Origin of the sequence: Parabacteroides sp. AF48-14, assembly GCF_003477465.1 — a bacterium.
Lineage (GTDB): Bacteria > Bacteroidota > Bacteroidia > Bacteroidales > Tannerellaceae > Parabacteroides > Parabacteroides acidifaciens.
Genome location: NZ_QUDI01000002.1, coordinates 115,343 through 173,013 on the forward strand (window position 1 = coordinate 115,343; position 57,671 = coordinate 173,013).

At 45.6% G+C, this 57,671-nt stretch carries 44 protein-coding genes, 5 pseudogenes and 1 riboswitch (2 of these 50 running past the window's edge); of the genes and pseudogenes, 28 read left to right on the forward strand and 21 right to left on the reverse strand.

The window, feature by feature from the left end:
• The 5 genes and pseudogenes from DW083_RS01730 to nspC form a co-directional block, all read right to left on the reverse strand.
• Nucleotides 1-427: the start of an HU family DNA-binding protein gene (locus tag DW083_RS01730; protein WP_122331213.1), read on the reverse strand. Its footprint begins 752 nt before the window's first position; 427 of the gene's 1,179 nt are visible here — the first part of the coding sequence; the start codon lies at nucleotides 425-427; the stop codon falls past the left edge of the window.
• A pseudogene (locus tag DW083_RS01735) lies at nucleotides 420-709 on the reverse strand (HU family DNA-binding protein). The gene DW083_RS01730 and the pseudogene DW083_RS01735 overlap by 8 nt, the downstream one beginning before the upstream one ends.
• Before the next feature lie 83 nt (nucleotides 710-792).
• Nucleotides 793-2,088, reverse strand: a complete 1,296-nt coding sequence (gene rimO, locus DW083_RS01740; RefSeq protein ID WP_122331214.1) for a 30S ribosomal protein S12 methylthiotransferase RimO — start codon at nucleotides 2,086-2,088, stop codon at nucleotides 793-795.
• A gap of 2 nt (nucleotides 2,089-2,090) precedes the next feature.
• Complete coding sequence (gene ftsY, locus DW083_RS01745) at nucleotides 2,091-3,044, reverse strand: signal recognition particle-docking protein FtsY (RefSeq protein WP_115500312.1); 954 nt, start codon at nucleotides 3,042-3,044, stop codon at nucleotides 2,091-2,093.
• Between the two features lie 87 nt (nucleotides 3,045-3,131).
• Nucleotides 3,132-4,271: a carboxynorspermidine decarboxylase gene (gene nspC, locus DW083_RS01750; RefSeq protein WP_122331215.1), complete on the reverse strand. Its 1,140-nt coding sequence runs from the start codon at nucleotides 4,269-4,271 to the stop codon at nucleotides 3,132-3,134.
• Nucleotides 4,272-4,616: 345 nt separating this feature from the next.
• On the opposite strand from nspC, the gene DW083_RS01755 reads away from it, so the two are divergent.
• A complete protein-coding gene (locus DW083_RS01755; protein ID WP_115500314.1) occupies nucleotides 4,617-4,976 on the forward strand; it encodes a BlaI/MecI/CopY family transcriptional regulator in 360 nt (119 codons plus the stop codon).
• A 20-nt stretch (nucleotides 4,977-4,996) separates the two neighbouring features.
• Nucleotides 4,997-6,319, forward strand: coding sequence for a TonB family protein (locus DW083_RS01760; RefSeq protein ID WP_122331216.1), 1,323 nt, complete (start codon nucleotides 4,997-4,999; stop codon nucleotides 6,317-6,319).
• Nucleotides 6,320-6,482: 163 nt separating this feature from the next.
• On the opposite strand, the pseudogene DW083_RS01765 reads toward DW083_RS01760, so the two are convergent.
• A pseudogene (locus tag DW083_RS01765) lies at nucleotides 6,483-8,811 on the reverse strand (ATP-dependent helicase).
• 37 nt (nucleotides 8,812-8,848) lie between these two features.
• A complete protein-coding gene (locus DW083_RS01770) occupies nucleotides 8,849-11,095 on the reverse strand; it encodes an outer membrane beta-barrel family protein (RefSeq protein WP_122331217.1) in 2,247 nt (748 codons plus the stop codon).
• Between the two features lie 221 nt (nucleotides 11,096-11,316).
• Between DW083_RS01770 and DW083_RS01775 the strand changes: the two genes are divergently transcribed.
• The 4 genes from DW083_RS01775 (at nucleotide 11,317) to DW083_RS01790 (ending at nucleotide 15,878) form a co-directional block, all read left to right on the forward strand.
• On the forward strand, nucleotides 11,317-12,246 hold the full coding sequence (locus tag DW083_RS01775; protein WP_122331275.1) for a helix-turn-helix domain-containing protein: 930 nt from the start codon (nucleotides 11,317-11,319) through the stop codon (nucleotides 12,244-12,246).
• 104 nt (nucleotides 12,247-12,350) lie between these two features.
• On the forward strand, nucleotides 12,351-13,391 hold the full coding sequence (locus tag DW083_RS01780) for an acyltransferase (RefSeq protein ID WP_122331218.1): 1,041 nt from the start codon (nucleotides 12,351-12,353) through the stop codon (nucleotides 13,389-13,391).
• Between the two features lie 34 nt (nucleotides 13,392-13,425).
• Nucleotides 13,426-14,571, forward strand: a complete 1,146-nt coding sequence (locus tag DW083_RS01785) for a DUF418 domain-containing protein (RefSeq protein ID WP_370038578.1) — start codon at nucleotides 13,426-13,428, stop codon at nucleotides 14,569-14,571.
• Nucleotides 14,572-14,576: 5 nt separating this feature from the next.
• Complete coding sequence (locus DW083_RS01790; protein WP_122331219.1) at nucleotides 14,577-15,878, forward strand: alpha-L-fucosidase; 1,302 nt, start codon at nucleotides 14,577-14,579, stop codon at nucleotides 15,876-15,878.
• Nucleotides 15,879-15,892: 14 nt separating this feature from the next.
• Here DW083_RS01790 and DW083_RS01795 read toward each other — a convergent pair whose 3' ends face one another.
• Nucleotides 15,893-17,770, reverse strand: a complete 1,878-nt coding sequence (locus DW083_RS01795) for a glycoside hydrolase family 127 protein (protein WP_122331220.1) — start codon at nucleotides 17,768-17,770, stop codon at nucleotides 15,893-15,895.
• A gap of 308 nt (nucleotides 17,771-18,078) precedes the next feature.
• On the opposite strand from DW083_RS01795, the pseudogene DW083_RS01800 reads away from it, so the two are divergent.
• Nucleotides 18,079-19,059 (forward strand): annotated as a pseudogene (locus tag DW083_RS01800) (serine hydrolase domain-containing protein); the annotation flags it as partial.
• A 206-nt stretch (nucleotides 19,060-19,265) separates the two neighbouring features.
• Here DW083_RS01800 and DW083_RS01805 read toward each other — a convergent pair.
• Nucleotides 19,266-20,045, reverse strand: coding sequence for a DUF6624 domain-containing protein (locus DW083_RS01805; RefSeq protein WP_147382077.1), 780 nt, complete (start codon nucleotides 20,043-20,045; stop codon nucleotides 19,266-19,268).
• Between the two features lie 112 nt (nucleotides 20,046-20,157).
• Between DW083_RS01805 and DW083_RS23285 the strand changes: the two genes are divergently transcribed.
• Both DW083_RS23285 and DW083_RS01810 read left to right on the forward strand, forming a co-directional pair.
• Entirely contained in the window at nucleotides 20,158-20,292 is a 135-nt protein-coding gene (locus DW083_RS23285; RefSeq protein WP_255419770.1) for a hypothetical protein, read from the forward strand.
• 372 nt (nucleotides 20,293-20,664) lie between these two features.
• The gene (locus tag DW083_RS01810) at nucleotides 20,665-21,519 is read left to right on the forward strand and encodes an AraC family transcriptional regulator (protein ID WP_122331223.1); all 855 of its coding nucleotides are present in this window, start codon (nucleotides 20,665-20,667) and stop codon (nucleotides 21,517-21,519) included.
• On the opposite strand, the pseudogene dnaB reads toward DW083_RS01810, so the two are convergent.
• The 3 genes and pseudogenes from dnaB to DW083_RS01825 all read right to left on the reverse strand — a co-directional run bounded on the left by dnaB (nucleotide 21,516) and on the right by DW083_RS01825 (nucleotide 26,428).
• Nucleotides 21,516-23,044: pseudogene (gene dnaB / locus DW083_RS01815) on the reverse strand (replicative DNA helicase). The gene DW083_RS01810 and the pseudogene dnaB sit on opposite strands and share 4 nt — an antisense overlap.
• Nucleotides 23,045-23,113: 69 nt before the next feature.
• Nucleotides 23,114-25,489 carry a TonB-dependent receptor domain-containing protein gene (locus tag DW083_RS01820; RefSeq protein ID WP_122331224.1) on the reverse strand — a complete coding sequence of 792 codons (2,376 nt, stop codon included), beginning with the start codon at nucleotides 25,487-25,489 and terminating at the stop codon, nucleotides 23,114-23,116.
• Nucleotides 25,490-25,588: 99 nt separating this feature from the next.
• The gene (locus tag DW083_RS01825) at nucleotides 25,589-26,428 is read right to left on the reverse strand and encodes an AraC family transcriptional regulator (protein WP_147382078.1); all 840 of its coding nucleotides are present in this window, start codon (nucleotides 26,426-26,428) and stop codon (nucleotides 25,589-25,591) included.
• Nucleotides 26,429-26,523: 95 nt separating this feature from the next.
• Here DW083_RS01825 and DW083_RS01830 point away from each other — a divergent pair, with 95 nt between their 5' ends.
• From DW083_RS01830 to DW083_RS01845, 4 genes are all read left to right on the forward strand, one after another.
• Nucleotides 26,524-27,177, forward strand: a complete 654-nt coding sequence (locus tag DW083_RS01830) for a flavin reductase family protein (RefSeq protein WP_122331226.1) — start codon at nucleotides 26,524-26,526, stop codon at nucleotides 27,175-27,177.
• On the forward strand, nucleotides 27,162-27,749 hold the full coding sequence (locus DW083_RS01835) for a PepSY-associated TM helix domain-containing protein (RefSeq protein ID WP_122331227.1): 588 nt from the start codon (nucleotides 27,162-27,164) through the stop codon (nucleotides 27,747-27,749). The genes DW083_RS01830 and DW083_RS01835 overlap by 16 nt, the downstream gene beginning before the upstream one ends.
• 17 nt (nucleotides 27,750-27,766) lie before the next feature.
• Nucleotides 27,767-28,711 (forward strand): DMT family transporter, encoded by a 945-nt coding sequence (locus DW083_RS01840; RefSeq protein WP_122331228.1) that lies wholly within the window; start codon nucleotides 27,767-27,769, stop codon nucleotides 28,709-28,711.
• Nucleotides 28,712-29,044: 333 nt separating this feature from the next.
• Nucleotides 29,045-29,632, forward strand: a complete 588-nt coding sequence (locus DW083_RS01845) for a phosphoglycerate mutase family protein (RefSeq protein WP_122331229.1) — start codon at nucleotides 29,045-29,047, stop codon at nucleotides 29,630-29,632.
• 234 nt (nucleotides 29,633-29,866) lie between these two features.
• On the opposite strand, the gene DW083_RS01850 is transcribed toward DW083_RS01845, so the two are convergent.
• A complete protein-coding gene (locus tag DW083_RS01850) occupies nucleotides 29,867-30,712 on the reverse strand; it encodes an aldo/keto reductase (protein ID WP_122331230.1) in 846 nt (281 codons plus the stop codon).
• Between the two features lie 35 nt (nucleotides 30,713-30,747).
• On the reverse strand, nucleotides 30,748-31,296 hold the full coding sequence (locus tag DW083_RS01855; RefSeq protein WP_122331231.1) for a flavodoxin family protein: 549 nt from the start codon (nucleotides 31,294-31,296) through the stop codon (nucleotides 30,748-30,750).
• Nucleotides 31,297-32,098: 802 nt separating this feature from the next.
• On the opposite strand from DW083_RS01855, the gene DW083_RS01865 reads away from it, so the two are divergent.
• From DW083_RS01865 to DW083_RS01885, 5 genes are all read left to right on the forward strand, one after another.
• The gene (locus tag DW083_RS01865; RefSeq protein WP_122331233.1) at nucleotides 32,099-33,217 is read left to right on the forward strand and encodes a carboxymuconolactone decarboxylase family protein; all 1,119 of its coding nucleotides are present in this window, start codon (nucleotides 32,099-32,101) and stop codon (nucleotides 33,215-33,217) included.
• Between the two features lie 160 nt (nucleotides 33,218-33,377).
• Complete coding sequence (locus DW083_RS01870) at nucleotides 33,378-34,280, forward strand: AraC family transcriptional regulator (RefSeq protein WP_122331234.1); 903 nt, start codon at nucleotides 33,378-33,380, stop codon at nucleotides 34,278-34,280.
• On the forward strand, nucleotides 34,277-35,173 hold the full coding sequence (locus DW083_RS01875) for an AraC family transcriptional regulator (protein WP_122331235.1): 897 nt from the start codon (nucleotides 34,277-34,279) through the stop codon (nucleotides 35,171-35,173). Before DW083_RS01870 ends, DW083_RS01875 begins: the two co-directional genes overlap by 4 nt.
• A gap of 76 nt (nucleotides 35,174-35,249) precedes the next feature.
• Nucleotides 35,250-36,689, forward strand: a complete 1,440-nt coding sequence (locus tag DW083_RS01880) for a sensor histidine kinase KdpD (protein WP_122331236.1) — start codon at nucleotides 35,250-35,252, stop codon at nucleotides 36,687-36,689.
• Between the two features lie 5 nt (nucleotides 36,690-36,694).
• The gene (locus tag DW083_RS01885) at nucleotides 36,695-37,378 is read left to right on the forward strand and encodes a response regulator transcription factor (protein ID WP_115498653.1); all 684 of its coding nucleotides are present in this window, start codon (nucleotides 36,695-36,697) and stop codon (nucleotides 37,376-37,378) included.
• Here the strand turns inward: DW083_RS01885 and DW083_RS01890 are convergent.
• Nucleotides 37,368-37,625 carry a TIGR03905 family TSCPD domain-containing protein gene (locus tag DW083_RS01890; protein WP_115498652.1) on the reverse strand — a complete coding sequence of 86 codons (258 nt, stop codon included), beginning with the start codon at nucleotides 37,623-37,625 and terminating at the stop codon, nucleotides 37,368-37,370. The two genes, DW083_RS01885 and DW083_RS01890, sit on opposite strands and share 11 nt — an antisense overlap.
• A 311-nt stretch (nucleotides 37,626-37,936) precedes the next feature.
• On the opposite strand from DW083_RS01890, the pseudogene DW083_RS01895 reads away from it, so the two are divergent.
• The 10 genes and pseudogenes from DW083_RS01895 to cbiD all read left to right on the forward strand — a co-directional run bounded on the left by DW083_RS01895 (nucleotide 37,937) and on the right by cbiD (nucleotide 51,863).
• Nucleotides 37,937-38,181 (forward strand): annotated as a pseudogene (locus DW083_RS01895) (RNA recognition motif domain-containing protein).
• Between the two features lie 168 nt (nucleotides 38,182-38,349).
• The gene (locus tag DW083_RS01900) at nucleotides 38,350-39,651 is read left to right on the forward strand and encodes a folylpolyglutamate synthase/dihydrofolate synthase family protein (RefSeq protein ID WP_122331237.1); all 1,302 of its coding nucleotides are present in this window, start codon (nucleotides 38,350-38,352) and stop codon (nucleotides 39,649-39,651) included.
• A gap of 29 nt (nucleotides 39,652-39,680) precedes the next feature.
• Complete coding sequence (locus DW083_RS01905) at nucleotides 39,681-41,123, forward strand: MFS transporter (RefSeq protein ID WP_122331238.1); 1,443 nt, start codon at nucleotides 39,681-39,683, stop codon at nucleotides 41,121-41,123.
• Between the two features lie 98 nt (nucleotides 41,124-41,221).
• Nucleotides 41,222-42,910, forward strand: coding sequence for an energy-dependent translational throttle protein EttA (ettA, locus tag DW083_RS01910; protein ID WP_122331239.1), 1,689 nt, complete (start codon nucleotides 41,222-41,224; stop codon nucleotides 42,908-42,910).
• 24 nt (nucleotides 42,911-42,934) lie between these two features.
• The gene (locus DW083_RS01915; RefSeq protein WP_122331240.1) at nucleotides 42,935-43,588 is read left to right on the forward strand and encodes a DUF1080 domain-containing protein; all 654 of its coding nucleotides are present in this window, start codon (nucleotides 42,935-42,937) and stop codon (nucleotides 43,586-43,588) included.
• 164 nt (nucleotides 43,589-43,752) lie between these two features.
• Nucleotides 43,753-45,417 carry an AMP-binding protein gene (locus tag DW083_RS01920; protein WP_122331241.1) on the forward strand — a complete coding sequence of 555 codons (1,665 nt, stop codon included), beginning with the start codon at nucleotides 43,753-43,755 and terminating at the stop codon, nucleotides 45,415-45,417.
• Nucleotides 45,418-45,462: 45 nt separating this feature from the next.
• Entirely contained in the window at nucleotides 45,463-46,875 is a 1,413-nt protein-coding gene (gene cobJ, locus DW083_RS01925; protein WP_122331242.1) for a precorrin-3B C(17)-methyltransferase, read from the forward strand.
• Nucleotides 46,872-48,131 (forward strand): precorrin-6y C5,15-methyltransferase (decarboxylating) subunit CbiE, encoded by a 1,260-nt coding sequence (cbiE, locus tag DW083_RS01930; protein ID WP_122331243.1) that lies wholly within the window; start codon nucleotides 46,872-46,874, stop codon nucleotides 48,129-48,131. Before cobJ ends, cbiE begins: the two co-directional genes overlap by 4 nt.
• A complete protein-coding gene (gene cobM / locus DW083_RS01935) occupies nucleotides 48,124-49,998 on the forward strand; it encodes a precorrin-4 C(11)-methyltransferase (RefSeq protein WP_122331244.1) in 1,875 nt (624 codons plus the stop codon). Before cbiE ends, cobM begins: the two co-directional genes overlap by 8 nt.
• A gap of 2 nt (nucleotides 49,999-50,000) precedes the next feature.
• A complete protein-coding gene (cbiD, locus tag DW083_RS01940; RefSeq protein ID WP_122331245.1) occupies nucleotides 50,001-51,863 on the forward strand; it encodes a cobalt-precorrin-5B (C(1))-methyltransferase CbiD in 1,863 nt (620 codons plus the stop codon).
• On the opposite strand, the gene DW083_RS01945 is transcribed toward cbiD, so the two are convergent.
• The 6 genes from DW083_RS01945 to DW083_RS01965 all read right to left on the reverse strand — a co-directional run.
• The gene (locus DW083_RS01945) at nucleotides 51,864-52,538 is read right to left on the reverse strand and encodes a hypothetical protein (RefSeq protein ID WP_122331246.1); all 675 of its coding nucleotides are present in this window, start codon (nucleotides 52,536-52,538) and stop codon (nucleotides 51,864-51,866) included.
• A 62-nt stretch (nucleotides 52,539-52,600) separates the two neighbouring features.
• A complete protein-coding gene (locus DW083_RS01950) occupies nucleotides 52,601-53,608 on the reverse strand; it encodes an ABC transporter ATP-binding protein (RefSeq protein ID WP_122331277.1) in 1,008 nt (335 codons plus the stop codon).
• Nucleotides 53,608-54,645, reverse strand: coding sequence for an iron ABC transporter permease (locus DW083_RS01955; protein WP_122331247.1), 1,038 nt, complete (start codon nucleotides 54,643-54,645; stop codon nucleotides 53,608-53,610). Before DW083_RS01955 ends, DW083_RS01950 begins: the two co-directional genes overlap by 1 nt.
• A gap of 9 nt (nucleotides 54,646-54,654) precedes the next feature.
• Nucleotides 54,655-55,818 carry an ABC transporter substrate-binding protein gene (locus tag DW083_RS01960; RefSeq protein ID WP_122331248.1) on the reverse strand — a complete coding sequence of 388 codons (1,164 nt, stop codon included), beginning with the start codon at nucleotides 55,816-55,818 and terminating at the stop codon, nucleotides 54,655-54,657.
• Nucleotides 55,819-55,824: 6 nt separating this feature from the next.
• Nucleotides 55,825-55,949, reverse strand: a riboswitch (cobalamin riboswitch).
• Nucleotides 55,950-56,077: 128 nt separating this feature from the next.
• Nucleotides 56,078-56,227 carry a hypothetical protein gene (locus DW083_RS22205; RefSeq protein ID WP_167451642.1) on the reverse strand — a complete coding sequence of 50 codons (150 nt, stop codon included), beginning with the start codon at nucleotides 56,225-56,227 and terminating at the stop codon, nucleotides 56,078-56,080.
• A 157-nt stretch (nucleotides 56,228-56,384) separates the two neighbouring features.
• Nucleotides 56,385-57,671: the 3' portion of a DUF6377 domain-containing protein gene (locus DW083_RS01965; RefSeq protein ID WP_122331249.1), read on the reverse strand. Its footprint extends 357 nt past the window's final position; the window shows 1,287 of its 1,644 coding nt (coding positions 358-1,644); its start codon lies off the right edge, out of view — the gene reads right to left on this strand; it ends in the stop codon at nucleotides 56,385-56,387.

Below are 57,671 nucleotides of genomic sequence, written 5' to 3' on the forward strand. Positions count from 1 at the left end.
GTGGCAAACGCTTTTCTTCCGGCATCACCTCTTCTACCGATTCGTCTTCCGTCTCCTTTTCTTCCGACTCGTCAGCACTCACGTCCATATCGGTAAAATCGACGTTCTCACCTAATTCGGTTGTCTCAAAAAAAGAAAAAGGCTTGTTGACAAGTTCCCGCAAATCTTTATCGGGGAGGAAGGAAAACTTATAATGTTCCGGAATTACGAAACGTTCACCCGTATTTACATGGATACTTTCACGCTTCTCCACAGGAATGATTTTGAATGTACCGAGCCCCTTCACCTTCACAAGCTTATCAGCATAGACACCATCCGAAACAACCGCTATAAATTCTCTCAGAAAACGTTCGGTGCTGTTCTTGTCTTTCCCTGTATATTCGGCTAACAAACCAGCCAAATCCTGTATGGTCAGCCGGTTATTCATGTTCGCTTAATTCTTTAAGTTTATTCTTCACGGTGGTTCCCGGCTTGAATACCGGAACGAGTTTTGGAGGCACCAGATAACGCTTTCCGTTCGAAGGATTGACAGAGATACGCTCCGCCTTCTTTTTCACTTCAAACTGACCGAACCCTTGCAGGTAAACGATGTCGTTATCTACTAAACGGGAACTGACCACAGAACTAAAACAGAAAGTGTATCGGTAACTTCCTGTGCAGTCCATCCCATACGAGAGGCAAGTTCGGTAATCAGTTCCTTATTCTTCATATCCGCATCCATTAATAGATTATGCAGCTATATTAGTTATTTTTTCGTAAACTGGCAAACTTCTTTGCAGTTTTTATATCATATTAAAGCACTTTTCCGTACAAATCAAAGGCTTGAGCGTCTTCTATTTGTACGTTATAGAACTGTCCGGGAGTCAGTACCTTTTCTTTGGTAATAAGAATCTCCGGATCGACTTCCGGCGAATCGAATTCCGTACGGCCTACATAAAAGTCATCCTCTTCACGGTCGATTATCACTTTAAACTCTTTTCCGATCTTGGATGCATTTATATCTGCCGAAATACCTTCCTGGATACGCATCAAATAATCCAGACGATCTTGCTTTACATCCGGATCGACGTCATCGGTATAATGTTTAAAGGAATAGGTTCCTTCTTCGTGGCTATAAGCAAAAGCTCCCATACGTTCGAAGCGGACATCCTTCACAAAGGCTACCAACTCTTCAAAATCCTGTTCCGTTTCACCCGGATGGCCAACCATCAAGGTTGTCCGTAAATGGATGCCGGGAACTTCCTCGCGCATCCGCCGTATCAACGCATAGGTTTCTTCTTTCGTGATGTTCCGGCGCATTTTTGCAAGCATCGGATCGCTGATATGTTGCAACGCGATATCCATATATTTACAGACATTATCGCGTTCACGCATAACCCGCAGCAAATCATAAGGGAAATGGGAAGGATATCCATAATGGAGGCGAATCCATTCCACGCCTGGAATATCGGAGATACGTTCTATCAATTCGGGCAGCGCATAACGTTTATACAGGTCAAGACCGTAGTAAGTCAGATCCTGCGCAATCACCTGGAACTCTTTCACCCCCTGCTCCACCAACAAGCGGACTTCCCGCTCGATATCTTCCATCGGAACGGACTGATAATGCCCCGTACTGATCGGAATGGCACAATAGGAACAAGTACGGTTACACCCTTCCGCAATCTTCAGATAGGCATAATGCCGGGGAGTTGTCAGCACACGGTCGGAAGCCAGTTCACGGTGATAGGATTTACCCAAATCGTTCAACAGTTCCTTCCAGTTAAACTTCCCATAAAAATGATCAACCTCCGGCAATTCGTTTTCCAGATCTTTCAGGAAGCGTTCGGACAGGCACCCCATTACGAACAGTTTACCGATCTTTCCTTTCTTCTTCGCTTCACCCAAGTCAAGGATCATATTGATCGACTCTTCTTGTGCATCACCGATAAAACCGCAAGTGTTTACGACTACGATTTCACCGTTAATTTTATGTGGATCGTGTTCGACGGCATAACCGTTTGCCACGAATTGGCGCATAAGTTGTTCTGAATCCACCAGGTTTTTCGAACAACCTAATGTTATAATATCGACTTTATTTTTCCGCATATTTATTCTCCGAAGAGGGAGTTCACAAATTCTTTTCTGTTGAATACCTGCAAGTCTTCCATGCCTTCACCCAAACCGATGTATTTAACCGGAATACGGAAATGGTCTGAAATACCGATCACGACACCGCCTTTGGCAGTCCCGTCCAGCTTGGTAACAGCTAAAGCATTCACTTCAGTTGCTGCTGTAAACTGCTTGGCCTGCTCAAACGCATTCTGTCCGGTAGAACCGTCCAACACCAACAATACTTCATGGGGAGCATCCGGAATCACTTTCTTCATCACGTTTTTGATCTTGGTCAGCTCGTTCATCAGGTTGATCTTGTTATGCAAACGGCCAGCCGTGTCGATAATAACAACATCGGCACCATTCGCCTTCGCAGAACTCAATGTGTCGAAAGCCACAGAAGCCGGGTCCGATCCCATTTTCTGTTTCACGATAGGCACTCCTACCCGTTCGCTCCAAATCACCAATTGCTCGACGGCTGCCGCACGGAATGTATCGGCCGCTCCGAGGTAAACATTCTTTCCGGCTTTCTTGAACTGATAAGCTAACTTGCCGATCGTAGTGGTCTTGCCCACGCCATTTACACCAACAACCATGATAACATACGGCTTTTTATCTTCCGGAACCGTAAACGACTCCAAGTCTTCCGTATGGTTTTCAGTCAGCAGGGCGGCAATTTCTTCACGCAGGATAGCAGTCAACTCGGCAGTTGTCACATACTTATCTCTCGACACACGGTCTTCGATACGGGAAATGATTTTCAGTGTAGTATCTACGCCGACATCGGACGTGATCAAAACCTCTTCCAGATTGTCCAGCACTTCGTCATCCACCTTGCTCTTACCGGCGATGGCTCTGGTAATCTTGGAAAATACATTTTCTTTTGTCTTTGATAACCCTTTATCCAGAGTCTCTTTTTTTTCCTTACTGAAAAAGTTAAAAATGCCCATATCTTACTGCTTAATTTATTCCTATTAGAAACGAGTGCGCTAAATTACTAAATAATTGATAATTGACAATAGACAATCGACAAATCCTTAGCTCATCCGGTTTTTGTAATCTTCGTAACCGAACCGGCGATACATCACAAGCGCATCATCCTTGCTCCACAAAGCTAAGGACGGATGCGGGATTCCATTGAACATCGACGTTTTGACAACCGTATAGTGAATCATGTCCTCAAATATCAAACGGTCGCCCACTTTCAACGGCTGGTCAAACGACCAGTCTCCCATATAATCACCACTCAGACAACTGTTTCCTCCGATACGATAGGTCGGTTTCCCTTCTACCGGCTCACTGGCTCCGCGAATGGCAGGCTTATAAGGCATTTCCAGGCAATCCGGCATATGACAGGTGAACGAGGCATCAATAATAGCCGTTTTAATGCCGTGATTCTCAACAATATCCACAACAGTCGTCAACAGAAAACCAGTCTGCCAGGCAAATGCGCTTCCCGGCTCCATAATAATCTCAAGGTTCGGATACCGGGCTTTAAACGACTGTAAAAGAGCGATCAGATGCTCCGTATCATAATCTTTCCGCGTCATCAAGTGCCCGCCGCCCATATTCAACCATTTTATATGTGGCAGGAAACGACCGAAACGCTTTTCCACCTCCCCTAATGTTTTTTCCAAATCATAAGAGGACGATTCGCACAAGGTATGAAAATGCAATCCTTCGATTCCTTCCGGCAACTTGTCGCCCAGCAGATCACTGATTACACCCATCCGCGAACCCGGTGCACAAGGATTATACAAATCCGTTTCCACTTTCGAATACTCGGGATTAATCCGCAAACCGCACGACACCCGGTTTCCGTCAGCCTGCACCATCGGATAAAACCGCTGGAACTGCGAAAGCGAATTAAATGTCACATGGCTACTGTATTTCAGGATTGTAGGGAAATCCGCTTCCGTATAAGCCGGCGAATAGGTATGCGCCCGACTGCCCATTTCTTCAAATGCCAATTGAGCCTCATAGATTGAACTGGCCGTTGAATATGGAATATATTCACGCACAATCGGGAATGCCTTCCACATTGCAAATGCCTTAAAAGCTAAAATTATATTTACACCAGCCCGCTCCTTCACGCCTTTTATAAGCGATAAATTACGGCGAAGCAATTCTTCTTCCATCACATAACATGGGGATGGTATCACATTGAAATCTATCATCCGATACGTTTTTTGTCCGAAGTGCAAAGATACGTAAAAGCAGAGATTATACCAATACTTTGATCTGCAGAAAATCTATTAATGACGCCCTCATAAATGTTTTCGAGGATGTCATTAATATTTTCGACGTTCTCATTAATATTTCCGACACCCTCAAAAACAACCTTCCCACAGATCGAATATAAAAATATAGAGACAAAAGTCCAGAAAGTCCTATATAGAAAATGAACAAACGGAAGGATAATTCGATCTGTTAACAATAATTACGACTCAAAGCAGCGCTCATCTACTTAGATTTAGTAGATTTGCGAAAACATAGTAGTTTGTTATTTAAATAATAAAATAATGGAAAGACTGACATCACAAGAAGAAGACATTATGTTGTATATATGGAAACTGGGCCCCTGTTTCATCCGTGACATACTGAATGAAATGCCTGAACCACGCCCTCCATATACCAGTGTAGCATCGGTTGTACGCAATCTGGAAAAGAAAAAATATGTCACTCCGAAGAAGTTCGGAACGATCACCCAATTTTTTCCCCGGGTGAAAGAGACTGACTACAAGCGAACTTTCATGTCTAATGTTGTCCGCAACTATTTTACAGGTTCTTACAAAGAAATGGTTTCTTTCTTTGTCCGCGACCGCAAACTGTCTAAAAGCGACTTGCAGGAGCTAATGGATCAGATTGAGAAAGAAGAATAATCAACACAAAAGAAATCAGTATGATAACTCCGGTACTCATTTATTTTCTGAAAGTAAACCTGGCATTGGCACTCTTATATGTCTGCTATCGCCTCCTGTTCCGTGAAGACACGTTCTTCAGGTTGCGCAGAGGTGTTTTATTGTCGATTTACTTGGTTGCATTCCTGTATCCTCTACCGGATTTAAGCGGCTGGTTGGCTGGTCAGACAAGTGTGGCGGATATAGTCAGTTACTATTCTGTTTTGCTGCCAAAAGAGACCGTTACAATGCCTAATCACGAAATCACCTCTACCACAGGTTGGAAAGAGACTGGGCTTACAGTTATGCAATTAATCTGGCTGGCGGGAACAAGTATCTTACTATTCAGATGTTTGGCAGAGCTATTCACGGTTTGCCAGCTATACAAGAAATGCCGGAAAATCACATTAAACGGCATCCGGATTTGCCTCCTTCCAAAAGATGAAAGTTCTTACTCTTTCTTCAAATGGATTTTTATTTCTCCTTCCCAGGATTACGGGGAAAAGCTTGATGACATTCTGGTACACGAACGCACACACGTCTGTCAATGGCATTCAGCCGACATACTTCTGAGTGAAATCGTCTGCATTATTTGCTGGATCAATCCGTTTGCCTGGTGGTTAAAGAAAGAGATCAGCATAAATCATGAATTTATTGCAGATGAACAGGTTATGCTTTCCGGTTTTAACAAGAAAGAATACCAATACCACCTGATCGGAATGGAACAACCCAATATGGCAATAGCGAATTTATATAATAATTTCAGTGTCTTACCACTAAAAAAGAGAATTACGATGTTAAACAAAAAAAGAACAAACAGTGTCAGAAAAGTAAAGTATCTGGCACTGATCCCGATGGCCGCAGGCTTGTTGTTGCTCAATAATATTGATGCAATGGCGCGAGTATTAAATGAAAAGGTAACAGATGTTATCCAGTTGCCGGCTCTTGAAACAGTTGTTTCCGAAACGGAAATTGCCGATCCGCTTCCTCCCGGCAAGGATAAGATTTACGATTTGGATAAATGTGATATTAAACCGGAATTCCCAGGCGGAGAAGGAGCTTTATTGCAATTTCTTGCTAAAAGTATAAAATATCCGGTAGAAGCTCAAAGATTAGGAAAGCAAGGCACAGTCAATATCTCATTTGTTATTGAAAAAGACGGAATGATTACAAATGCTAAAATAGTACAACCTTTATATCCTTCATTGGATAAGGAAGCCTTACGAGTAATAAATTCCATGCCGAAATGGACTCCGGGAAAGCTGAAAGACGGAACGGTTGTCCGCGTACAATATACTGTCCCATTAACCTATAGATTACAATAATTTAAAGTATTTCCCTTTTTGAGTCGGACACAAAAAAGGCACGCAATCTTCAAAATGCTGCCAGGCGAAACGAAGATTACATGCCCCACACTCCTCTCAAAAAGGGAGATAATGCCTCAAAGATAGGAGATTCATTCCAGAATATCAATCGATTTACCTGAATTTATTCGACTATAGCCAAGCGGGCAAACTTCAAAAGCAGCTGCTTTTGCCCGAAATGGGTAAATGCAACAGTAGCTTTAGCATTGCCTCCATCCCCTTCTATTGCAGTGACTTCGCCTTCACCGAAGCGATCATGCCGGACTTTGGCTCCCACATACAAGCCCGAAAGATCGGAAGCCGGAGCCGAGGAAGGAGAAGCTGCCGCTGTTTGCACCTTTGTCAGACGCGATTGCCGTTGTACGGCTTGGGCAACCGGAGAAACATACGTTTCCCTTTCCACAGCCTCGGTTGCTGGAAAGGAGAAGTAAAAGCAGACGGACGCTCAAAACGTTCACGTGAAGCGGCCGACGCATCTGTCGCAGCGGTATTTTCCGGCATATGCAGATATTTAGTATCGATATCCCGCAAAAAACGGCTGGGCGAACACATCGCACTTTGTCCGTTCCGGTAACGGCTCTTGGCATAGGTCAACATGCAGTTTTCTTCCGCACGGGTGATAGCGACATAAAAGAGACGGCGTTCTTCTTCAACCGCCCTCGGATTATCCTTCGACATTGACGACGGGAACAAGTCTTCTTCCAAGCCGACAACAAAAACATTCTTGAACTCCAACCCTTTAGCGGCATGAACCGTCATCATCGTCACTTTGTTAGCCTGCTCGTCCTTATCGTTATCCTGATCCGTCAACAAAGATACTTCAGACAAAAAATCGGCCAGCGAAACATGTTCCGCCCCTTCTTCACGCCTTATCTCGCAGAACTCGGCAATACCTTTCAACAACTCCTGCAAGTTTTCCTGCTTACTGATCCCCTCTACCGACCGGTCTTGAAACAAGATACTCACAATACCACTTTCTTTGACCACCGCAGAGGCTATTTCTTCTGCAGACAATTTATCGTTTCTTTCGATAAAACCAGCAATCATTTCCCGGAAATTCCCCAGTTTCTTTGCTGTTCCGTTATTGATCTGCAAGGCATATCCGATCGGATCATTCAATACGGTCCACAGACTGACATTATGCTCCGTTGCAGCCGCAGTCAACTTACCTAAAGTCGTCTCTCCTATCCCGCGTGCCGGATAGTTTATGATCCGTTTGAACGCCTCCTCGTCGTGCGGGTTAATGATCAGACGCAGGTAAGAAATGACGTCCTTCACCTCCTTACGCTGATAAAAAGACAGGCCACCGTATATCTTATAAGGGATTCCCCGTTTACGCAGCGCCTCTTCGAGAATACGCGACTGGGCGTTGGTACGATACAGAATGGCAAAATCAGCATAATCATAGTTCCGCATACGCATATCGTTGATTTTGCCGGCAACCGCATATCCTTCCTCATAATCGGAATAAGAGGCCAATACAGAGACTTTGTTACCTTCCTCCTTTTCCGAATAAACCGTTTTCTGAATCTGTTTCGTGTTCTTATGGATCAGGCTGTTTGCTGCGTTTACAATATTCTGCGTAGAACGGTAATTCCGTTCCAGCTTGAAGATGCGGCATCCCGGATACTGATTCTTAAACTGCAGGATGTTATCGATATTCGCCCCGCGGAACGAATAGATACTCTGCGCATCATCCCCGACAACACAGATGCGGCGATGCGTCTCGCACAAACGCTGTACGATCAGATGCTGGGCAAAGTTCGTATCCTGATACTCGTCGACCAGTACGAAACGGAAAAAGCTCCGGTACTTCTCCAACACATCCGGATGGTCGCGAAACAGGATATTCGTCTGCAACAGCAAATCGTCGAAATCCATCGCCCCGGCTTGCAGGCAGCGGTTCTGATACCGTTTGTATATCTCGCGCACCAGAGGGACTTTTGAATCCATGTCATGTTGCACCAATTCCTTATTCTGTTCATAAGCTTTCCAGGTGACAAGTGCATTTTTTGCATTCGAGATACGGCTTTGTATCATCCCCGGCCGATAGACCTTATCATCAAGCTGCATTTCCTTCATGATAGAACGAAGCAGGCTTTTGGAATCGGTTGCATCGTAAATGGTAAAGTTGGACGGATAACCGATATGCTCCGCTTCATTCCTCAGAATACGGGAAAAAAGGGAATGGAACGTCCCCATCCACAACCGGCGCGCGTCTGTTCGTCCGTGAGAGTGGCGATACGCTCTTTCATCTCGCGAGCCGCCTTATTGGTGAATGTAAGTGCCAGAATGCTCCAGGGCGGCAATCCCTGTTGCAGTAAATAAGCTATTTTATAAGTCAGCACGCGCGTTTTTCCCGACCCGGCTCCCGCGATCACAAGTGAAGGGCCTTCCGTATAGACAACCGCTTCGCGCTGACTTTCATTTAGTTGTTTCAGATATTCTTCCACGTGTCTTGCGTATTTAAAGACACAAAGGTACGATTTTTTATTTATCCTTTCCTGTCAGGTCATCATTCTCGATACTGCGTGCCGCCTTCCTGACTTTTTCTTTCAGATTGCCAAAACTATAGCTAAACGTGATACCGAATGTCCGGCCGAACTTCTTTGTCTTTTGGCGGGATTCAAAATCTGCAAAAGACTCTTTGCTTCTCGACACATGGTAAGATTCTGCAAAATCCTGTCCGCGCAAGGCAATCGTTAGTTTGTCATTCAAAAACGTTTTCCCCAGATAACAGCTATAGAAATAATAGGTTTCCGGCACCCGCCCGATGCTGATTTCCGGACGCATAACACCGGACGAAAGGACAAACCGCCAGCCAGTCCCTATCTTCTGGCTGAAATTAGCAAAGACAGATCCGCTGAAACCGGAGTTGCCGCCTTCCGGGAAATACGCCTCATACTTCTTTACCGGGTGATAATCGAGATATTGAAAGATTGCATTCAAAGAAACGGATGTTTTGGGAGTCGGGTTATATCCCATATATAGCGTAAGGGCGCCCGCATTGAATTTCGAAAGATTTGCATACGTCCTGTTCAGCACGCCTTCCTCGTCGAGAAACTGATACGCGCTGATCGTACCGTTTCCCCGGGAATAGAGTACTGTTGCCTGCACATTCAGCTTCGACCCGAAATAGCTGTACGACAAGTTGACACGGTGGTTCTTTTCGGCAACCAGCTCCGGATTTCCATACCTGATACTGGTCCCGGATATCAGCACATAAGGATTCAGGTAACCGATTCCCGGACGCCGCAAACGGATATTATAGGCAAGGCGCAACTGTTGCCGGTCACTCAGTTTATACAAAACAGACAGTGACGGAACCCAATGTGTCGCCCGGTAATCGAAGTCCGTGCCGTTTCCCTGTTTATAATTTACATCCTGCCAGGAATGTTCCATTCTCAACCCGCTATTCATACTCCAATTACCGAAAGAAAACGTATAACCGGCATAAGCAGCCATAATATTCTGTATGTGCTCATATTCTATCTCCGGTTGAAAATCGGCAGGCTGCCAGCTATCCGATTCCAGATTTCTCTTTTCAGACAACGCCTCACTCCGGTTGTTGCGGCGGATGTATTTCAGGCCGCCTTCCAGACGGTGCTTTTCACGGAAAGGATTTACATAATCCAGTTGCAGCGTATATTCCCGTCCATTAGCCTGGTTGACCTGCCGGTTGAAGGCGTTCAGGTATTGGAGAGAGGGAGAATCCCCTTTCTTATCCGTAATATCCAGATACTGTGTGACGTCATCCGGCATATAATCATATTGCCAGGAAGCAGTCAACATCTCCTCCTTATTCCGTTTGAAAAGATGCTGAAAGTCGACTTTAACCGAACTGCTTCCCCATTTCTCCCGTTCGTCCGAAGTCTGATTGTAAGCATAGACAGGATGGTTTCCGGAACCCTGCATATCATAGCCGCTATGGGAAATTTCCTCATTACGTGCAATATTCAAAGAAGCCGAAACTGCTATCAGATTCAGCGTGTCTATCTCATAACTGGCTTCCAGTCCGCCGAAGTGCCCCGGAGTCTTATCTTTGGTTGACGATAAGACCTGCAGATAGGATTCTTCCGGCGTGTTGAGCTGGTGCCGTCTATAATCCGTCTCCATTTTCATCCGGTAGTCACTGAAAGAATAGTTGGCGGAAAGCGATAATTTCCCGTATTTCATCGTACCATAGCCGCCAAACATCCGGACTTGGTTCATGACCAAAGCCTGCACACTGGCATTATAGCCCTCGAAATCCGAATTCTTTGTCACGATATTCAAAATGCCGCTTACCCCTTCGGCATCATACTTAGCGCCGGGATCGGTTATCACCTCAATCTTTTTTACCGTGCCGGCGGGAATACTGCGCAAGACTTCTTTCGGGTTGTTGGACAGGATATTCGAGGGCTTCCCATTCATATATATACGGAAACTGCCACTCCCGTTGACCTTCACATTGTCATCTCCGTCTACCGTCACCATCGGAACCTTCCGAAGCATCTCGAGAAGCGTATTCGTTTTGGAATCCGGGTCGTCGGCCACATTGTAGGAAGTCTTATCCACCTCCGCCTTTACCAGCGGTTTGGAAGCAACAATGCTGATCTCTGGAAGAGAATCGAGCAGCGACGGCTGGACACCCAACGAATCGGCAGCAAACTCCTTCAACTCATATTTCTTTTTCTCCTGTCCTGCCGTCCCTGCAACGAAAAGGCATGCAATAAATAAATACAATAATTTTTTCATCTGATCTTTTCACCTTTAAATAACAGAGGCAAAAGTAGACCTTCCGCCAAGCGACATCATAAATAAAAGCCGTACAACTGCCTGACATTTATCTGACAAATCCATGACATCCGGTCATTCAGCCTATTCCTGACGATTTTGAGGTTTCAGGGCATTACTTTCTATAATAAATCCTTACCTTCGAACGTTAGTTTTATCAAATGATGCAGACAGAAAGAACGATGAACACACGATTAACAGCTAATTTATCCTTATTATTCACATTCGTCATGCTGGCGCTCTCGTTCAGCTTTGGCTTCCATAACTATACCCAAACGCAACGGGCGATCATCAGCGATCTGAACCAGGCGCTACAACAAACCATCATGCAAAAAAGCCATCTGTGGATGAGCCAGGACAGTCTCCGGACTTACTCGCACCTGTCTTCATTATTCGGGAATCCCGTCTCCATCGAGAGTTATAACCATGATTTTGCGGAAGCACTCAGCTTCTCCGAACTGAAAAAGGAAAAAACAGGGCTGATTATCCAAGTCAAAAACCAAAAAGAAGCAGCTAACCCGCAACCTGTTACAGGAAAGGAACTGTCCGAGCACTATCTGGCAAGCGATACGGTCATCTGGCTATCGGCACAAATTCCGGCTGAAGATTCCCTGCAAAATAACCTGGGTATCTCTTTTCAGGGCTATGCAAACTGTTCGCCTTTAGATACATTCGGCCTGATGAACAAAACATGGCCGGTTATTTTCCTGCTACTAGCTGTTGCTTTTGCAGTAACAGCCTTTTTCCAACTCCGTCACAAAGAAGAAAAAGAAACGACGGAGAAGGCCGACGAGCCTGAAATTTCATACGGGAACCTGACTTTATCCTGCAGCAAAAACTATTTCTATAAAGAGAACAAAGACAAACTGAAACTTACTCCCCAGCAATATTCATTAATGGAGATGTTCTATTTATCGTCGACACACATTCTGGCTCGGACTGAGATATGTGAGACCTTATGGCCTGGGAAAATCAACGCCGACGAGACCTTAAACACCCTTATCCGCAGGCTCCGGCCCCTTATCGAAGAAAACACGAATCTGAAAATCACGACCGACCGGGGACGTGCTTATATATTGGAACTGCAAAGCGAAAAGCTATCTCAGCTTTAAGTTGATTTACTTTTAGTAGGCATATGTGGTATGTCCAAGCATACTTTTCGTATATTTGTCGTATTTATTTGACATATATATGAAAAGACGATAAGCATTGAATCATGATTAATACATTAACATCGTTGCGATTTATATTCGCAATAATGGTTTTCGGAGCACACTGTTACATAATCAACGACTTTTTCAATACCCATTTCTTCAAAGAAGGATTTGTCGGTGTCAGTTTCTTTTTTGTATTAAGCGGTTTTATCATAGCATATAACTACCAAGAGAAACTACAAAAAAGCACTATAACGAAACGTTCTTTTTGGATAGCACGCATAGCTCGCGTTTATCCCCTGCACTGGCTGACATTATTTATTGCTGCAGGTTTAGGTGGCTATGCCATAACATCCGGGATTGTGGACTGGCTCAAGCATTTTTTAGCTTCGCTCACATTAACAAATGCCTATATACCCAAAGCTGACTATTTTTTCTCGTTCAACAGTCCTTCGTGGAGTTTATGTTGCGAACAGCTTTTTTACATTTGCTTCCCATTTCTTATACCATTGACAAAGAATTACAAGCGCTTGCTTTATGTTTTTGGATTTATGGCCATCTTGATTTTTATTGGTATGTACTTTACACCAGAAGAGAATATAAAAGAATATTGGTATGTCAATCCGATAACCCGTTTTCCGGATTTCATTGTCGGCATGTTACTATTCCAATTATATGAACGGCTAAAAAATAAGGACATTACTTTTTTACAGGGAAGTCTATTTGAAATCACAGCTGTAGCTGTATTCTCCGGCTTCTATTTCTATGCAGCCGAAATCCCCAAAGTATATCGCTATTCCTGCTACTATTGGTTACCTGTTGCAGCCATTTTACTAAGCTTCTCACTCCAAAAGGGAGTCGTTTCGCGTATTTTGTCTAACCGTATTTTTATTATCGGAGGAGAAATCAGTTACAGTTTTTATCTGATACACCTTCTTGTACTACAGCTTTATGTAGAATGGCAAAAAAGCAGTACTACTCAGATCGCATGGTACATTTCGATACCCGTTCTTTTCTGCACGGTTATTCTATTAAGCCTGCTTTCTTATTACTACTTTGAAAAGCCGGCGAATAAAAAAATTAAAACAATGCTAAATAAATAACTCATGGAACAACTGACAAACAAAAAAAACTCGTATTGAAGTCGTGGATGCTTTACGCGGCTTTGCTGTAATGGCTATTATTCTGGTTCATAATTTGGAACATTTCATATTTCCGGTCTATCCGGCCAGTTCCCCTAACTGGCTTCATATCTTAGACCAAGGTGTTTTCAACGGAGTATTTACCCTTTTTGCCGGTAAAGCCTATGCCATTTTTGCCCTCCTGTTCGGATTTACATTCTACATTCAATGCAATAATCAAAAGAAACAGGGCAAGGATTTTGGTTATCGCTTTCTGTGGCGATTGGTCCTGTTGATTGGTTTTGCCACATTAAACGCTGCCTTTTTCCCGGCTGGAGACGTTTTGCTTCTGTTTGTAGTAGTCGGATTAGTATTGTTCCTTACTCGAAATTGGAGTGACAAGGCTATTATCATAACGGCCGTTATTTTCTTGCTACAACCGGTCGAATGGTATCACTATATTGCCAATCTGATAAATCCGGCACACCAGCTACCCGACCTTAAAGTAGGTGAAATGTATGCTGAAGTGGCGGAATACACCAAAAACGGAAGCTTTTGGGATTTCATTTCAGGCAATATCACGTTAGGACAAAAAGCCAGTTTCTTGTGGGCCGTAAATGCCGGACGTTTTTTCCAAACAGCCGGATTGTTTCTTTTAGGCTTCTACATCGGAAGAAAGCAACTTTTCGTAACCACAGAGAACAACCTTCGTTTTTGGGTAAAAACCCTGATAATATCCGCTATTGCATTTGCTCCCCTATACACATTAAAAGAGCTTATTATGGGGAACAACGCAATTGTACAGCAAACTGCAGGAACAGCATTTGATATGTGGCAAAAGTTAGCTTTCACATTGGTTCTGGTTTCGTCTTTCGTTCTACTTTACCAGAGCCGGAAATTCAGTCAGGCTGTCAATAATCTGCGTTTTTACGGAAAAATGAGTCTGACCAACTACATAACCCAATCCATCATTGGAGTAATCATCTACTTTCCCTTCGGTTTTTACCTTGCTCCTTATTGCGGATATACGGTTAGCTTACTAATTGGAATTTTCACATTCCTTTTGCAGATAAAATTCAGTAAATGGTGGTTAGGCAAATATAAACAAGGACCGTTGGAGTCCATTTGGCATAAATGGACTTGGATAGGTACAAATAAATAATATAAATGAAAAAGAGAGTATTAAGTCTATTATTGACAGCCAGTCTTGCCTTCCCGGCACTGTCACAAAAGGAGTATGTTCCCGTTCCGGAGAATGTACAGGCAAGAAAAGAGTTTCAGGATAATAAATTCGGTATTTTCCTCCACTACGGCATCTACAGTATGTTGGCGGACGGAGAATGGGCGATGCATAACAAGAATCTCAATTATAAGGAGTATGCCAAATTGGCGGGTGGCTTCTATCCGTCCAAATTCAATGCAGCCGAATGGGTAGCGGCGATCAAGGCATCCGGTGCCAAGTATATTTGTTTCACAACCCGCCATCACGACGGTTTCTCGATGTTCGACAGTAAATACACCGACTACAACATAGTGAAAGCAACCCCTTTCAAACGGGATATTGTAAAAGAACTGGCGGATGAATGCCATAAACAAGGCATCAAAATCCATTTCTACTACTCCCATATCGACTGGTACCGGGATGATTATTACCCGCTCGGACGAACCGGCCACGGAACAGGACGCACGACACACGGAGAGTGGAAAACCTATTACCAGTTTATGAATAACCAACTGACGGAACTGCTGACCAACTACGGTCCGGTAGGCGCCATCTGGTTTGACGGCTGGTGGGACCAGGACCAGAATCCGGGCTTCGACTGGCAATTGCCCGAGCAGTATGCCATGATACATAAACTGCAACCGGCCTGCCTGGTCGGGAACAACCATCACCAGACGCCTTTCCCAGGCGAAGACATACAGATCTTCGAGCGTGACTTGCCCGGAGAAAACAATGCCGGGCTTTCAGGGCAGGAAGTCAGCCCGCTCCCGCTGGAAACCTGCGAAACAATGAACGGTATGTGGGGATATAAGATCACCGACCAGGATTACAAATCGACAAAAACACTGATCCATTACCTGGTGAAAGCCGCCGGAATGAATGCAAACCTGCTGATGAACATCGGTCCGCAACCCAACGGTGAACTGCCTGCCATTTCTGTCGAACGCCTGAAAGAAATGGGAGAATGGATGAAGATATACAGCGAAACGATCTACGGGACCCGCGGCGGCATCGTTCCTCCTCATGACTGGGGCGTGACGACACAGAAAGGCAACAAACTATACGCCCACATCCTGAACCTGCAAGACAAAGGTCTTTTCCTGCCCATCACAGACCAAAAGATCAAGAAAGCAGTCATGTTTACAGATAAGACACCCGTCAAGTTTACGCAAGACAAGCAAGGTGTTGTCCTGAAACTGGCAGAAGTACCGACAGACATCGACTATGTGATAGAACTGGATCTGTAAAACAGGATATTCTTTTATTGATTATACGGTTTATAAGGCGAATACATCACATTCAGCGTCTTGGGCAGCCATACCCGGTAACGCTGTGTCTTGTCCCAAGTATTACCGGCTGATGCAAAATCGCAGAAATGAATCTGTTTGGGGGCGCGATCACCTTCAAGATCCGTCCCCAATACCATCGGAGCCGTAAAAGCCAACCAGGCAAAACCGGGGGCAACCACAGGAGTCAGCTCGACATACCCGTCTTTGCTGACGATAATAGACGTTTCATCCACAAAACCATCTCCGAAACGACTATCACGAGCCAGGACGACAGGGCCTCGAACAATTGCCTGCGCTTGATTTTTCTCTACCAGACGGGCACGCAGATCCAGCTCGATGCTTATCCGGTCACCCTTTTTCCATTTGCGGTTGAGAGGCAGGTAGGCCCCTTGCAGAATACCGCTTTCCGGCTGTCCATTCACAGAAACCGTTGCCATCTTACTCCATGCCGGAATACGCAAAGCAATCGTAAAAGCAGTTTCTTTAGCAGGATTGACTTCTATATCGATCCGGTCTGTAGCCGGGTAATCCGTGGTTTGCTTCAATTGAACCGATTTCTTGCCGGGCAAAACCAGATCGGCTTCGGAAGGAGCATAAAAGTTGATATGTACACAATCGTCCTGAACCTGATAAGCAAATTGTGGAATCATGGCAAAGGCACGCGGTCCGTTCGCATTACAGCAATTAATATGCATGCCGCATTGTTCTTCCCCTTCATGGCGCCACCCTTCCAGCGGGCTATATTTTGCAATCTGGGAAGCATCCGCCTTCAACGACGCCATCAATGCATTATAAATGGCCGTCTCCATATAATCGGCATACAAAGAATTGCCCGTAACACCCAATAAACGGTTGCAAAGCTGCATCCAGGTGAAAGTCACACAAGTCTCCATCGTATGGTAAGTCGGCTGCGTCTGGCGTTCTTCTCCCCCATACCAGCATTCAAAAGCACTACCCGATCCGGCGACATTAATCTCTTCCCGGATAATATGCCCGACTGTTTTTTCCACTACGGAAAGATAGAGCGGATTGCCTGTCACTTTGTATAGTTCCAGCAAACCTTCATAGCAGGACATCATTTCATAAGCCTTTTGCCCGTTCTCACGCGAAAACCAGGTTTTAGGATGCGGGAAACGGTTCGCAACGGGAATATCTGCAATGGCTTTACTGATCAATTGCGGACCTCCGGCTGTTTCCCATTGTCCGACAATATATTTGGCAAAATCGAGATAGCGCGCCTCTTTTGTCCGGTTATACAAATACATCACCGGTTCCAGGATGGAAGAACTCGGCATACCGACGTAATTTCCTGTCGAAACGATATCAACCTTACCAGGACCAACCTGTGTCATCAAATGGTCGACCACTTTACAGGCCGCTTCCAATGCTTTCTTATCGCCCGAGAGGTCATACCAGGCAATCAAACCTAAAGAGGTATATTTACGTCCCCATACATCCCATTGCTGCAACTGATATTCCGGCGCATAATTACCGATATATCCGTTTGGCAACTGGGTTTCCATCAAAGATTCCGCGGCATTCTTTATGATCTGGTACAGTTCGGGATCCTGGTTATACCGGTAAGAAGCGATCGCCCCCTGTATCCATTTTCCCCAGAACTCGCTCTGCCAACGTGACTTTTCATCCTGGTGGCGGAAAGGTTCGACCAAATGATCCACATCCTGTGCTTTTACACGATGTGCGATACAATCATCTATACGGGTTCCGACATAACCGGATATTTTAACCTGTTTTACAGAAGAGTTATTGACGATTTGCGCCACACCTGTCATCGAACAGGAACAAGCCAACAGGATAGAAATACTTTTTACGCAGGACAAAATATTCATAATAAACGGATTTAAGAATTACGAAAGCAAAAATAAAAAGTAAGCGATAAAGACATAGTTACAAAATTGACAGAATACCTGCCATTTATGACAATTGATATTCAAGACAGTCCCATAACCGGTTACATTACGTTTTTATTTAACCTGGTATAATACACAGATTTTATTATCTTTGGAAGCAGAAAAGACTACACAATGTAATCTCTTACAATAAACATATATACATTATGAAAAAAGGCAAGATAAGCAAACTGATTTTCGGATGCATGGTATATGCATCAGTTCTTTCTTTTTCGGGACAAACAGGCGTCGCACAGGATTTACCCCGCGCAGCAACCCCAAAGACAATGGTGAAGGCAATGGATAACTATCTGAAAGATGTGGAAAACTCCAAGCAGGACCTGCACAGCATCATGGTGCTCCAACACGGTAAAGTCATTGCCGCAAAATGGATGGGCGAAGGCGACGAAAACAAACCGCACGTATTAAACTCCGTCAGCAAAACATTTACAGCGACAGCCATCGGTTTTGCCGTTGCAGAAGGAAAACTGAAAGTGACGGATAAGGTCATCTCTTTCTTCCCCGATAAACTCCCGGCAGAAATCAGTCCGAATCTGAAAAACATGGAGATCCGCCACCTGCTGACCATGTCATGCGGGCACGATGCCGATCCGACCGGCTTGGTCCGCAAGCAAGAAGGGACAGACTGGGTTCAAGGCTTTCTGGCCATACCTGTCGTACATGAACCCGGTACATTTTTTGTATATAACAGCCTCGGAACCTATATGCTTTCCGCTATTGTCCAGAAAGTGACCGGACAGAAAGTGATCGACTACCTCACTCCCCGCCTTTTCCAGCCATTGAGAATCACGGGGGCTTCCTGGACTGAAAGCCCACAGGGTATCAATTGCGGCGGCTGGGGATTGTATCTTAAAACCGAAGACCTGGCAAAGATGGGGCAACTCTTCCTGCAAAAAGGAAAATGGAACGGCAAGCAACTTTTACCGGAATCCTGGATCGAAGAGGCCACAACATCCAAAATAGCCTCCTTACCTTCCGGAATGCGCCCCGAAAACCTGACGATGAAGCCCCAGGACAGCGATTGGTTACAAGGATACGGCTACCAGATGTGGCGTTGCCGGCATAACGGGTTCCGGGCAGACGGCGCAGCAGGCCAATACATTATCGTATTACCCGAAAAGGATGCCGTCATCGTAACAACAGCCAACATTAACGACATGCAAGCGGAAATCAATCTGATCTGGAAACATATATTGCCGGCATTATAAATAAATAACGGATAAACTCCGGTCCTCTATTGCATGTTACGGCTGTATTCTATTCATGTCACAGTTGTCTTCCTTGTATGTTACATTTGGATTTCTTGTGTTTCATAGCTGTGACATGAATAGCGGGCGGATATGGAAGGGGCACACATTCCGCATCATTCACTCTATCTGCCGGGTTGTTCCTTCCTTTACGGTTATAACCCTACTTATTCCGGTTTATTCTGATACCAACGCTGGAAAACGGTCCGGATCTCCGACAAGTTCTTTTTATAACTATCCAAAGACCATTCGCTGCCAAAATCCTGCATATAGTTGTTCAAAGGAGCAAGTCCGATCTCTTTACGCAATTCGTCGACTTTATCCGGGTTCTCCAAAGGAACGATAAAGACTTTGTTGTTTGAAGTAATTGTCTGCGTACCATACACCTGGGGTTTACCTTGATTCATAAGAATACGGTCTGTCAGGAATGCATAATGCCATCCTTTTGCATTTCCTTGTTTCACGGCCTCCCTCAAAAGGGGCAGATATTTGGTTTGCACCGTCAATTCATTAATATGCTGGATACAGAGGAATAGTGTCTCGTTGGCATCTTCCCCTATGTCATCAATCCCCAACCAGCCGTAAGCATCGATGATCTGCTGCACCCGCAAGCCGTTCTTTAAATCGATCTCACGCATAATCTTTCTTATATCCAACGTACGCTTGTCTTCCCTTCCATACTTTTTCATTGCATCCATCAAAAGAATTCGAATACTCTGATCCTTACTCCGGATATCATTCAGTTCATTCCGTATCTCGTATATTTCAGGGTCCATATCCTTCTCGATTGCATCGAGCAGTTTAACATAGGTCGCATTGAAAGCGGCAGTATCATGTGAGGCAAGATAAGAATAACAACTATCTTTCAGTTCCGATAAACTTTGCGCTTCAGCTGTTATGGCTGTGCCGGTAATGGCGATGATCAAACATATTATTTTTTTTCTCATGGTCGTTTCTTATAATATCTTTTTGAGTAACAAATATATGAAATATTTTTCCAGAGAATATGGGCAAGTGATTACATTATTCCTATATTTACAAAATCAATACTTGAAAAACATGGATGAATATATTGGAGCAGTCATAAAAGTCGGTGGAATCCTGATCGGGGGAGTCATGATTTTGTTTGTTGTCTGGCATATCGTAAAAGATATTTTGGATATAAGCGGGAAAGATTCTTCGGACGGGAAATAAACAGGAATAAGAAACAAACCAACGAGACGAAAAGTATAAGTAAATGCTTTTTTTATATAAGAGATGATAGAAGCCGGAAGAGTAACTTTGTAATCTAAACAAAAAGCTATTTTAACCAGACTTTCTAACCTCTGCGAAGAGGAATGGTTTTTACCCTATTTTCGTTTTTTAGAACTCTTCGGCCTGGATTTTCGGTTATCGAAAACCAGGCCGGTCTATTTCAGGTCATTCCTCCTTTTGAAACACAAGGCAAACAGATTCTTTCAAACTTGGTTGCCACTTCTTTTACATCTTCGTATATCCGCCACAAATTTCAGCAGCATATCTATTATATTTGCGGCAAGAGTTTTTAAGAAAAAGTAGATATTTAGTATGGGTAATTTTAAAGAGACAGAACAGATTGACTGCCATTATTACAATACTCCTTCCCCTTGTAAATTTCGTTCATTCGAACTAAAATCCGAGACGAGATTTACAGAAACCAGGAATGAATTTACACGAATCATCTTCTTGCTTACAGGAGAAATAACCATCGATTGCGATGCCTGCTACAACCATACGTTGAAGCAACAGGAAATAGCCCTCTTGCCGATCGGATGCCGGATAGCAATCAATGCGGAGCAGGAAAGCAGCCTGATCGTCTGTTCCTTTTTAAAAATGCCTCAGGTTTGTAATCGGGTCCAACTTTCTAATCTCACCCGGTTAAAGAAAAGCATTATCTATCATTACAACACGCTTCCTTTCCGGGGAGAGATGCCGGACTATCTATCACTATTAAAGTTATATCTAAATAGTAAAGTCGATTGTCCCCGCATACATGAAGGCAAACTGGAAGAATTAGGTATCCTTTTCCGGACTTATTATTCAAATGAAGAACTGGCCACTTTCTTATATCCCGTTATAAACGAAAATGAAGAATTTAACCAGTTTGTTCTCACCAACTACCGTACGGTCTCCACAGTGGAAGAGCTGGCCGAAAAAGCGAACATAAGCCTTTCCTCCTTCAACCGTAAGTTCCGCCGTTATTTCAGCGAATCGGCATTCCGCTGGATGCAAAAAAAACGTGCAGAAGGAATCCTGCACGATATAAAAACGACGAATAAATCTTTTCAGGAAATCTCGCTGGACTGGCGATTCTCTTCCCAGTCCCACCTGACCAAATTCTGTAAGCTGCAATACGGATTGCCCCCAAGAGAGATCAGGAAAAAATCCCAAATGAAAACTTAAAACGGGACCTCATTATTACCCGGAGCCGGGGCCAGGAAATCGGCTCCGGCAGGTGGTATCGGCGGCATAGCTCTATCGGGCCCGAGCTGTTCATATTGGAAGCGAACTCACGGACGGGGATATCTTCATCCACATTCATGAACTTCGCAAACTCGCTCTTGAAACGGAGGCGCACATCCCCTACCGCACCGTTACGGTGCTTGGCTATGATAATCTCGGCCAGGCCGATCAGAGAATTACCCCGTTCGTCCTCCGTAATCTTATAGTATTCGGGACGGTGGATGAAACATACCATATCGGCATCCTGCTCGATGGCACCGGACTCACGCAAGTCGGCCAACTGCGGGCGTTTCCCCTCGACTCCCTGACGGGCTTCGACGCCACGATTCAACTGTGACAGGGCGATGATCGGGATATTCAATTCTTTCGCCAATCCCTTCAAGGATCGGGAGATGGTACTTACCTCCTGTTCACGGCTACCGAAACTCATGCCGCTCGCATTCATCAACTGGAGGTAGTCGATAATAATAATCTTGACACCATGTTCACGGACCAGACGCCGGGCTTTCGTACGCAATTCGAACACCGAGAGGCTCGGCGTATCATCGACATAGATCGGTGCATCATACAGTTCTTTTATCTTGAAGTCCAGCTGTTCCCATTCGTAGTTTTCCAGACGGCCGCTCTTGATCTTTTCGCCCGGAATCTCACAGACGTTCACGATCAGACGGTTTACCAACTGGACGTTACTCATTTCAAGCGAGAACAAAGCGACCGGCGTATTATGGTTTACCGCCATATTCTTAGCCATAGAGAGCACGAACGCCGTTTTACCCATCGCAGGACGGGCGGCAATGATGATAAGATCGGAATTTTGCCATCCCGAAGTCATTTTATCGAGCCCTTCAAAACCGGTACGCAAACCGCTCAAACCCTCCTTCTGGTTGGCCGCTTTTTCCAACAGCACCATAGCTTCCTTGATTACCGGATTGATCTGGGTCACATCCTTCTTGACATTACGCTGGGATATCTCGAAGAGTTTTCCTTCGGCTTCCTGCATCAGGTCTTCCACATCGATTGTTTCATCGAAGGCTTTACCCTGTATCATGGCCGTGAAAGAGATCAACTCCCGTGCCAGATATTTCTGGGCGATGATACGGGCATGATACTCGATATGGGCGCTACTGGCTACTTTGCTGGTCAACTGGGATATATAGAACGGACCGCCTACGTCTTCCAGTTCACCACGCGTCTTCAGTTGCTCAGTGACGGTCAGCATATCCACCGGACGCTGGCTGATCGCCAGATCTACAATAGCCGCATAGATTTTTTCATGCGCTTTCTCGTAGAAACATTCCGGTTTCAGGATTTCACTAACTATGGAATAAGCATCTTTTTCAAGCATCAAGGCTCCTAACACGGCTTCTTCCAGCTCGCGTGCCTGTGGCTGCAAGCGCCCCATATCGGGTACTACAACCGGTTTCCGCTTTCCTTTTCCTCCTGTATTATTTCCTCTTTCAGCCATCGTTCTATATAATTATCGGGCATCAAAAGTAATACTTTTTATCCGGTTCTCCGAACCCTGAACAAAATATTACATCGATTTGCCAAACCGGGAAGCATCTACCGCTTCGTGCTGTTTCTGCTTATATCCTCCGAACTTCCAGATGAAAGAAACGGTCAGACAACGATGGTCGTTCAGCATCCGGATACGGCTATATTGGCCGGGCTGGTCGATATCCAGACGATGCGGGTCGTTATTCTGAAATATGTCGTTCCACTTCAGTATCAATGTGGCACGATCATCGGAAAACTGCCACTTCAGGGCGGTTGAAACATCTGATATATGACCAACCTCATAGACTCCCTGAATAGCTCCCGTCACAAAATAGCCGTTCAATTCCAACTTCAGGTTCGGACGGGCTTTGGAAAGGACAAACGTATTATTCATCTTGAACTGCCCAAAATATTTTCCATTGTCGAATGACAGATCGTGGAAATGATCCAGTTTTTCCTGTATACGCCCGCCAAGCAACGTCACCTGGCTGTTCCAGAACTCACCGGCACGGAAAGGAACGATCACGGCCAACCCGAACTGCAACTGATAGTCCATATTCTCGTACCGGAAAATATTCTTCAGTTCCGATGTGTTCTGGTAAGGTAACTGGGCGAAGTAATCAGGTACATAGTCACAGAAAGCCAGGAACGTATATTTCTGCTTCAGAATATAAAGAAGCTGGCCGCTGTAAGAGCGATAGGGTTTCAACGAAGGATTACCTAACACGACTGAGTAAGAATTAAGCGGGCTCGCCTGCGGAGTGACATCCCAATAAGACGGATATGTCTTGTCGCTGCTTACATCCAATTGTAAGATATGCATCGGACTGACCGTATAACTAAGTGAAGCGTTCGGGAACAAAGCCCAATCATTCCAAAGTGTGGATTTCACGCCATTGGAAGTATAGTCGGACTTGAAATATTCGGCTTTCAGGGAAGCGGTTGCCGAGAAATGCGAACCGAAACTCTTCGACACTTCCAGAAAACCATTTGCGCTATATTCTTTCTGGCGGTTATTCTCCAGCTCATCCGGAGCAAGCTCGTAGCCATTACCTTTATTATATAAGTAATCGATATAGGTTTTCGAGGAGGTGAAACCGCCATGGACACCGTAATTCAGTGTCCACCCGGTTCCAAAAGTGCGGGTATGGTTAATAAATAGTGCTCCTTGTGAAATATCCTGTTTGGAATTGTTCTGCAGGTCCGTCAGAACGCTTTCGCTGTTCCGGTCGACAAAAGTCTGAAAACCGGGTGAGCGATAGCGGGTGAAATCGGCTCCCGCCATCAGTCCGGAATGGCCGTCATACTGGACACGTACATTATGCAACGCATTGTTCCCTTCAACATAGGTTCGGCTGAAACGTTCTTCTGCCGGCTGTTCCGATTGTAATGTATGGAAAGTCGTAGTGGCGACACGGGTTATATCGGACTTACCTGCCGTAAGATAGTAGGCTGCCGACAGTTTGTCGTCATTCTTAAAAGTATAATCCATTCCCAGGCGCATCGTTCCGTCGGTGCCATGACGTTTACCACGGTCAGACTGGTTGACTTCCGTCACCTGGTCTTTTAAGGTATGGCGGGCCAGAATCTCCTCTCCCATATAGTTACGTCCCTTACCTCCGTTGACCAGAAAATCGATATTAAGGCGGGATGTGGAATAAAGCAAGTTGCCATGTGCTTTCCCGGCCGCATAATGCCGTTGAAGGTAATCGGCTCCCACCTCTCCTTGTAACATGTTCTTCTCGGCTACCGACTGATCCAACACGACGTTGATCATAGCCCCTTTGATATTATATTTGGCAGGAGCATTATACATGATCTCGACATTGCTCACCCGGGAAGCCGGGATTGTTTTCAGCATACTGATCAGCTGGTCGACCGACATGGTCGTCAGTTGTCCGTTGATCACAATGTTCGGACTGCCGGCACCCAATAGTTGAACGGCATCGTCTGTTCCGATCACGCCGGGTATCTCCTTCACAACTTCAAAAGCATTGCTGACAGCCTTATCTTTCATCAGTTGAGGCACGTCATATTTCAATGCGCCATTCTCGACTTTCACCTGTGGCCGCTCAGCTTTTACCACGACGCCCTCCAGCTCATAATCCTTTTCAGTCAAAAGGACTGTTCCGGCATCCGCTGTCGAAACCTCTTTACAGGCCGGTTCATACAGCAAATGCTGGAATAACAGACGGTAAGTCTGGCCGGCTTCCCGGTCCAACAAGAAAACGCCAAGACTATCTGTGACTACAGCATCTATATAAGTAGAATCCAATGTTTGCAATACGACAGCCACTCCGTCTACGGGCTGTTCCTCCTTATCGACCACTTTACCGTGAATCCGTTCCTGCGCCTGCAACATGCCACAACCGGCAACCAATAAAACCAGCGAGTAATAAAGTATTCGTTTCATCTTCGTTCTTTTTTTGTTCAACAATGCAAAGAAAGAACCTTCCAGGGAGAAACTGTGTTATCACTCACTTACGGAGTGTTATTTAGTCTTATCATATTCCTATTTTCCTACGTTTTTATAAGCAGAAGGATTAATACCTTCATGCCTTTTAAAGAATTTGGATAAATGGCTTACATCTGTAAAACCAAATTCATCCGCAATTTCTTTCAACTTGATTTCTCCGGTTTCTAATCTGCGCTTGATGAGTTGTAATTGCATCTTTTCGATATATTCTTTATAACTTATCTCGAAATTCCGCTTGAAATAAGTACTGAAATAAGATGGCGAAATATTAAAATTATTAGCAATCATATTGATGGAAATACAATCACGGTTAGATATATTCTCTTGAATGTATGCTGCTATATGAGCGTTAGTTGGAGTTTTCTTCTTTAATTCAATATTTCGGTTCTCAATGTATTCTTTTATCATTCCGAAAATGGAAAGAATATGATAATACACAATAGACGAACGAAGTACGTTAATCGTTGAATTATATAGGATAATATTCTCAAAAAGATTCTTCAATATAGTCTGACAAGGTTCACTCACCGTTATCTTGTCCTCTTTTAGCCATTGAATTTCCATAATGGAAGTTGGAGTTATTTCTCGCGAAAAGGACTTATAGGAGCGGTCATAAGTCTCAAAATAGCTTGAAGTAAATTTAATATAGGTAAAGCGCGTTATAGTTTTTACTGTGAAATAATGGCGGTCACCGGGTGCAAGCAGAAATAAATCCCCTTTTTCATAAGGAATTGTAACTTCATTAAAGACATGCACCCCACACCCATAATGAATATAGATGATTTCAAAATGGTCTTGGGCATGTAATTCGCAAGAATATTCTTCCTCAATTACATCTATAATCTTTAATGATTCAAACTGGCTGCACTTTCTCATAGCGCAAATATACAAAATAATGTAATGCAAATACAAGTATTTCAATCCTATTTCCGCCTACCTTTGCAAAACGATAATCAACTAAATAACAGAAAATGAAAAAGATAACATTATTTTCAATGATCTTAGGTATATTTTTAATTACTTCATGTATGGAAAACAGTAAAAAATCAGACAAAGTAGTCTTCACACAGAATGAAGATAGCACGAGTACCACAGGTTGGCAATCTCATTATGACCGGATGGAAGCAACCGACCTTCCTGATAACGTAATAGACTTAATAGGTAAGCAATGGATGCTGGTGACAGCAGGGAATAAAAATTCTTATAACACAATGACAGCATCGTGGGGAGCGGTTGGCGATATGTGGAGCAGACCATCTACTTTTATCGTAGTCCGTGATTCAAGGCATACTTATCAATTTTTGCAACGAGAAGAAAGTTTTACACTAAGTTTTTTTACAGAAGAATATCGGGGAGCACTTAGAATTTGTGGAACAAAATCGGGACGAGATACTGATAAAGTGTCAGAAGCAGGGTTGACCCCATTGGAAACCCCTTCCGGACTAATGAGTTTTGAAGAGGCTCGAATGATTATAGAATGTAAGAAAATGTTCGTTCAAGAGATGGACTATGCAAATTTGACTCAACCTTATAAAGAGAAAATTATGGAAGAATCTTATAACAAAGAGCCTTCTAAACACCAACTCTTTATTTCAGAAATAACCAATATATGGATAAAGAAATAAAAAATAAATCAGTTACACGTAATTCGTTCCGACGGTATTGCAGGACGGTTCATTTTCATCTATCCTTTTTCTTTATGGGAGTGATTCTTATTTATGCGGTATCGGGCATAACGATGAATCATTTAAAGGATTTTAATCCGAAATACTATATAACTGTAAACAATTATACGGTGAAGGGGACATTCCCTACCTCCCATAAATTTAATAAAAATGAAATAATACAGTTGTTAGAAGATGTAGGCGAGCAGGATAATTATATCAAACATTTTTATCCGAATAGCTCAACGGTGAAAGTTTTCTTGAAAAGTGGTTCATCCTATATTCTTGATACTCAAACAGGAAACGTTGCTTATGAAGGAATAAAGAAAAGACCGGTTTTTTATCAACTCTCATTTCTCCATTATAACCCGGGAACATGGTGGACCTATTTCTCAGACCTATCTGCGGTATGCCTTATATTGATATGTATAAGTGGTATTCTAATGAATAAAGGTAAACGAGGTTTGTTCGGAATAGGGGGAATTGAATTATTAGCAGGTATATTAATCCCTGCGCTGGTTTTAATTTTATAGATAAATTACATAATAAAATGGATGCTAAATTTAAAGGTACAATTTATGGGATTATTGCAGCAATCAGCTATGGTACAAATCCACTTGGGGCATTATCTCTTTATGAAGCTGGAATAAACGCTAACTCTGTATTATTTTACCGCTTCTTACTTGCGGCTTTTTTTCTCGGTGGGTTAATGTTTATACAAAATAAATCGTTCAGGGTTACACGAAAAGAATTAGGGATTTTGGCAGGGTTAGGGATTTTGTTTGCGGCATCTTCGCTGACCCTGTTTCTAAGTTTCCACTACATGGATGCAGGAATAGCGTCTACAATTCTGTTCGTATATCCTGTTATTGTAACTGTCATCATGGCTATTTTCTTTAAAGAAAAAACATCCTTAATTACGGTTTTATCTATTCTTCTGGCTATTGGGGGCATAGGACTGTTATACAAAGGGAATAATGGTAGCGTGTTGAATGCAACGGGAGTATCGCTTGTTATGCTATCCTCCCTTTCTTATGCACTTTATATAGTTGCTGTAAATAAATCCTCTTTAAGAATGTCATCTATAAAGTTAACGTTTTATGTTCTGCTATTTTGTACATTAACTATCATGGTTCAATCATTTTTTGACAGCAACAACCATTTACAGTTACTTACAACCTCTTCTATGTGGATGTTTGCTATAATGCTTGCATTGGTTCCTACTGTTATATCCTTAGTATTTATGGTAATTGCAGTACGCCAAATAGGTTCAACACCTACTGCTATCATGGGCGCATTGGAACCACTTACTGCGGTGGTTATCGGTATTACTATATTCAATGAAATATTCACTCTACGGTTGGCTGTTGGCATTATGATGATACTAATAGCTGTAATTCTAATAATAATTGGTAAATCAATTCAAATTCGAACATTAACCGTTGCTATTACTTATATAGGACAAATACTTCATAAACCCTGGCAACCGAAATGAAATTATCTAAATTGTAAATTAAAACCGTTGTCATCGGTGTAAGTGGCAATGTCATCACCTACGATGACTATCTTACGAAACGCTTGACGATTCTTCACGTTATTTCGCTCCACAACATCGTCTATATATCAATCAACTTCTGCAAATATATATGTCTGTTTATATAGGTCGTCATATTGTTCAATTCTAAATTTACAGTACAAATACAATAAATCAAGAATAACCTAGGCAACTGTTACTCTGCCTTTAGTATCTACACAACATCAAATCTATTAAATAACTATTTAAGCATAAGTTTTATATTCCTATATTTGCAAGCTAAAAAATGGAAATATGAAGCAGATTGAAGAAATTGCAACAAAGAATCAAGACAAAGCGTGGGAGATTATCAGAGATACTAACATTATGGGAATTTGGCAAGATGCAGGCGCAACCATTAATCTTGTCGGCTCGCTCAAAACAGGGCTACTTATGAAGCATCGGGATATTGATTTTCATATATATACTGAAAGGTTGAATGTAGCCGATAGTTTTTCCGCAATGACAAAATTGGCTCAACATCCACGTATCAAGCGTATTGAGTATGGGAATCTCATAGATACCGACGAAAAATGTATTGAATGGCACGCTTGGTATGAAGATGAAAACAAAGATCTTTGGCAATTGGATATGATTCACATTGAAAAAGGGTCTACATACGATGGCTATTTTGAGAAAGTTGCCGAACGTATATCTAAACTCCTTACCGAAGAGACACGACAAGCAATTCTGCGACTTAAATACGAAACTCCCGATACGGAGAAAATTATGGGCATAGTTTATTATCAAGCTGTAATTCAAGGCGGTGTTCGTACTTACACTGAGTTTACAGAATGGTTGAAAAATAATCCGACAGATGGCATAATCGAATGGATGCCATAATATGGAAACATCATAACCCCAATTACAGATTACAATATTAAATTAAACGGCGGTGTGTCAAAAGTAAGTTCTAACGTTTTAGCGTGTCATTGCGGGCTTGCCCCGCAACCTTATACTACACTGATACAATGATTAGTATGAGATGGCGGGTCAAGCCCGCCAGGACACAGACGCTATAAATAGTACTTTTGACACATCCGCGCGGCCTAATCTATAATTCATTATTTAACCAGACTATTTTTTCACCAAATCGACCAACCATTTTATCATTTCCGGGTCATAATGCGAGAAGAACAGACTTTTTCCCTGGTCGAGTCCGGCTATTTCCTGCATATCTTCATCCGTCAAAGCAAAGTCGAATACATTGAAATTCTCAATCATACGCTCTTTGCGGGTGGACTTCGGAATAACAATTACGCCTCGTTGAATAAGGAAACGCAACGCTGTCTGTGCTACTGACTTGCCGTACTTTTCACCAATTGCTTTTAGAGTTTCATTTGTAAAGAAGTCATTCCGCCCTTCGGCAAACGGACCCCACGACATGACACGCGCACCGTAACGTTCCATGATTTTCTGCGGTTCAACCTGCTGGTTGAATACATGCGTTTCCACTTGGTTGACCATCGGTTTGATTTCGCAGAACTCCGCCAAATCCACAAAACGGTCGGGATAGAAATTGCTCACACCGATAGCACGAGCCTTGCCGTTTTTGTAGGCTTCTTCCATGGCGCGATAAGTGCCGTAGTAGTCGCTGAAAGGCTGGTGAATCAGCAGCAAATCCACATAGTCGCTTTGCAATTTGCGCAAAGATTCGTCGATGGATGCCTTCGCTTGTTCATAGCCGGCATTGGAAATCCATACTTTAGTAGTGATGAAAACATCTTCACGGGCAATACCGCTTTTCTTCACAGCACGGCCTACGCCTTCCTCATTATAATAAGCCTGCGCCGTATCGATAGAACGATACCCCACACTCAAAGCATCCGCTACACAACGTTCACACTCTTCAGGTGTCACCTGATAGACGCCATAGCCCAAGATCGGCATTTCGATGCCATTATTCAATTTTACAATATCCATAATTTCATGTTTTTATATAATTATCAAAAAGACTTTCAGAAGATTTTCTTTCCCATCTCATATGCTTCCTGTAAGGCAGAATTGCCTTTTATTTCGCCCACGTGCCACACTCCGGTTGCAAGAATTTTCCCTTTGACTACCGGATTCTCCAAACAATCGATGAAGCCCATAAGATTATCGAAAACATGCTCCAAAAGAGGGCGACCTTCATCTCCTTCGGCTGCGGCAGCAAGGAAATAAAACTCCTTGTTCGTCATTTCCGTATAGGGGCCGCAACAACGGTCGAGCATTGTTTTCAGTTGTGCACTCATCGCATAAAAATAAACCGGTGTTCCGAGAACGATGACATCAGCGGCCAGCATTTTGCTGATGATTTCGGCAGCATCGTCTTTTTGAGGACAGGGTTTCTTATATTGGCTGCATACGCTACAGCCTGTACAATAGTTGACTGTTTTGTCTCCCAGGAAAATCTTCTCCACCTCATTCCCGGCTTCAACTGCGCCACGCATAAACTCATCGCAAAGTGTATCGGAGTTTCCTCCACGCCGCGGACTGGATGATAGTATAAATACTTTCTTGCTCATAATTACATATTATTTAATCGGTTATTTTTCATGCAACAAAAATACACCGTTACAAGAAGACACTTTGTAGATGAATTACGGATAATAGTACCCGAATTACAGATTATAATATTTATTCCATGAGCCGATAGATACATGCCCATGATAATTGGATTCCATGGGCTTATTGTATAAAACGTATTTTTCCGGCTCGAAAGACGTCCGAAACAAAACAAATGTTAATCCGCTTTTTTGGCCTAAAAAAGGGACTTTTTCCTCTTTTTCGAGCGTTTTCTGCCATTACGACCGTCCTAATTTCCATTACGACCGTTCTGATAGGTAGTGTACTCGGCAGCTCGCGAAGATTAGCACGGTCGTAATGGCGATTTGGACGGTCGTAATTGGAAAAAGGGCCGTTTTAAGGGTAAAAAAGCACCTGAATTTCCTTGCGATATTTGGAACGCCGTCCGTTTTGTTTTCAAATATTCGATTCTCCGGGAGTTAAGCTTTATCACTTTGACGGCGTTTCTGTCTTCCGGCAATCAAAAAGAATGCTTTTCAGAACGACCTCGGCACCTCATTTTCTCTGTTGTCAATCAAAAAGGCCGAAACCATGAAAAAAGTCAATCCAAAATGGATCAAAATTTCGGACGAAATAGAAAAATGCCTGAAAAGGGGGGTTATTGTCTTTTTCCAATTCGCAAAGGCACAGTCTTTGACGCCATAAAACAGTAATAATGGTTGAATAATCAGTAATTCATGCACGAGCCAATCGCCGGACCAGGAGTACCTTTGTCACAGTAACTAAGAAAAAACAGATTGTATGAGAACAATAAACAAACGGATAGCAGTCGCGCTATTAACCATAGCCGCCTGCCATCCCATTAAAGCACAAGAAAATATGGAGAATGTATTGAACCAGCGGCAACAGAACATCGTTGCCATCGCATGCCTTGAGGCAAAAGGTGACCTGGAAAATCTTTCCGGAGCCATCCACACGGGTTTGGACGAAGGTCTGACAGTCAGTGAAATAAAAGAAGCGCTCTCACATCTCTATGCTTATACCGGTTTTCCACGCAGCCTCAATGCGTTGGGAGTCCTCCAGCAAGTACTGGCCGAACGCAAGGCAAAGGGTATCAGAGACAGAGAAGGCAAAGAAGCCGATCCCCTACCCGATGATTTCGACGCTCTGAAAGAAGGTACGGCTATACAGACGAAACTCAGTGGCGCCCCCTTCGACTATACCTTCGCTCCGGCTACTGATTATTATCTGAAAGCGCATCTCTTCGGTGACATCTTTGCACGTAACAACCTGACTTTCCCCGAACGTGAGCTGGTAACGGTCAGCGCACTGTCCGGTATCAAAGGAGTGGAACCGCAACTGAAATCGCACGTGCGTGGAGCAAAGAATATGGGGCTGACGGATGCAGAAATACATTCCATCCCCGGCGTGCTACTGCAAAAAGTAGGCGAACCCGAAGCCTACCGTGCCAAGAAAGCCATTGCAGAAGTTTATGGTGAAGAATTCAGAGAAGGCGAACCCATAGAGAACTGCGTATTTCCAAAAGGCGAACCCAATACGGCGTATGCCAAATATTTCATCGGGAACAGCTATTTGGCCGGACTGGCGACCGGTGAAGGAAAGTTGCATGTAGACAATGTTACTTTCGAGCCACGTTGCCGCAACAACTGGCATATCCACCACAAAGGCGGCCAGATCCTTATCTGCGTAGGCGGCAGAGGATGGTATCAGGAATGGGGCAAACAAGCTCAGGAATTACATCCCGGCGACGTGGTCGATATTCCTGCCGAAACCAAACATTGGCATGGTGCCACAGCCGACAGCTGGTTTCAGCATATCGCCATCGGCGTTCCGGCCGAAGGGGCAAGTGCGGAGTGGCTCGAACCGGTGACTGACGCAGAATATGACAAACTGAAATAATTGTACCTTAATATTACAGATTTCACGTACTGTCTGAAATTCTTATGGTTTTTATTCATATCTTTGCTTTAATTTAAACACTTGCGTTTACGAATACAGACTGCAACACAGACAGGCCATGCAATAGCTCAATTTAATTTTTATATAATGCACTATAAATATGGATGAAATAGTAAAAATAGATACTATAGACAAGTACAACAAGCTGTATGGCCTGGAAACCATGCATCCGCTGGTCGGAGTTGTGGATTTGACAAAAGCGACTGCCTATCCCAACCATATCCGCATGAATATGGGTATTTACTCGCTTTTCCTGAAACAGACCATATGCGGCGACTTGAAATATGGGAAAAAACTGTATGATTACCAGGAAGGGACAATCGTCAGTTTCGCTCCCGGACAGGTAATCGGGATTGATTTGAAGGAAGATGCCCGCCCCTCTTCAGTCGGCATTGTTTTCCATCCGGATTTGATACGGGGTACATCGCTCGGAGAGAATATCAAGCAGTATTCTTTCTTCTCCTACGAAGTAAACGAAGCACTCCATGTATCCGAAGAAGAAAAACAAATCATCATCGATTGCCTCGATAAAGTCCGGATAGAGTTGAGCCATGCCATAGACAAGCACAGCAAAATACTGATAGCCAAAAACATCGAGCTGCTACTTGATTATTGTATGCGTTTCTATGAACGGCAGTTCAACACTCGCAGTAAGGTAAACAAAGATATTCTTGTACAGTTCGAAAAACTTCTGGACGATTATTTTCAGGGCAGGAATGCGGAAAACAAGGGGTATCCCACAGTGAAATACTTTGCAGACAAGGTCTTCCTTTCCCCAAACTATTTTGGCGACCTCATTAAAAAGGAAACCGGACAGACAGCCCAGCAACATATATTATCCAAGCTCATAAGCCTCGCCAAAGACCGGATTGTAAACTCTAACCGGCCCGTATCAGACATAGCCTACGAACTGGGATTTCAGTATGCACAACATTTCTCGCGCCTGTTTAAGAAGAATGTGGGTTGTTCGCCCAATGAATACAAGAAAATGAATATATTATGAAAGAAAGTATATTAAATATAGAAACAATACACGAGTGCAACCGTTGTTTAGGATGCAAGACGCTCCATCCGCTTGTCAGTGTTGTCGACCTGTCGAAGGCTAATTTAGAGCAATGTACCATCAAATTCGATTTCTATACTATTATTATGTTGGAAGGAGATGTGGAAGATTTCTCATATGGACGCAAGTCTTGTGACTACTCCAATGCATCGCTCCTGTTCCTTACTCCGGGCGAATCCATCAATATAGACCATAACGAACTGCTCCGCCGGAAAGGTAGGCTGCTTGCATTCCATCCTGATTTACTCAGCCGTACTTCGCTGGACTGGTATATAGAGGATTATACATTTTTCTTCTATAAACCGGATGAAGCCCTCCACTTGTCCCTGCGCGAAAAAAGTAAAATCATAGACTGCCAGCATAACATCGCAGAGGAATTGGAACACGCTATAGACAACCATAGCAAAACTCTGATTTCAAGGCATATCGAGCTCTTACTTGACTATTGTACCCGTTTCTATGAACGCCAGTTCATTACACGCTGTGAGGCAAACAAGTCTCTTATCCGCCAAACAAACATATTACTGGATGAGTACATCCAATCCGGAAAGCTAAAAAAAGGAAATTCACCTTCGGCTGAATATTGTGCCGATAAACTCCATTTATCCTCCCAATATTTCAGTGATTTATTGTATTTTGAGACGGGAGAGGATATCGACGAATATTTCCAGTTCAAACAGTTGGAAGCCGCCAAAACGATGCTGTTGGAACAAGGATGTACTGCCGGCGCAGTGGCAGAAAGGCTGGGATACCCCAATGTACAACAATTCAGACATATTTTTAAGATGAATACGGGGATAGCTCCTGATGATTATAAACTGGCACAAAACTAATAAAAGTGTTATTTAGTCTTATCGGATTCGTTATAAATCGAATCGGAACATTTACTTTTGCCGTAAAGAAGAAGAAATGAAAACACGTCTCCGATTTAAGATAATAGCAACGCTTATATGCCTTTCACTTGCCGGACTGTTGATTTCACAGGGATACTGGCTGAAGGGATTATACGTATCCAACAAGAAAAACACATGGGACAAGATAGAGGAAGCCATGCGAATGGCTGACTATATGGAAATATTCCTACGCTTGGACTCGCTGAGCAAAAACGACTTCCACGGCGAAATAAGTCCTCAATTCAGCTTTAGCCAAGACACGGCATGGGAAAAGAAAAAGGAGTCTATTTCTCTGGATAAAATCATGGAATCTTCTCCGGGCTATACAATTCAGTATATGGAAGCAGCCAAGACATTAAATGAATATTTACAGATGATCGGTACGTTGGAAAGAAACGTACAAATACTCATGCACCAGCAGATAGACTCATTACTGCCTATTAATTATGCGCAATTTAATACTTTATTAAAGAATGGGTTACAGGATAGAGAAATCGCCGCTCCCTACCGCCTGCGGGTGATTCGGCAAGAAGCGAAAGATTCCGTACTTTATACTTATACGGAAGCATCCCGGAAAGAAGGATCATGGAAAAATGCCGTTCGCTTCACCCATATTATCGAGCCGGGAGAATACTACTACGATCTGGAAATTCAATCTCCCGACCAGATTGTATTCCGGCAGATGGCTGGTATATTAATTTCTTCTTTTTTGCTTTTTGTGATTATCCTGATTGCTTTTGTATATCTGCTTTACACCATTTTGAGGCAAAAAACAGTAGAGGAACTGAAAACCGATTTCACCAACAACATGACACACGAACTGAAGACGCCTATCTCTGTCGCCTTTGCCGCTAACGATGTGTTGTTGAACTACAGCGACACAATCAACGAGAAACAAAGGAAATACCTGAATATCGTGCGGGAACAGTTGAACCATCTGTCCGGATTGGTCGAGCAAATCCTGACCCTTTCCGTTGAGAACAGAAGTACATTCCGCCTTCATCCCGAATCGGTACAAGTGGCGGATGTGCTTACACCGCTTATCGAACAATTCAAGTTGAAAGCAGACAAGCCGGTCAGTATCATATCCGAAATACCGGACCGGATGGCTGTGACGGCCGACCGCACCCACTTATATAATATGCTCAGTAATCTGATAGGGAACGCCATCAAGTATTCCGGCGAGAAACCTTGCCGCATACGGATCAAAGGCACACTGTCCTCCAAAGAGGCGACCCTCTCGGTGACAGACGAGGGAATCGGTATCAGCGAAGCCAATCAGAAAAGGGTTTTCGACAAATTCTACCGCGTTCCAAACGGAAACCTGCACGATGTAAAAGGCTTCGGCCTCGGATTATACTATGTCCGTGACATGATGGCTAAACACAATGGAACCGTGACAGTCAAGAGCCAGCCGGGAAAAGGCTCTACGTTTACCCTTCATTTTAAAAATTAATATCAATGGATAAGATCAGAGTTTTATTAGTAGAAGACGAGCCCACCCTTGCCATGATCATAAAGGACACGCTGGACGGGAATGAATTTGAAGTATTTATTGCAGCTAACGGCGAAGAGGGATTATCCCGCTATAAAGAGACCAGGCCGGATATCATCGTTTCGGATATCATGATGCCGAAGATAGACGGTTTCACAATGGTACGGCATATACGGAAGACAGACCACCAAATACCTGTGCTCTTCCTCTCCGCCCGCTCGGCGGCAAATGATGTCGTAGAAGGTTTCGAATTAGGCGGTAACGACTACTTGAAAAAACCTTTCGGCATGGCAGAGCTGATCATCCGTATTAAGGCGTTGTTGAACAAGATAACTGTTTCCAAGGAGGAGACCAGTTCTTTCACTCTCGGTCAATATATATTCGATTCCATCACCCAAACGCTTCAGTACTGCGGAGAAAAACAATTGCTGAGCAACCGGGAGTCCGAAATACTGAAGCGGCTGTGTGAAAACAAAGATCACGTGTTACCCATGAAAGACGTCCTGCTGGAACTATGGGGAGACGATTCATTCTTTAATGCCCGCAGCCTGCATGTCTTTATCACCAAACTAAGGCATAAACTGTCAAAAGACGAATCAATCAAAATCCTGAATGTACGTGGGATCGGTTACAAACTGATTATCGACTGATCTGCTTCAAGGCCTGCGCCAGCTGGTCCGGACACGACGTTCCCCGTTCGCGGCAGTCGATACCTTCCAATCTCCGGATAGCTTCGTTTACATCCATACCCACTAATAATCTGGACAGCCCCTGCGTGTTGCCCTGGCAACCGCCGACGATCTGAACATTCTTAATCACATTATCTTCCGAATCGATAATCATCATCTTAGAACACACTCCGCCGGTCGGAGTGTATGCCACGCGTTGTTTATTCATTTCCTTATTTTATTTATCCGTAATGTCGTCTATAACGGGGTGCAAAGGTATAAATAAATTTGGAAAGGTATTTTAAACCTTAAGTATTGACCTTATTTCATAAAAGAAATGTATTATTCAATATAAACGGAACAAGATAGTGCATTATCCAAAAAGAATGCTTTCCTTTGTATCAACAAACAATAAGAGATTTATTTCGATTTGATTTTTCATATGTATCTCCTCAGTTATCCAGATTGAGTATTTCCACCTCTGATTAAGAACTTCCTTATATTCTGTTGTTGAATTATTAATTTTTTATTTTTATATTTATGAACATGTACATTGGTAACCTTAGCTACAACGTTAGGGAAGCAGATTTGAGAGAAGTAATGGAAGAGTATGGAACTGTTGAATCAGTAAAACTTATCGTAGATCGCGACACAAGAAGATCAAAAGGTTTTGCATTCATCGAAATGCCGGAAACTTCAGAAGCAAAAAGAGCAATCGAAGAATTGAACGGAGCTACATACGAGGCCGTCCGATGGTTGTTAAAGAAGCACTCCCAAGAAATTAATTCACTGAATTATAAGAACTGTATTGAAAAGGATATCCGCTATCGGGTATCCTTTTCTTTGTTTATAGCCCATTTAACCTGCCGGCGGGACTTCGAGTAGTATTTTAGGTAATTTCTTTTTTCCTAAAATATTTGTACCTAACTTTGCGAAACATAAATGACAACTGTATGACGTACGAAGAAACGCTACACTATCTATATACCAGCATTCCTGTATTTCAGAATGCCGGACCTTCAGCTTACAAACCCGGACTGGGAACCAGCATCGCACTGGATGATTATTTAGGCAATCCGCATAAAGCCTATAAGACGATCCATGTCGCAGGAACAAACGGAAAAGGTTCCGTCAGCCATCTGCTGGCAGCTATTCTACGGCAGTCGGGATATAAAGTCGGACTGTACACCTCCCCGCACCTGATCGATTTTCGCGAACGTATCCGGGTGAACGGGCAAAAGATATCCCAGGAATATGTTATAGATTTTGTAGAACGCCACCGCTCATTCTTCGAGCCTCTCCATCCTTCTTTCTTTGAACTGACTTCCAGTATGGCTTTCGATTATTTCCGTACGGAGGAAGTGGACTATGCCGTGATCGAAGTAGGTTTGGGGGGACGGTTAGACAGTACGAATATCATCACTCCTATTCTGAGCATCATTACGAATATCAGCCTGGATCATACGCAATTTTTGGGCGATACAGTCGAAAAGATTGCCTTCGAGAAAGCCGGTATCATCAAGAAAAACGTTCCCGCACTGATCGGCGAGGCAGACCGCCACAGCGTAGCACAGGTCTTTTTGGATGCCGCAGACAAAGCCGGTACGCAAGTTCTTTTTGCACAAGACAAAGAATATCTGAAAGAATCCTACCTGACCGAGACCGGCAAATGGCATCTGGACTCGACAGAATACGGACAATTGTCCGGACAGTTAGGCGGTGTCGTACAGTTCAGGAATGCAACAACGGTATTGGGAGCCATCGACCTGCTAAAAGCGGCCGGAGTCAATATACCCGTGGAAGCAATCCGCGAAGGATTTGAACACGTCGTCGAACTGACAGGCCTGATGGGACGCTGGCAAGTCTTGCAGGAAAACCCGAAAATCGTATGCGACACCGGGCACAATGTCGGAGGCTGGCAATACCTGAACATCCAACTGGAAGAAGAGATCACGCAACACAAGCAACTCTATATGATCGTCGGCATGGTCAACGACAAAGACATCAACGGTGTGCTCGAACTGATGCCGAAGGAAGCATTTTACATCTTCACCCAAGCGTCCGTACAACGGGCAATGCCGGCAAAAGACTTCGCTGCGCTGGCCATCCGGCACGGACTGTCGGGTGTCGTATGCGACACTGTGCCGGAAGCCGTAGAGAAAGCGCTGGCACGCGCCAGGCAAAACGACACGATTTTTATCGGCGGCAGCACCTTTGTCGTTGCCGACGCCTTGCCCCTGTTCATCAAAGGATAATAAATAACTTAATTCAATAAACAAATATCATGACAGAACAAATTCAGAGAAAACTGAGCGAATCAAAGACAGCACGATGGGCTGTACTGGCGCTCGTTGCATTTACAATGCTCTGCGGATACTTCATCACAGATATGATGGCTCCGCTTCAGGACTTATTGCAAACACCGGTCGATGGTGGAGGATTAGGATGGACAGCCAATGAATACGGCAAATTCACCAGTGCCTATGGCTGGTTCAACGTATTCTTCCTGATGCTTATCTTCGGCGGAATGATCCTGGACAAGATGGGCGTACGTTTCACCGGAGTTATGGCAACCAGTATCATGCTTGTCGGTGTATTTATCAAATGGTTCGGCGTATCGCACGATTTCGGTGGCGAAACAGTTTCTATCTTCGGTACGGAATGGGGCTATCCGCTGCTGGTCGCTTCACTTGGCTATGCCTTGTTTGGCGTAGGGGTTGAGATCGCCGGTATTACCGTTTCAAAGATTATAGTCAAATGGTTCAAAGGCAAGGAAATGGCTTTGGCAATGGGGTTGGAAATGGCTTGCGCCCGTATCGGTACGGGATTGGCAATCGGTATTACCCCTCTGTTAAGCCGTGCATTCGGCAACTCTATCAGTATGCCGATCTTTATCGGACTGATCCTGCTTTGCATCGGTTTGATTTCATTCATCGTCTTTGTTGTCATGGATAAGAGACGTGATGTTGAAGACGCTGCCGCCGCCACAGGCGAAGAAGAAGCCGAAGAGCCGTTCCGTTTCGGCGACATACTGGATATCATCACGCTGAAAGGCTTCTGGTATATGGCGTTGCTTTGCGTATTGTTCTATTCCGCTGTATTCCCCTTCCTGAAATATGCACCGAACCTGATGATCAATAAGTTTGGTATCGACCCGGAATGGTCGGGCGTTATCCCGGCGTTATTGCCTTTCGGAAACATCCTGCTGACTCCGTTCTTCGGTAACCTTTACGACCGTAAAGGGAAAGGGGCGACTATTATGATTATCGGCTCTGTTATGCTGATCTTCATTCACTGTATGTTCTCCATCCCGATGCTGGATAACTGGATTGTGGCACTCTGCCTCATCATCCTGTTAGGTATCGCTTTCTCGTTGGTTCCTTCCGCCATGTGGCCTTCTGTTCCGAAGATCATTCCGGAAAACAAGTTGGGTACGGCATATGCACTGATTTTCTGGGTACAGAATTGGGGACTGATGGGCGTTCCGTATATGATCGGCATCGTACTGGACAAATACTGTATTACCGGCATGGTAGACGGTAAACCGACTTACAACTATATGATCCCGATGATGATCTTCACCTGCTTCGGCATTCTGGCACTTTGCATCTCCCTGCTGCTGAAACGCGAAGACCGCATCAAAGGCTACGGCCTCGAACTCCCGAACATCCAGAAGGACGCAGACATCGTCCTGGCTGAAGAGATGATCGGCGAAGGACAAAGGTAGCCCTATATCTCGGCAGTTTGTAAAATACAAGATATTTGTGTAGATTTGTGACCACTATTTTTAAGTCACGAAATCAAACTAACACATTAAAAGTTTATATGGCAGACGACAAGAAAATTATTTTCTCGATGGTGGGCGTGAGCAAGACTTTTCCGCCTCAGAAGCAAGTATTGAAAAATATTTACCTGTCCTTTTTCTATGGAGCGAAAATCGGGATCATCGGTTTGAATGGTTCCGGTAAATCCACACTGCTTAAAATTATTGCAGGCATTGAAAAAGAATACCAGGGAGAAGTTGTTTTCTCTCCGGGCTATTCCGTCGGATATCTGGAACAGGACCCGAAGCTGGAACCGGGCAAAACGGTGAAGGAAATCGTGCAGGAAGGCGTACAGGAGATTGTGGACACCCTCAAGGAGTTTGAAGAAGTAAACGAAAAGTTCGGCGATCCCGAAGTGCTGGAAGATCCGGACAAGATGGATGCCCTGATCAACCGCCAGGCCGAACTGCAAGACAAGATAGACGCAACAGACGCATGGAACCTCGACAGCCGCCTGGAACGGGCGATGGACGCCCTGCGCTGTCCGCCCGAAGACCAGGTTGTCGACACGCTCTCGGGTGGTGAACGCCGCCGCGTAGCCCTTTGCCGCCTGCTGCTGCAACAGCCGGACGTACTGCTGCTGGACGAGCCGACCAACCACTTGGATGCCGAGTCGATCGACTGGCTGGAACAGCATCTGCAACAGTATGCCGGAACGGTTATCTGCATCACGCACGACCGCTACTTCCTCGACCACGTAGCCGGATGGATTCTGGAACTGGACCGCGGCGAAGGCATCCCCTGGAAAGGCAACTATTCTTCCTGGCTGGACCAGAAGACAAAACGCATGGCACAGGAGGAAAAGCAGGCCAGCAAGCGGCGTAAGACGCTCGAACGCGAGTTGGAATGGATCAACATGGCCCCGAAAGCCCGCCAAGCAAAAGGCAAAGCCCGTTTGAACTCTTACGAAGCCCTTTTGAACGAAGACCAGAGAGAGCGGGAAGCCAAGTTGGAAATCTTCATCCCGAACGGTCCGCGATTAGGCAACAAGGTGATCGAAGCCCAACACGTGGCAAAGGCATTCGGCGACAAACTGCTGTTTGATGACCTCAACTTCATGTTGCCGCCTAACGGCATCGTCGGCGTGATCGGTCCGAACGGCGCCGGTAAAACCACCCTGTTCAAGATGATCATGGGCATGGAAAGCATCGACAAGGGAACTTTCGAAGTGGGTGAAACTGTGACAGTCGGTTATGCCGACCAGACGCACAAAGATATCGACCCGAACAAGACGGTCTACCAGGTTGTTTCCGGCGGACAGGAATTTATCCGCGTCGGCGGCAAGGAGATCAACTCGCGCGCCTATCTTTCCAAATTCAACTTTGCCGGGGCCGACCAGGAAAAACTCTGCGGCGTGCTTTCCGGTGGTGAGCGGAACCGCCTGCATCTCGCCCTCACGCTGAAGGCGGAGGCAAACGTCCTGTTGCTCGACGAACCGACCAACGATATCGACGTGAACACGCTTCGCGCACTGGAAGAAGGATTGGAAAACTTCGCAGGCTGTGCCGTTGTCGTTTCGCACGACCGCTGGTTCCTGGACCGCATCTGTACACATATCCTTTCGTTCGAAGGAGATTCCAATGTCGTGTTCTACGAAGGCTCTTATTCGGAGTACGAAGAATACAAGCGCAAGCAATTGGGTGATGTCGAACCGAAACGTGTCCGTTACCGTAAACTTATTGTTGATTAATCACATTTATAAATTTGTAAGACCATGAAAAAAAGAATGTTAGCAATGGCAGTAATGGCTGCCGCCTTTTTGTGCTTCGGAAGTGAAGCGAGTGCGCAGAAAACGACCAAGTTGTTCAATGGGAAAGACCTTTCGGGCTGGAACTTCGTTGTCGACAAGAATTCTGTCCCCGCCGACCAGGTGTATTCTGTAAAAGACGGTGTCATCAACATTACAGGACAGCCATTCGGATATATGTACACAAAAGAGAAATATGGCAACTATAAGCTGCACGTGGAATATCGCTGGCCGAACGGTAAGGAAAAGGCTAACAGCGGTATATTCCTGCTGATCGAAGATCCGAAGAACCCGTTCCCGAACGGCATCGAGTGTAACCTGATGAAGGATAACGCCGGCGACTTCGTTCTTTTGGGAGGTTCCGACCTGGCCGAATACCAGGGCAAACCGGGAGAACCGCGCCCAGGCTTCCCCGTCGTACGGAAGAACAATCCGGACAGCGAAAAGCCTGCCGGAGAATGGAACGAAGCGAATATCTTCGTGAAAGACGGCGTCATCACGGTTTACATCAACGGCGTTTACCAGAACACCGGCACGAACAAAGTGAAAGAAGGTTACATCGGCCTGCAAAGCGAAGGTAAGGAAGTGCAATTCCGTAACGTAACGGTCACTCCCTGGTAAGCAGATTAAAATAGTTTCCTCGGCGTGAAACTTTTGTTTCCTCGGCATGAAACTTTTGTTCCATAGGCATGAAACTTTTGTTCCCTGCCTATGGAATTTTTGTTTCTTTGTTATCTTTGCAACATTCTCCCGGGATTCCCGGTTCTTTTTAAAACTGTATCAATATGGATAATCGTTTCTTAGGCCTTATAGAGAGAAGCATCAAGGAGCATTGGGACCTCCCCGCTTTCTCCGATTACAATGGACATACTTACCATTTCAAAGACGTTGCCCGCCGGATAGAGAAGTTCCACATCCTGCTGGAACATGCCGGTATCAAAAAAGGCGACAAAGTGGCCATCGTCGGGCGCAACTCGTCCAACTGGGCGATCTGCTTCTTCGGGATACTTGCCTACGGAGCTGTTGCCGTGCCGATCCTGCATGAGTTCAAGCCGGATAACATCCACCATATCGTCAACCATTCGGGAGCGAAAGCCGTACTGGCAGGTTCCAACAACTGGGAGAATATGAACGAAAAGATGATGCCGGAGGTCAGACTTTTCATGATGCTGGACAACTTCTCCATCATCGACTGTAAAAACAAGGAGGTCCGTACCGTGCGTGACCGCATCAACGAGTATTTCGGCAAGAAATATCCGCGCTCTTTCAAGGCCGAAGACGTGAAATATCATGTCGAAGACCCGGAAGAATTAGCGGTCTTGAACTATACATCGGGAACAACCAGCTTTTCCAAAGGCGTCATGATTCCCTATCGCAGCCTGTGGAGCAACACGCAGTTCGCCTACGACCGCCTGCCGTTCATCCATCCGGGAGACAACATCGTCTGTATGCTGCCGATGGCGCATATGTACGGGTTGGCGTTCGAGGTGCTGAACTCCGTCAACAAAGGTTGCCACGTCCATTTCCTGACGCGTACGCCGAGCCCCAAGATCATTGCAGAGGCTTTCGCCACGATTCGTCCCGCACTGATCCTTGCCGTTCCGCTTATCATTGAAAAGATTATTAAGAATAAGGTATTCCCTGAACTCGAAAAGCCGCTTATCAAGCTGCTGCTGAAAGTGCCCTACGTAGACCAGAAGGTAAAAGACAAGATCGCCCAGAAGCTGAACGACTCTTTCGGCGGAAACTTCGGCGAGATCGTGATCGGTGGAGCTGCCATCAACAAAGAGGTGGAGACATTCCTCAAATCCATCAACTTCCGCTATACGGTCGGCTATGGCATGACGGAATGCGGGCCGTTGGTATCGTATGAGCAATGGGACACGTTCAAACAAGGTTCTGTCGGCCGGATCGTCGACCGCATGGAGGTACGGATCGACTCGGACGATCCGGAGAACGAAGTCGGCGAAATACTAGTCCGCGGCATGAACGTGATGCTGGGTTATTACAAGAACCCGGAAGCGACTAAGGCAGTCATGATGCCCGACGGCTGGCTGCGCACCGGCGACTTAGGGACGCTCGACGCCGACGGCTTCCTTTATATACGCGGACGCAGCAAGAGCATGATACTGAGTTCCAACGGACAGAATATCTATCCGGAAGAGATTGAAGACCGCCTGAACAATATGCTTTATGTCGCCGAGTCGATCATCATCTCACAAGGCGGCAAACTGGTGGCGCTGATCTATCCGGACTGGGAACAGGTGGACAAGGCCGGCATGCAACACTCCGAGATCGAAAGGCTGATGCAGCAAAACGTCGACCAGCTGAATGCCGAAATGCCGGCCTACAGCAAAGTCTCCTGTTTCAAGCTCTACCAGGAAGAGTTCGAAAAAACTCCGAAGCGGAGTATCAAGCGATATTTGTATCAACCGGCGGAAGAAAACTAAATATAAATCGTACCTTTGCTTCTATTATCTACAAACAGATTATATATGAGCAAAGGGAAAATCATTGTCGTCGGTATCGGCCCAGGAAGCCGTGAAGATATAACGCCGACGGCATTGTCTGCCATCAGGCAGTCGGATGTCATCATCGGATATAATTATTACTTTCAATTCATACAAGATATTGTCCGTCCGGACGCCCAGTGCATCGACACCGGAATGAAGCGCGAGAAAGCACGTGCCGAAGAGGCCTGCAAACATGCTTTGGAAGGAAAGACGGTGACGGTGATCAGCTCCGGCGACGCCGGAATCTACGGAATGGCTCCGCTGATCTATGAGATGAGCGTGAAGCAAGAAGCATCTCAGTTGGAGATAGAAGTAGTGCCCGGCATCAGTGCTTTCCAGAAAGCGGCTTCGCTCCTGGGAGCTCCTATCGGGCATGATCTCTGTATCATCTCACTTTCCGACTTGATGACGCCTTGGGAACGGATTGAGAAACGCATACAGGCGGCAGCTATCGGAGATTTCGTGACGGCCGTCTACAATCCGAAAAGCGAAGGACGTTACTGGCAGTTATACCGCCTGAAAGAACTCTTCCTCGAAGAACGCGATCCCGCGACGCCTGTCGGTTACGTTCGCCAGGCCGGACGTGAAGAGCAGGTTGTCAATCTGACTACGCTTGGCGAGTTCGACCCTGAACAGGTTGATATGTTTACGGTCATCCTGATCGGGAACTCGCAGTCATATATCGCAGGCGACAAGTTCATCACACCACGCGGCTACTACGGCGAGATCAAGATGAACAAGGATGTCGGTATCGGTCAGGACATCATGATTCGCAGTTTCCGCACGATAGAGAAAGAACTGAAGAATAAAGAAATCCCCCTCGACAAGAAGTGGGCCCTGCTCCACGCTATCCATACGACCGCCGATTTCGACATGGAGAACATCCTGCGGGTCGACGACAATGCCGTCACCTCCCTGTACGGGCAGTTTAGCCAAGGCGAAGTACGCACCATCATCACCGATGTGACAATGGCCGCTTCCGGCATCCGGAAAGGAGCTTTGCAACGAATGGGGATCGAAGTGAAATGTTATTTGCAGGACGAACGCGCCATTGCTTTGGCTGCCGAAAAAGGTATTACCCGTACACAGGCGGGCATCCGGCTTGCGGCGAGCGAACATCCTGATGCATTATATGTTTTTGGCAATGCGCCCACGGCGCTGATAGAACTTTGTGACCTGATAAGGAAAGGGAAAGCCACGCCCGCCGGCATCATTGCCGCTCCTGTCGGTTTTGTACACGTACAGGAATCCAAACACATGGTAAAACCGTTTGTCTCCATTCCTAAACTCATTGTCGAAGGACGGAAAGGAGGTAGCAACCTGGCCGCAACTTTGGTAAACGCTATACTTTGCTACAATGACGCAGAACAATTAAAACCAGGTAGAGACGTATGAACACAAGAGAAATAGTAGAGACTTACGGCAAAACGCACATCTATATGGTCGGTATGGACGATAATCCACAACCCAAGCATATAGAAGTAATCATCAAGAGTATCAAACACGACAATATCTTCTCCGGAGGAAAACGGCATTATGAGATCGTGAAGCCTTTCCTGCCCGCCGATGCGGTATGGATCGAGATAAAAGCGCCGATAGACGAGGTTATGGCTGAATACAGCCGGCTGATTCAGGAAGACAAAGTGATAGTCTCCTTCGTTTCGGGCGACCCGTTCTTCTTCGGCTTCGCTTCCACCGTCCGGAAACACCTTTTAGGGGTCGGCATGAAAGTATTCCCTTATTTTAATTCCTTGCAGATGTTTGCCCACCGGGAACAGATAGCCTACGAGAATATGCACGCCGTGTCCGTCACCGGACGCCCTTGGCACGAGCTTGACCGGGCGTTGTTAGAATACCATCCGCTGATCGGCGTGCTGACCGACCATGTCCACACACCTGACGCGATTGCTAAAAGAATGATGGAATACCATCTGGACAAAGACTACACAATGCGGGTTGCCGAACATTTGGGCAATCCGGATGAAGAAAATATCTATAAGATATATTCTATCGAGGAAATCAGCCGGATGAGCTTCAAAAGGCCGAACTGCGTCTTGCTGTTCAAGGCTCCGCATTGCAACCGGCAACGTCCGGCTGTCGGCATTCCGGACACGGAATTTCTCTTACTGGATGACAGGGCAAAAATGATCACCAAAGCGCCGATCCGCACAATCGACCTGAGCCTGCTGGAGCTGCATAACAGCCGTAGCTTCTGGGATATTGGCGCCTGCACCGGGTCTATCTCGATCGAGGCGCGCCGGCAATATCCGCATCTTCACATCCGGGCTTTCGAAGTGCGGGAAGAATGTGAAACGATCATACAATCCAATGCACGGCTGCATAGCGCTCCCGGCATCGACCTGCATATAGGCGACTTCCTGAATACGACTATCGAAGAGAATACGATTGTAGATGCGGTCTTTATCGGCGGGCATGGGGGCAAACTGAAAGAGATGGTCCGGAAAATCGTTCCTCACCTGGATTCGCTGAATGGTAAGATCGTATTCAACTCCGTATCGGAAGAAAGCTGCAAACTGTTCCGGGAGGCGGTTGAAGAGAACGGTCTGAAGCTGCATTCGGAGATGAATATCACGCTCGATCAATATAATCCGATAACAATACTTTGCGCAACCGGTAAACATTATGTATAAAGATTCTTTGAATATCATTGTAGTGTCGGCAAGCAGCCTGCCGTTAGCACGCAAGATACGGGACGGATATCCCGGAGAGACAGTTATTTATAGCAAGGACATAGCGGATGATATCTGCCAGTTCTCCTCCTTCGAGGAGCTGACAGGCGAGTTGTTCGCAGCATCCGGAAACCTTGTTTTCATCGGGGCAATGGGTATTTGCGTGCGGAGCATCGCACCTTATATAAAGAGTAAATATACAGATCCGGCGGTTGTCTGCATCGACAGTACCGGGAAGTATGTCGTATCGGTCCTCTCCGGGCATATAGGCGGGGCAAACAGCCTGACGCACGTATTGGCCCGGATACTGGATGCCGAGGCAGTCGTTACGACTCAAAGCGACAACCAGGGGCTTTGGGCTTTGGATACTTTCTCCAAACAGTTCGACTGGGAGACGGATATATACGACCGGAAGGCCGGCACGCAAGAGTTTCCACAGAAACTGATGAACGAATGCATTTCACGATTCGTCAACCTGAAACCGACAGCCCTTCTGCTCGATGTCCGTACAAAAGATACGGACTATCTGGAACAGACCTGCCCTTCTCATGTGGACATATTCTATCACTATCCGGATATCGATATGGAGAAATACGAACAACTGATTACGGTCAGTCCCTATTTCTACGGAGATTCACCGATTCCTTGCCTGTCGTTCTTCCCAAAGGTACTCCATATGGGCGTCGGCTGTAAGAAGGGACTGGACGATATGGATGCTTTTACAAAAGAAGTAACCCGGCATCTATCCTCCTTTCATATCAATCCGAAAGCCATTGCGGATGTATCGTCCATCGACCTTAAAAAGGACGAACCGTTGCTCAACACCTTTGCAAAAGAGTATCTGAAGTGTCCGTTTAAGACTTATCCGGCAGAGGAACTGAATAAGATCAACGTACCGAATCCCTCTTCCAAAGTAGAAGATGTCACCAGCTCGGCAAGTGTCTCAGAAGCAGCTGCCATCCGGAGTGCGGAAGGCGGCCCGTTGATTATCGAAAAACATAAAGGACAGACACGGGATGTATGCGACTTCACCTTTTCAGTTGCTCTGGACAAGTATGCGCAGCGTCAGGAAGAGAAACAGGGACATATCGAAATCGTAGGAGCCGGACCGGGCGATCCCGAATTGATCTCCATCCGGGGCAGGCGAATGCTGGAAAAGGCAGACTTGATCCTGTATGCCGGCAGCCTTGTCCCGAAAGAACTGACATTGTGCGCCAAGAAAGGGGCTACAGTGCGAAGCTCTGCCGACATGAATCTGGAAGAGCAATTTATGTTGATGAAAGAGTTCTACGACAAAGGTTTGTTTGTAGTCCGACTGCACACAGGGGATCCTTGTATTTACGGAGCGATACAAGAGCAAATGGCCTTCTTCGACCAATACGGAATGAGCTACCACATCACGCCGGGAATCTCCTCTTTCCAAGCCGCCGCAGCTGCCCTCCGCTCCCAGTTCACCATACCTGAAAAGGTACAGACGATCATCCTGACACGTGGCGAAGGACGTACGCCCATGCCCGAGAAAGAACAACTGCATAAGCTGGCTGCCAGCCAGAGTACCATGTGTATCTTTCTCAGTGCCGGAATTGCCGAACAGGTGCAGAAAGAACTACTGGAACATTACCCGCCGACGACGCCGGTTGCCGCCTGCTACAAGCTGACCTGGAAAGACGAACGTATTTACAGGGGCGAACTGAAAGACCTGGCGCGGATCGTCAAGGACAACAACCTGACGCTGACAACCCTGCTGGTCGTAGGCGACGCCATTGATAACCGAGAGGGACTTTCCCGCCTATATGCAGACGAGTTTAAACATCTATTCCGGAAATAAGTATGATTCTGATTCTGGGAGGAACAACAGAAGGGCGCAAAGCCATCCAAGTAGTAGAAAGTGCCGGTAAGTCTTACTACTACTCGACGGTAGGCAATGAGCAAACGATCGAAACAGCTCATGCCATCCGAATCACGGGCGGTATGCAGGAAGAAGAGATGACGGAGTTCTGCCGTGAGAAACAAATCTCATTACTGATAGACGTCGCCCATCCTTTCGCCATCCAGTTGCACTGGACACTTGCCAAAGTTTCTTCCAGACTGCAAATCCCGGTTGTCCGTCTCGAAAGGCAATATCCCGCACGGGACGGACGGCTGATATGGTGTGTGGACTATGCAGACGCCATCGACCGCCTCCGTGCCGACGGTATCCGTGACCTGCTGGCGCTGACAGGTGTAAAGACGATCGCCAAGCTGCGTCCTTATTGGGAAAAGACGCCCTGCCGGTTCCGTATCCTGAACCGGGAAGAGTCACTCTCACTGGCCGATGCAAGCGGTTTCCCCCGCGAACGGCTTGTCTTTTTTAAAGAGGGAGAAGATGAAAAACGATTATTCGAACAGCTCCGCCCGGATGCGATCCTAACGAAAGAAAGTGGGGAAAGCGGTTATTTCAACGAAAAAGTGGAAGCGGCACAAGCCTGCGGGATTCCCGTTTATGTCATCCAACGGCCTGCCCTACCTGAGACATTCACCTTTGTACAAGGCGTAGAAGGATTGCGGAAGGCTATTGAACGGCTGGCGCCGGACTTCTTCCCACTCCGCAGTGGCTTTACAACCGGGGCTTGTGCCACTGCTGCAGCCAAAGCGGCATTGCTGGCATTGCTGACGGGAGAAGAGCAGCCGGACAGCCGGATTACACTGCCGTCGGGCGAATGCATCACGCTTCCGGTAGCCTCGACCGAATGGGAGGATAAGGCGGCACAATGCACTGTCATTAAGGATTCGGGTGACGATCCGGACGTGACAAACGGCTGTTCCATCATAGCACGTATCGAACTGGTAAAAGCGGACTCAAGCTTTGCCGGGAAAGGCCATACCCCTTCTATCCTGTTCAGAGGCGGTGAAGGGGTCGGCACAGTTACCCTTCCGGGCCTGGGACTCGAAATCGGCGGCCCTGCGATCAATGCTACTCCACGCCGGCTAATGACAGAAGAGCTAACCAAAGTGTTACAGGAAAACGGCCTGGCCGGCCAGACTAAAGAAGTAATCGTCACAATATCCGTCCCCGGAGGGCAGGCATTGGCCTCCCGAACCTTCAACCCTAAATTAGGGATCATTGGCGGAATCTCCATCATCGGTACTTCGGGTATCGTCCGCCCTTTCTCCAACGAGGCTTTTATCGCTTCCATCCGCAAAGAGGCAGAGGTAGCCAAAGCAATAGGCTGTTCCCGCCTGGTCATCAACTCCGGCGCTAAAAGCGAACGCTTCCTGAAAGCGGACCTGACAGGCAAACTTGACAGGGAACTTCCCCCGCAAATGTTCATCCACTATGGGAATTTCATCGGCGAGACATTGAAGATTGCTTCCGAACTGCACTTCAAAGAAGTAATCATAGGCATCATGATCGGCAAAGCCGTCAAACTGGCGGAAGGGGCATTGGACACGCATAGCAAGAAGGTCGTCATGAACAAATCCTTCCTGAAGGTACTCGCCGCACAAGCCGGATGTACCCCCGAAACAATCATTCGGATAGATTCCCTGACCCTGGCTCGTAAGCTATGGGAGCTGTTCGATCCGGCCGGGCAAGCACGTTTCTTCCCGCTTCTGCTGCGGAAATGCCAAGAACATTGTGCCCCCCTGCTACCGGATGGAAAACTGTCTATCTTATTGATCTCGGAAAATGGGGAAATACCTTACCGGATGTAATCACTCGAACACAACATCTTTATTTTGCACGTATGAGACATCGATCTTTCCACCGGCGTCGCCATTGCTTTCCTGCAAAGGTAATTTCCTGACACGGCTCAGATATAGCGTTCCATTAGCAGCCGAGGTCGGGTTTGTAAAGTTCAGCGTGATAGAGGTCGCGCCCTCCTGCGTATTGTTGAGGTCATAAACGCCTCCGCTATAGGTGAGATGCGCCTGAACATATTCGTCTTTCCCGATCGGATTGCCTTCCCAAGTGATAACCGTACTTCCGCTTCCCTTGATAGTCGTAAATGATTCGGGAATGGCTATCGGATCGACATCTTCGATAGAGACCTTATTCGTGTACACCTGGCCTTTCCAACGGGTGAAAGTAAAGGTAACCGAATCCAGTCCGGGTTCCGAGAGCATATACATATAAGTACCCTGTCCTAAGAAATCCGGTTCCTTCCCGTTGAACAGGATGTCTTTATCCGGCAGCCTCAGGCTCACACCTTCGCTGTTATACTTGTTGAAGTTTGCACCTATATGCGTATGATTCTGCGTAATATTGTATTCGACACCCAGATTCTGGTAGAAAGGGACTGACGGATCAATCTCGCTCGGAGCATCATCCCCGCAAGAGGTAAGCACACCCGCAAACAGCAGGGAAACATAAAGAAAATACCTTTTCATATCGTTTAGTTTTTCAGCGTTTGACAATCTGTCTACTGATAACAAACGGAAAGGGAAGTTTGTTAAAGATGGGTAGATATAATCTGTAAGAGCTCCTCTATAGTCCCGGCATTGCGGACTTGTTCGTCAGGCAAATGAACAATAAATGTAGAGGTTTCTCCCGTCGTCTCTATCCAAGCGGACGATTCCACACGACGGTCGGCACGTATGCCGTTTCGTTGGAGGGCTTTGCGAACCATTGCGTATTTCTGCCCGTGTCCGTTCAGGCGTATTTCTGTTAAATATTGGTTATCGATGCGGAACAGGCCGGTCTCGGTGTCGAACACAATCCCCTTGCGGGCAAAGAAACCGCTCAAGTGACCGCTTAAAGCCAAGTCTTCGGGGGTTCCGGTCGTAATACCGTTAGCCTTATCCATCAGCCAGATTTTATCAGCAATCTGTAAGGCCAGTTCCAGGTCGTGCGTAGACAGGAAGATCGTCTTGTTCGTGCTTCTTGTCAAGCGATGAAGAAGTTGCATGATTTCCACCTTGCTCGGGAAGTCAAGGAAGGCAGTCGGTTCATCCAGAAAGATTACAGGCGTTTCCTGGGCAAGCGCTTTCGCGATCATCACCTTCTGCCGCTCTCCATCAGACAAGGTATGTACCATCCGGGAGGTGAGGTTTTCTATTTTTACCAAGGCGATAGACTCTTCCACAATCCGTTTGTCTTCCTTGCTTAACCGCCCCCAGAAGCCGGTATAAGGACTGCGCCCCATCCCGACCAGCTCATGCACGGACATATTCCGGATATCGCATTTCTCGGTCAGCACGACGCCGACAGTCGTACTCAGTTCTTTATCCGAATAGCTGTCGACATCACGTCCTAAGACAGAAATTACCCCTTCTATCTTTGGTTGGAAAGCGGATAAAGTGCGCAACAACGTCGACTTCCCCACCCCGTTCGCTCCTAACAGGCACGTCAATTCACCACTGTAGATGCGGGCCTGTATATGGCTTGCGACCAGTTTAGTATCGTTCTTCGACTGATAGCCGATAGAGAGGTTATCTATATGGATTGTATCTTGTTTCATCATTCGTTCAGTTCGTTCTTACGTTTGCTGAATAGTACGGAAGCAATCACCGGAGCACCGACCAGAGCCGTCACCGAATTGACCGGCAAAGCTCCCTCGAATCCCGGCATACGGGCAATCAGGTTACAAACCAGCGCCAATGCAGCCCCGGCAAACAATACGGCAGGCATCAATATCCGGTGGTCGGATGTCTGGAAGATCGCCCGGCAAAGATGCGGAACCGCCAACCCTAAAAAGATGATAGGACCGCAATAAGCCGTTACGATAGCTGTCAGCACGCCGGCCGAAGTGATCACCAACAAACGCGCCCGCTTAATATTCAACCCTAAGTTACGGGCATATCCGTCTCCTAACAACATCAAGTTCAATGTCTTTATCAAAAGAAAAGATAACGGAATAAGAATCGCCATGATTGCGACAAACAGCATCATCTGATTACCCGATACACGGGAGAAGCTACCCAACCCCCAGATCACATAAGCACGGATATCCTCCTCCACACTGAAAAACTTCAGCACGCCGATCACCGCATTCGCCACATATCCGATCATCACACCGATAATCAATAACGTCACATTCCCTTTTACCTTTTGCGAAACATAGACAATCAACGCCATCACCGACAACGAACCGATCACCGCCGCAATAGAAAGGGCAATCTCTCCCATAAACCCCAATTTGCTAAGCGCCACACCACCCAGGCTTCCGCTTAACAGCACCACAAAGGCAACCCCCATACTGGCACCGGAACTGATGCCCAAAACGGACGGTCCAGCCAGCGGATTCCGGAAAACCGTCTGCATCTGCAAACCGCTTATCGCCAGACCTGCTCCTGCCACCAATGCCGTCAGGGCTTGCGGAAGACGGGATTTCCAGACAATATTCTGCCAGGTCACCGGTTCCTCTCCTATTCCGCATACGATATTCCAGACAGACTTCAACGGAATAGATACCGATCCCAACACCAGATTGAGGAACATCAAAACAAGGATAGACGCCACGATCAGCAACATCAGAAAAGTAGTAGAGTGTCTCATCAACGTAGCTTATTTTAGTAGTGCGTAATAAACAGGCGTATGGCCGGGCAACAGGTCCGGATGGAAGATATGCAGCAGGTCGGCCAATACAACTTCCGGCTCAGTCGGCATGCTTTCGTAAAAAGGAGTATCTTTCATATTGCAATAGATGATGCCTTTTTCCTTGAAAGCCCGGAAATCTGCATAGCGCGGGTCCTGGTCTTGCAGGGCTTTATAGCTGAATGTACCTGGATAGCTGTTCACGATGCGCCAATAGTCGGCCTCGTCACCCTGGTTATAGACAGTCTCGAAGTCGAGTATCACACCGCCCGATCGTTTGTCGTCCTTCAAGAAATAATCGGCTCCGGCATCTTTAAAGAGTTGTGCCAGGAAACTCTCGCCTCCCACGGCATACCAGTTTCCGCCTCTCATCTCACCGCTCAGAACGACCGGACGTCTCTTTACCTTTCCTTCCGCCGTCAAAGCTTTCAATTCATTATACCGCGTTGCTATGGTCGAGAAGGTTTCATTCGCCTTCTGTTCTTCGCCCAGCAACAGACCTACGAACTTCACCCATTCCGCCTGTCCTAACGGCGTCATCTCCTTATATCCCAAATGGGGGATCAGTGGAATACCGACGTCTTTCAAAGTTTCATATCCACCCCGCTTAAAAGGTGAAACGAGAATCAAGTCCGGATTCATACTCATGATCACTTCATTGTCGAAATTTCCTTCTATACCGATCTTGGCAGTTTTCCCGCTCTCCAACCGTTCATTCATTTTTTTGTTAAACAAATGCCGCGTGCTGGTAATTCCCACAACTTTATCTAAGGCATCCATTTTAATAAAGTTGGATAGTTGAAGGGATGTCATACAAATAACACTCCGGATAGGCGTCTCGATCACCGTATATGATTCAGGGATACCCGCCGGCTTAGTCCCTCTCTTGACAAGTGCATAATGAAAAGTCGTACTTTCTTCATTCTGCGGGTCCTGAATATCCAACAAAACATATCCGTCATTGTAAGATACACTAAAACCACGGGCATATTCCGGCACAATACGGACGGTAGCAGAATACGCATTTTGTTCGGCTACTTCTTCCTTTTCAGTCTGCCGGTTGTTATTGGTTGTGCACGATGATACAACCAATAACGACAGAAGCAGGCAACATCCTACCAGACACTTTTTCATATTCAATTTATTTTATTTCTTGCCGACAAGTCTTATCCTACCCCACGGGAACGCGTGGTCTGTCCGGGATTCCCACCCGGTTCCCTTTTAATCCTTATCCTGAAAAGGATAATGAAACCTGTTTCAACGGCAAAAGTAATAAGAAAAAAAGAATCCCCGCCACTTTCATTTTAGAAAGTTCGGGGATTATCACAAACAGCGTACCCTAAAAACATTAAACCGGGTATTTATATATAAGAGAATACCAAAAACACTTTCTTTATTTATGCGACACAATACACGCCTTCTCCTGCTCAATTCGAATCGTTCCGGCAGCAAGAATCAGAGTAACAACTAAACCGATACAGGCAATTATAGCGATTATCTCCGTACTTTTGCGGGATAGAAACTCCCCTATGTTCTTCTCCATGCGTATTACTTTTTGTGTGATTCAAAATTAAGCAGAAAGAAAAGACAAAACAGGATCAGTGAACAAATAAGTGGACAAACAAAAATATTAACACACTATATTACAGCATAATAATTCAAAACAATATTACTAAAAAAGTGGATTAGCAGTGAAAGGATTAATGTATTTCACGCACCAAATTCTCAAAATCATCCCGGGAAACACAGGCTTTGTTTTTTACCTTCGCCCTATAGTTGTAGATCGTGTTAACCGAATAACGAAGAAATTCTGCAATCTGGGAACTATCATTAATGCCTAAGCGAATCAAAGCAAAAATACGGAGTTCCGTGTTCAACAACTCATCCCTCTTCAATACGATCTGTTCGTCTTCCTGCAAAAGCGCATTAAACTGCGCCACAAAGTTAGGGAACAAATGAAGGAATGCCGTATCAAAATTCTTATACAATTCATCCAGTTCCGCGTTCAGCGCATTAGAAGAACGGGTAATTTTGGCAAGCTCCTCTATCTGTCCGGCACAGACTTTCTTATTGACCATACGGCGGTAACCATCCAGCTTATCGATATAAGTAGAACATAGCTTTATGAAACGTCCGATATATTCCTCTTTAATCTGGTTGGATTCGGAAAGTTGCCGGTTGGCCAACTGCAAACGTGCGTTCATCTGATGCAACTCCCCGTTCAGAACCTTTAACTGCCCGTTTGTTTCCTGCAAATGATTCCGGGCTTCCGCCAGGCGTTTCATCTGCCGGTAGATATAAATAACGGCAGATATCAGTAACAAGGTCAGCAAGCTGATCAGAGCCAGGTAGGTCACCAGCATCCCGTTCTTTTTCTCGATCGTTGCCTGATAGTTCTTGTCGATCAGCGAAAGGATATCAGCGCTCTGCCAACTTCTCGAACGGGCCCGGAACCGGTTTGTCTCATCCCAGGAAAAACGGATATAGTGATAAGCACGTTCTATATCTCCATCCTTGAGCAATAAATCGGCCAGCATCCACAGAGAAGCATGATCCGTGATGGCAGATTGCACGTCTGACAGAGATGACAGAGCCAAATAGAGTTTCTCTTTCTCCCGATTCCCCTCCTGACGGTAGATCATGGCACGTTGATAAGAGGTCAGTGCATACTCCGGAGAGCCGAAAGGCACTCTTGCCAGCCTGGCATCGTTTATCCGGCAAGCATCTTCCATACGTCCGTCTGCTCGTAAGACAAGTTCCTGCAACTCAATCCGCTTGTCTACACCTTCCGGCAGTATCCTTAATAAGGAATCGCGATAAGCCAGAGACAAATCCCCATAACGGCGTTTACTTTTCGGTTCACGGGAGTTCCCCGATATTTCCCTGTAAACATGTTCCTTACAAACGTAATAATCCTGAATAAGGGAGGAGGGTAACTGCTCCCGCCGGATATCTCCCAACATATCGACAGCTTCCTGATACATGCC

Bases quoted from the DNA above. Each gene is read 5' to 3' on its own strand.
- DW083_RS01805 (WP_147382077.1), bottom strand. From the start codon at position 20,045: ATGAGAAAAAAAATAATATGTTTGATCATCGCCATTACCGGCACAGCC.
- DW083_RS01775 (WP_122331275.1), top strand. From the start codon at position 11,317: ATGAACACACGATTAACAGCTAATTTATCCTTATTATTCACATTCGTC.
- DW083_RS01760 (WP_122331216.1), top strand. From the start codon at position 4,997: ATGATAACTCCGGTACTCATTTATTTTCTGAAAGTAAACCTGGCATTG.
- cbiD (WP_122331245.1), top strand. From the start codon at position 50,001: ATGATTCTGATTCTGGGAGGAACAACAGAAGGGCGCAAAGCCATCCAA.
- DW083_RS01870 (WP_122331234.1), top strand. From the start codon at position 33,378: ATGGATGAAATAGTAAAAATAGATACTATAGACAAGTACAACAAGCTG.
- DW083_RS23285 (WP_255419770.1), top strand. From the start codon at position 20,158: ATGGATGAATATATTGGAGCAGTCATAAAAGTCGGTGGAATCCTGATC.
- DW083_RS01960 (WP_122331248.1), bottom strand. From the start codon at position 55,818: ATGAAAAAGTGTCTGGTAGGATGTTGCCTGCTTCTGTCGTTATTGGTT.
- DW083_RS01795 (WP_122331220.1), bottom strand. From the start codon at position 17,770: ATGAATATTTTGTCCTGCGTAAAAAGTATTTCTATCCTGTTGGCTTGT.
- DW083_RS01885 (WP_115498653.1), top strand. From the start codon at position 36,695: ATGGATAAGATCAGAGTTTTATTAGTAGAAGACGAGCCCACCCTTGCC.
- ftsY (WP_115500312.1), bottom strand. From the start codon at position 3,044: ATGGGCATTTTTAACTTTTTCAGTAAGGAAAAAAAAGAGACTCTGGAT.
- DW083_RS01780 (WP_122331218.1), top strand. From the start codon at position 12,351: ATGATTAATACATTAACATCGTTGCGATTTATATTCGCAATAATGGTT.
- ettA (WP_122331239.1), top strand. From the start codon at position 41,222: ATGGCAGACGACAAGAAAATTATTTTCTCGATGGTGGGCGTGAGCAAG.
- rimO (WP_122331214.1), bottom strand. From the start codon at position 2,088: ATGCGGAAAAATAAAGTCGATATTATAACATTAGGTTGTTCGAAAAAC.
- DW083_RS01880 (WP_122331236.1), top strand. From the start codon at position 35,250: ATGAAAACACGTCTCCGATTTAAGATAATAGCAACGCTTATATGCCTT.
- DW083_RS01900 (WP_122331237.1), top strand. From the start codon at position 38,350: ATGACGTACGAAGAAACGCTACACTATCTATATACCAGCATTCCTGTA.
- DW083_RS01810 (WP_122331223.1), top strand. From the start codon at position 20,665: ATGGGTAATTTTAAAGAGACAGAACAGATTGACTGCCATTATTACAAT.
- DW083_RS22205 (WP_167451642.1), bottom strand. From the start codon at position 56,227: ATGGAGAAGAACATAGGGGAGTTTCTATCCCGCAAAAGTACGGAGATA.
- DW083_RS01820 (WP_122331224.1), bottom strand. From the start codon at position 25,489: ATGAAACGAATACTTTATTACTCGCTGGTTTTATTGGTTGCCGGTTGT.
- DW083_RS01875 (WP_122331235.1), top strand. From the start codon at position 34,277: ATGAAAGAAAGTATATTAAATATAGAAACAATACACGAGTGCAACCGT.
- DW083_RS01855 (WP_122331231.1), bottom strand. From the start codon at position 31,296: ATGAGCAAGAAAGTATTTATACTATCATCCAGTCCGCGGCGTGGAGGA.
- DW083_RS01905 (WP_122331238.1), top strand. From the start codon at position 39,681: ATGACAGAACAAATTCAGAGAAAACTGAGCGAATCAAAGACAGCACGA.
- DW083_RS01950 (WP_122331277.1), bottom strand. From the start codon at position 53,608: ATGAAACAAGATACAATCCATATAGATAACCTCTCTATCGGCTATCAG.
- DW083_RS01755 (WP_115500314.1), top strand. From the start codon at position 4,617: ATGGAAAGACTGACATCACAAGAAGAAGACATTATGTTGTATATATGG.
- DW083_RS01825 (WP_147382078.1), bottom strand. From the start codon at position 26,428: ATGAGAAAGTGCAGCCAGTTTGAATCATTAAAGATTATAGATGTAATT.
- DW083_RS01770 (WP_122331217.1), bottom strand. From the start codon at position 11,095: ATGAAAAAATTATTGTATTTATTTATTGCATGCCTTTTCGTTGCAGGG.
- DW083_RS01920 (WP_122331241.1), top strand. From the start codon at position 43,753: ATGGATAATCGTTTCTTAGGCCTTATAGAGAGAAGCATCAAGGAGCAT.
- cobM (WP_122331244.1), top strand. From the start codon at position 48,124: ATGTATAAAGATTCTTTGAATATCATTGTAGTGTCGGCAAGCAGCCTG.
- DW083_RS01845 (WP_122331229.1), top strand. From the start codon at position 29,045: ATGAAGCAGATTGAAGAAATTGCAACAAAGAATCAAGACAAAGCGTGG.
- DW083_RS01890 (WP_115498652.1), bottom strand. From the start codon at position 37,625: ATGAATAAACAACGCGTGGCATACACTCCGACCGGCGGAGTGTGTTCT.
- DW083_RS01850 (WP_122331230.1), bottom strand. From the start codon at position 30,712: ATGGATATTGTAAAATTGAATAATGGCATCGAAATGCCGATCTTGGGC.
- nspC (WP_122331215.1), bottom strand. From the start codon at position 4,271: ATGATAGATTTCAATGTGATACCATCCCCATGTTATGTGATGGAAGAA.
- DW083_RS01840 (WP_122331228.1), top strand. From the start codon at position 27,767: ATGGATGCTAAATTTAAAGGTACAATTTATGGGATTATTGCAGCAATC.
- DW083_RS01945 (WP_122331246.1), bottom strand. From the start codon at position 52,538: ATGAAAAGGTATTTTCTTTATGTTTCCCTGCTGTTTGCGGGTGTGCTT.
- DW083_RS01955 (WP_122331247.1), bottom strand. From the start codon at position 54,645: ATGAGACACTCTACTACTTTTCTGATGTTGCTGATCGTGGCGTCTATC.
- DW083_RS01865 (WP_122331233.1), top strand. From the start codon at position 32,099: ATGAGAACAATAAACAAACGGATAGCAGTCGCGCTATTAACCATAGCC.
- DW083_RS01835 (WP_122331227.1), top strand. From the start codon at position 27,162: ATGGATAAAGAAATAAAAAATAAATCAGTTACACGTAATTCGTTCCGA.
- DW083_RS01830 (WP_122331226.1), top strand. From the start codon at position 26,524: ATGAAAAAGATAACATTATTTTCAATGATCTTAGGTATATTTTTAATT.
- DW083_RS01915 (WP_122331240.1), top strand. From the start codon at position 42,935: ATGAAAAAAAGAATGTTAGCAATGGCAGTAATGGCTGCCGCCTTTTTG.
- DW083_RS01790 (WP_122331219.1), top strand. From the start codon at position 14,577: ATGAAAAAGAGAGTATTAAGTCTATTATTGACAGCCAGTCTTGCCTTC.
- cobJ (WP_122331242.1), top strand. From the start codon at position 45,463: ATGAGCAAAGGGAAAATCATTGTCGTCGGTATCGGCCCAGGAAGCCGT.
- cbiE (WP_122331243.1), top strand. From the start codon at position 46,872: ATGAACACAAGAGAAATAGTAGAGACTTACGGCAAAACGCACATCTAT.